The sequence below is a fragment of the Leisingera sp. ANG59 genome, assembly GCF_013317235.1.
Lineage (GTDB): Bacteria > Pseudomonadota > Alphaproteobacteria > Rhodobacterales > Rhodobacteraceae > Leisingera.
Map to the genome: position 1 here is coordinate 1 of NZ_WLCM01000032.1, position 50830 is coordinate 50830.

Annotated in this window: 52 protein-coding genes; 25 read left to right on the forward strand and 27 right to left on the reverse strand. The window is 65.5% G+C overall.

The genetic code is table 11. The features are described from left to right. Both GKC28_RS20085 and GKC28_RS20090 read right to left on the reverse strand, forming a co-directional pair. Nucleotides 1–741 (reverse strand): aspartate/glutamate racemase family protein (locus tag GKC28_RS20085; protein WP_174148783.1); only part of this gene is annotated, 741 nt, incomplete at its 3' end. A gap of 32 nt (nt 742–773) precedes the next feature. After that, nucleotides 774–1793, reverse strand: a complete 1020-nt coding sequence (locus tag GKC28_RS20090) for a D-cysteine desulfhydrase (RefSeq protein WP_174148784.1) — start codon at nt 1791–1793, stop codon at nt 774–776. A 122-nt stretch (nt 1794–1915) separates the two neighbouring features. On the opposite strand from GKC28_RS20090, the gene GKC28_RS20095 reads away from it, so the two are divergent. Continuing rightward, nucleotides 1916–2812, forward strand: a complete 897-nt coding sequence (locus tag GKC28_RS20095) for a LysR family transcriptional regulator (protein WP_174148785.1) — start codon at nt 1916–1918, stop codon at nt 2810–2812. Here GKC28_RS20095 and GKC28_RS20100 read toward each other — a convergent pair. Beyond that, the gene (locus GKC28_RS20100; protein ID WP_174148786.1) at nt 2807–3691 is read right to left on the reverse strand and encodes a LysR family transcriptional regulator; all 885 of its coding nucleotides are present in this window, start codon (nt 3689–3691) and stop codon (nt 2807–2809) included. The two genes, GKC28_RS20095 and GKC28_RS20100, sit on opposite strands and share 6 nt — an antisense overlap. A 214-nt stretch (nt 3692–3905) precedes the next feature. Between GKC28_RS20100 and dctP the strand changes: the two genes are divergently transcribed. From dctP to GKC28_RS20125, 5 genes are all read left to right on the forward strand, one after another. Continuing rightward, entirely contained in the window at nt 3906–4889 is a 984-nt protein-coding gene (gene dctP / locus GKC28_RS20105; protein WP_174148787.1) for a TRAP transporter substrate-binding protein DctP, read from the forward strand. Nucleotides 4890–4963: 74 nt separating this feature from the next. Beyond that, nucleotides 4964–5473: a TRAP transporter small permease gene (locus GKC28_RS20110; RefSeq protein ID WP_174148788.1), complete on the forward strand. Its 510-nt coding sequence runs from the start codon at nt 4964–4966 to the stop codon at nt 5471–5473. Then, a complete protein-coding gene (locus tag GKC28_RS20115) occupies nt 5473–6774 on the forward strand; it encodes a TRAP transporter large permease (protein ID WP_174148789.1) in 1302 nt (433 codons plus the stop codon). The genes GKC28_RS20110 and GKC28_RS20115 overlap by 1 nt, the downstream gene beginning before the upstream one ends. Next, nucleotides 6774–7544 (forward strand): alpha/beta fold hydrolase, encoded by a 771-nt coding sequence (locus tag GKC28_RS20120; RefSeq protein ID WP_174148790.1) that lies wholly within the window; start codon nt 6774–6776, stop codon nt 7542–7544. Before GKC28_RS20115 ends, GKC28_RS20120 begins: the two co-directional genes overlap by 1 nt. A gap of 94 nt (nt 7545–7638) precedes the next feature. Beyond that, a complete protein-coding gene (locus GKC28_RS20125) occupies nt 7639–8511 on the forward strand; it encodes a DUF1206 domain-containing protein (protein ID WP_174148791.1) in 873 nt (290 codons plus the stop codon). 11 nt (nt 8512–8522) lie between these two features. Here GKC28_RS20125 and GKC28_RS20130 read toward each other — a convergent pair whose 3' ends face one another. The 4 genes from GKC28_RS20130 to GKC28_RS20145 form a co-directional block, all read right to left on the reverse strand. Continuing rightward, a complete protein-coding gene (locus tag GKC28_RS20130) occupies nt 8523–9407 on the reverse strand; it encodes a PhzF family phenazine biosynthesis protein (protein ID WP_174148792.1) in 885 nt (294 codons plus the stop codon). Next, complete coding sequence (locus GKC28_RS20135) at nt 9407–10555, reverse strand: peptidoglycan-binding protein (RefSeq protein WP_174148793.1); 1149 nt, start codon at nt 10553–10555, stop codon at nt 9407–9409. Before GKC28_RS20135 ends, GKC28_RS20130 begins: the two co-directional genes overlap by 1 nt. A gap of 141 nt (nt 10556–10696) precedes the next feature. After that, nucleotides 10697–10921 (reverse strand): DUF1150 family protein, encoded by a 225-nt coding sequence (locus GKC28_RS20140; protein ID WP_174148794.1) that lies wholly within the window; start codon nt 10919–10921, stop codon nt 10697–10699. Nucleotides 10922–10926: 5 nt separating this feature from the next. Continuing rightward, nucleotides 10927–11340 (reverse strand): Hsp20 family protein, encoded by a 414-nt coding sequence (locus GKC28_RS20145; protein ID WP_019298576.1) that lies wholly within the window; start codon nt 11338–11340, stop codon nt 10927–10929. 181 nt (nt 11341–11521) lie between these two features. On the opposite strand from GKC28_RS20145, the gene GKC28_RS20150 reads away from it, so the two are divergent. Further along, nucleotides 11522–11746 (forward strand): YdcH family protein, encoded by a 225-nt coding sequence (locus tag GKC28_RS20150; protein WP_174148795.1) that lies wholly within the window; start codon nt 11522–11524, stop codon nt 11744–11746. A gap of 187 nt (nt 11747–11933) precedes the next feature. Here the strand turns inward: GKC28_RS20150 and GKC28_RS20155 are convergent, their stop codons facing one another. Beyond that, nucleotides 11934–13973, reverse strand: coding sequence for an FAD-dependent oxidoreductase (locus GKC28_RS20155; RefSeq protein ID WP_174148796.1), 2040 nt, complete (start codon nt 13971–13973; stop codon nt 11934–11936). Between the two features lie 236 nt (nt 13974–14209). On the opposite strand from GKC28_RS20155, the gene GKC28_RS20160 reads away from it, so the two are divergent. Continuing rightward, on the forward strand, nt 14210–15493 hold the full coding sequence (locus GKC28_RS20160; protein WP_174148797.1) for a uracil-xanthine permease family protein: 1284 nt from the start codon (nt 14210–14212) through the stop codon (nt 15491–15493). Nucleotides 15494–15532: 39 nt separating this feature from the next. On the opposite strand, the gene GKC28_RS20165 is transcribed toward GKC28_RS20160, so the two are convergent. Continuing rightward, nucleotides 15533–15847, reverse strand: a complete 315-nt coding sequence (locus GKC28_RS20165; RefSeq protein ID WP_174148798.1) for a DUF1272 domain-containing protein — start codon at nt 15845–15847, stop codon at nt 15533–15535. A 270-nt stretch (nt 15848–16117) separates the two neighbouring features. Between GKC28_RS20165 and purE the strand changes: the two genes are divergently transcribed. Together purE and GKC28_RS20175 are read left to right on the forward strand one after the other, a co-directional pair. Beyond that, complete coding sequence (gene purE / locus GKC28_RS20170) at nt 16118–16606, forward strand: 5-(carboxyamino)imidazole ribonucleotide mutase (RefSeq protein ID WP_174148799.1); 489 nt, start codon at nt 16118–16120, stop codon at nt 16604–16606. Then, nucleotides 16599–17675 (forward strand): 5-(carboxyamino)imidazole ribonucleotide synthase, encoded by a 1077-nt coding sequence (locus GKC28_RS20175; RefSeq protein WP_174148800.1) that lies wholly within the window; start codon nt 16599–16601, stop codon nt 17673–17675. The genes purE and GKC28_RS20175 overlap by 8 nt, the downstream gene beginning before the upstream one ends. A gap of 129 nt (nt 17676–17804) precedes the next feature. Here the strand turns inward: GKC28_RS20175 and GKC28_RS20180 are convergent, their stop codons facing one another. The 8 genes from GKC28_RS20180 to GKC28_RS20215 form a co-directional block, all read right to left on the reverse strand. Next, nucleotides 17805–18953, reverse strand: a complete 1149-nt coding sequence (locus GKC28_RS20180) for an alpha-D-ribose 1-methylphosphonate 5-triphosphate diphosphatase (RefSeq protein WP_174148801.1) — start codon at nt 18951–18953, stop codon at nt 17805–17807. Beyond that, nucleotides 18950–19729, reverse strand: coding sequence for an alpha/beta fold hydrolase (locus GKC28_RS20185; protein ID WP_174148802.1), 780 nt, complete (start codon nt 19727–19729; stop codon nt 18950–18952). Before GKC28_RS20185 ends, GKC28_RS20180 begins: the two co-directional genes overlap by 4 nt. Nucleotides 19730–19774: 45 nt before the next feature. Then, nucleotides 19775–20647 (reverse strand): DMT family transporter, encoded by an 873-nt coding sequence (locus GKC28_RS20190; protein WP_174148803.1) that lies wholly within the window; start codon nt 20645–20647, stop codon nt 19775–19777. Between the two features lie 133 nt (nt 20648–20780). After that, the gene (locus GKC28_RS20195; RefSeq protein ID WP_174148804.1) at nt 20781–21635 is read right to left on the reverse strand and encodes an HNH endonuclease; all 855 of its coding nucleotides are present in this window, start codon (nt 21633–21635) and stop codon (nt 20781–20783) included. Nucleotides 21636–21885: 250 nt separating this feature from the next. After that, complete coding sequence (groL, locus tag GKC28_RS20200) at nt 21886–23535, reverse strand: chaperonin GroEL (protein ID WP_174148805.1); 1650 nt, start codon at nt 23533–23535, stop codon at nt 21886–21888. Between the two features lie 63 nt (nt 23536–23598). Further along, the gene (locus GKC28_RS20205; RefSeq protein WP_019298592.1) at nt 23599–23886 is read right to left on the reverse strand and encodes a co-chaperone GroES; all 288 of its coding nucleotides are present in this window, start codon (nt 23884–23886) and stop codon (nt 23599–23601) included. A 192-nt stretch (nt 23887–24078) separates the two neighbouring features. After that, on the reverse strand, nt 24079–25080 hold the full coding sequence (locus GKC28_RS20210; RefSeq protein WP_174148806.1) for an isopenicillin N synthase family oxygenase: 1002 nt from the start codon (nt 25078–25080) through the stop codon (nt 24079–24081). A gap of 175 nt (nt 25081–25255) precedes the next feature. After that, nucleotides 25256–25927 carry a DUF2161 domain-containing phosphodiesterase gene (locus GKC28_RS20215; RefSeq protein WP_174148807.1) on the reverse strand — a complete coding sequence of 224 codons (672 nt, stop codon included), beginning with the start codon at nt 25925–25927 and terminating at the stop codon, nt 25256–25258. A 147-nt stretch (nt 25928–26074) separates the two neighbouring features. On the opposite strand from GKC28_RS20215, the gene GKC28_RS20220 reads away from it, so the two are divergent. The 3 genes from GKC28_RS20220 to GKC28_RS20230 all read left to right on the forward strand — a co-directional run bounded on the left by GKC28_RS20220 (nt 26075) and on the right by GKC28_RS20230 (nt 29127). Next, nucleotides 26075–27061 carry a TraB/GumN family protein gene (locus GKC28_RS20220; protein WP_254604327.1) on the forward strand — a complete coding sequence of 329 codons (987 nt, stop codon included), beginning with the start codon at nt 26075–26077 and terminating at the stop codon, nt 27059–27061. Between the two features lie 46 nt (nt 27062–27107). Then, nucleotides 27108–28088: a TraB/GumN family protein gene (locus GKC28_RS20225; protein WP_174148808.1), complete on the forward strand. Its 981-nt coding sequence runs from the start codon at nt 27108–27110 to the stop codon at nt 28086–28088. 118 nt (nt 28089–28206) lie between these two features. Beyond that, entirely contained in the window at nt 28207–29127 is a 921-nt protein-coding gene (locus GKC28_RS20230) for a manganese-dependent inorganic pyrophosphatase (RefSeq protein WP_174148809.1), read from the forward strand. 89 nt (nt 29128–29216) lie between these two features. Here the strand turns inward: GKC28_RS20230 and GKC28_RS20235 are convergent, their stop codons facing one another. Continuing rightward, entirely contained in the window at nt 29217–29909 is a 693-nt protein-coding gene (locus GKC28_RS20235) for a hypothetical protein (protein WP_174148810.1), read from the reverse strand. 104 nt (nt 29910–30013) lie between these two features. Further along, nucleotides 30014–31963 carry a methyl-accepting chemotaxis protein gene (locus GKC28_RS20240; RefSeq protein ID WP_174148811.1) on the reverse strand — a complete coding sequence of 650 codons (1950 nt, stop codon included), beginning with the start codon at nt 31961–31963 and terminating at the stop codon, nt 30014–30016. 207 nt (nt 31964–32170) lie between these two features. Between GKC28_RS20240 and GKC28_RS20245 the strand changes: the two genes are divergently transcribed. The 6 genes from GKC28_RS20245 (at nt 32171) to GKC28_RS20270 (ending at nt 37169) form a co-directional block, all read left to right on the forward strand. Next, complete coding sequence (locus GKC28_RS20245) at nt 32171–33046, forward strand: TIGR01459 family HAD-type hydrolase (RefSeq protein ID WP_174148812.1); 876 nt, start codon at nt 32171–32173, stop codon at nt 33044–33046. 199 nt (nt 33047–33245) lie between these two features. Then, a complete protein-coding gene (locus GKC28_RS20250; RefSeq protein WP_019298602.1) occupies nt 33246–33689 on the forward strand; it encodes a MaoC family dehydratase in 444 nt (147 codons plus the stop codon). Between the two features lie 616 nt (nt 33690–34305). After that, nucleotides 34306–35238 (forward strand): bifunctional riboflavin kinase/FAD synthetase, encoded by a 933-nt coding sequence (locus GKC28_RS20255; protein ID WP_174148813.1) that lies wholly within the window; start codon nt 34306–34308, stop codon nt 35236–35238. Next, nucleotides 35235–35717, forward strand: a complete 483-nt coding sequence (locus GKC28_RS20260) for a YcgN family cysteine cluster protein (protein WP_174148814.1) — start codon at nt 35235–35237, stop codon at nt 35715–35717. Before GKC28_RS20255 ends, GKC28_RS20260 begins: the two co-directional genes overlap by 4 nt. A 138-nt stretch (nt 35718–35855) precedes the next feature. Beyond that, nucleotides 35856–36062, forward strand: a complete 207-nt coding sequence (locus GKC28_RS20265) for a hypothetical protein (protein WP_174148815.1) — start codon at nt 35856–35858, stop codon at nt 36060–36062. Nucleotides 36063–36134: 72 nt separating this feature from the next. Then, complete coding sequence (locus GKC28_RS20270) at nt 36135–37169, forward strand: low specificity L-threonine aldolase (protein WP_174148816.1); 1035 nt, start codon at nt 36135–36137, stop codon at nt 37167–37169. Between the two features lie 19 nt (nt 37170–37188). Here the strand turns inward: GKC28_RS20270 and GKC28_RS20275 are convergent, their stop codons facing one another. Further along, nucleotides 37189–37782: a 2-hydroxychromene-2-carboxylate isomerase gene (locus GKC28_RS20275; RefSeq protein ID WP_174148817.1), complete on the reverse strand. Its 594-nt coding sequence runs from the start codon at nt 37780–37782 to the stop codon at nt 37189–37191. Between the two features lie 199 nt (nt 37783–37981). On the opposite strand from GKC28_RS20275, the gene soxC reads away from it, so the two are divergent. Together soxC and GKC28_RS20285 are read left to right on the forward strand one after the other, a co-directional pair. Then, nucleotides 37982–39265 (forward strand): sulfite dehydrogenase, encoded by a 1284-nt coding sequence (gene soxC / locus GKC28_RS20280; RefSeq protein ID WP_174148818.1) that lies wholly within the window; start codon nt 37982–37984, stop codon nt 39263–39265. Continuing rightward, the gene (locus GKC28_RS20285) at nt 39252–39770 is read left to right on the forward strand and encodes a c-type cytochrome (protein ID WP_174148819.1); all 519 of its coding nucleotides are present in this window, start codon (nt 39252–39254) and stop codon (nt 39768–39770) included. Before soxC ends, GKC28_RS20285 begins: the two co-directional genes overlap by 14 nt. 13 nt (nt 39771–39783) lie before the next feature. Here the strand turns inward: GKC28_RS20285 and GKC28_RS20290 are convergent, their stop codons facing one another. Beyond that, nucleotides 39784–40542, reverse strand: coding sequence for a nuclear transport factor 2 family protein (locus GKC28_RS20290; protein ID WP_174148820.1), 759 nt, complete (start codon nt 40540–40542; stop codon nt 39784–39786). A 69-nt stretch (nt 40543–40611) separates the two neighbouring features. Continuing rightward, nucleotides 40612–41409, reverse strand: coding sequence for an alpha/beta fold hydrolase (locus tag GKC28_RS20295; RefSeq protein ID WP_174148821.1), 798 nt, complete (start codon nt 41407–41409; stop codon nt 40612–40614). Between the two features lie 169 nt (nt 41410–41578). On the opposite strand from GKC28_RS20295, the gene GKC28_RS20300 reads away from it, so the two are divergent. Continuing rightward, on the forward strand, nt 41579–42601 hold the full coding sequence (locus GKC28_RS20300; protein ID WP_174148822.1) for a ribose-phosphate pyrophosphokinase: 1023 nt from the start codon (nt 41579–41581) through the stop codon (nt 42599–42601). A gap of 56 nt (nt 42602–42657) precedes the next feature. Here GKC28_RS20300 and GKC28_RS20305 read toward each other — a convergent pair whose 3' ends face one another. Beyond that, on the reverse strand, nt 42658–43851 hold the full coding sequence (locus GKC28_RS20305; RefSeq protein WP_174148823.1) for an MFS transporter: 1194 nt from the start codon (nt 43849–43851) through the stop codon (nt 42658–42660). 69 nt (nt 43852–43920) lie between these two features. On the opposite strand from GKC28_RS20305, the gene GKC28_RS20310 reads away from it, so the two are divergent. Next, on the forward strand, nt 43921–44322 hold the full coding sequence (locus tag GKC28_RS20310; RefSeq protein WP_174148824.1) for a helix-turn-helix domain-containing protein: 402 nt from the start codon (nt 43921–43923) through the stop codon (nt 44320–44322). Here GKC28_RS20310 and GKC28_RS20315 read toward each other — a convergent pair. Next, nucleotides 44319–44669 carry an H-type lectin domain-containing protein gene (locus GKC28_RS20315; RefSeq protein ID WP_174148825.1) on the reverse strand — a complete coding sequence of 117 codons (351 nt, stop codon included), beginning with the start codon at nt 44667–44669 and terminating at the stop codon, nt 44319–44321. The two genes, GKC28_RS20310 and GKC28_RS20315, sit on opposite strands and share 4 nt — an antisense overlap. 374 nt (nt 44670–45043) lie before the next feature. On the opposite strand from GKC28_RS20315, the gene nhaC reads away from it, so the two are divergent. Further along, the gene (gene nhaC, locus GKC28_RS20320) at nt 45044–46474 is read left to right on the forward strand and encodes a Na+/H+ antiporter NhaC (RefSeq protein WP_174148830.1); all 1431 of its coding nucleotides are present in this window, start codon (nt 45044–45046) and stop codon (nt 46472–46474) included. 75 nt (nt 46475–46549) lie between these two features. Beyond that, complete coding sequence (locus GKC28_RS20325; protein ID WP_174148826.1) at nt 46550–47566, forward strand: GlxA family transcriptional regulator; 1017 nt, start codon at nt 46550–46552, stop codon at nt 47564–47566. A 2-nt stretch (nt 47567–47568) separates the two neighbouring features. Here the strand turns inward: GKC28_RS20325 and GKC28_RS20330 are convergent, their stop codons facing one another. The 3 genes from GKC28_RS20330 to GKC28_RS20340 form a co-directional block, all read right to left on the reverse strand. Then, the gene (locus GKC28_RS20330; RefSeq protein WP_174148827.1) at nt 47569–48786 is read right to left on the reverse strand and encodes a PAS domain-containing protein; all 1218 of its coding nucleotides are present in this window, start codon (nt 48784–48786) and stop codon (nt 47569–47571) included. Between the two features lie 114 nt (nt 48787–48900). Then, nucleotides 48901–50490 (reverse strand): class I SAM-dependent methyltransferase, encoded by a 1590-nt coding sequence (locus GKC28_RS20335; RefSeq protein ID WP_174148828.1) that lies wholly within the window; start codon nt 50488–50490, stop codon nt 48901–48903. A 129-nt stretch (nt 50491–50619) separates the two neighbouring features. Next, on the reverse strand, nt 50620–50830 hold a 211-nt coding region (locus GKC28_RS20340), incomplete at its 5' end, for a transposase (protein WP_141117855.1).

A 50830-nucleotide genomic window follows, 5' to 3' on the forward strand; every position in this document is an offset into this window, starting at 1 on the left:
ACACGCCCCCCTAGCCCCCCCCCCGGGCGTCTCACCGTGCCGCACATCCTGCATGGCAAAGCCGACAACGGCCCGGCAGGTTTCGTTCAGCGCGTCAAACGCCGGAACATCCGCCTCCAGACCATCGAACAACAGCGAAAATTCGGTGCAGGCGGTCACGATGCACTCCGCCCCCTCCGCCTGCAGCCCGGCCGCCAGCGCGCCCAGCCTTCGGCGGTAGAGATCCGTGACGCCCTCTGCCTTGATCGTCTGGATCAGGTCCAGAACCTCGTCCTCGTCTCCGCAGTACAGCGGCTCCAGCCCGCGCGCCCTCGCAGGCGCTTCGTAAATCCCGGTGATCCGGACGGCGGGCGATGCCAGAATGCCCGCCTTCCGCACCGGCAGCCCCGATGCCTTGATCGCTTCGGGCACCGCCTCGATCATGCTGATCAGGGGAATGCCGCAGGCGGCGGTGATGGCCGGCGCATAGAAATGCGCGGTATTGCACGGCATCACCAGCGCCCTGGCCCCCATGGCCTCCAGCTGCTGCGCCATCCCGGCCAGCACCGGGGCCGGGTCCGGCCCGGTGCCGCGGATCAGGTGTTCGATCCGCGACGGCACCTGCGGATTGCTGTTCACCAGCAGCTGGATATGGTCCTGATCACGTGCCGCCGGGGTGCAGCTGATGATGCGCTGCATCATCAGCACCGTCGCTTCCGGCCCCATGCCGCCAAGGATGCCTATGGGTCTGGGCGTGCTCATGTCTTCTGCCGGTCCCTCCATCAAGGGTCAGATCAGGCGGATTTCCAGCGGCCCGCAAAGTCGAACGCGCTGTCGTAGCCGAACAGCGCCGCCGCGCCGCCGGTATGCAGGAATACCACCCGCTCGCCTTTCTTGAAATGGCCCTTGCGGATCAGATCAATGAAACCGGCCGCCCCCTTGGCGGAATAGACCGGGTCCAGCAGGATCGCCTCCAGCTCGGCAAACATGCGGATTGCCTCCAGCCCGCCCTCGGTCGGGATGCCATAGCCGTCGCCGACGTAGTCGGTATTGGCCACCACATCCTCGCGCTGCACAACCCCGGCGCAGCCGAGCTTCTCCGCCGTGGCGCAGGCCAGGTTGTAGACGTTTTCTTCCTGTTTCGGCTTTGGCGCCCGGACACCGATACCCAGAAGCGGGATTTGCGCGTTCATTGCCTTGAGGCCAGTGATCAGCCCGGCCTGGGTTCCCGCAGAGCCGGTGGCATGAACGATATGGTCGATCTTCAGCCCGTCGGCATTGGCCTGCTGCAGGATCTCGAAGGCGCAGTTCACATAACCCAGCGCGCCGGTCGGGTTGGAGCCGCCGCCGGGGATCGTGTAGACTTTCCTGCCATCGGCGCGGAATTTCTCGGCCACGGCCTCCATTTCGGCATTCATGTCCAGGCCGCCGGGGCGTTTTTCAGTTGTGGCGCCGTGCAGGTGGTCCAGCAGCACGTTGCCATTGTTGTTGTAATTCGCGTTGTCGGATCCTGTACGGTCTTCCAGCAGGATGTGGCAGTCGAGGCCCAGCTTAGCGGCAAAGGCGGCGGTCTGACGGGCATGGTTCGATTGAGTGGCGCCCTGGGTCATGACCATATCGGCCCCTTCCAGCTCCGCCTCGGCCATTAGGAACTCCAGCTTACGGGTCTTGTTGCCGCCGGTGGACAGGCCGGTGCAGTCGTCCCGCTTGATCCAGATCTCGGGCCCGCCCAGCTCCTTGCTCAGACGGTCGAGCCGCTCCAGCGGCGTGGGCAGATGCGCGATGAAACGGCGGGGGAAGCGGGCAAGATGCATGGGACTCTCCTAACGTGGATTTTCCGCAAGTTACCCAGCCTCAACGCAGTAAACTAATGCAAAATTCGCACCATAAATTGCCATTCTTGCATGTTCCAGGGTTTTCCAAGTAACCTGCCGCCATGCAGCTGGACTGGATCGACGACATACTTGCGGTGATTGACACCGGCTCTCTGGCGCGCGCGGCAGAACAGCGCCTGCTGACCCAGCCCGCCTTCACCCGGCGGGTGCGCGGCATCGAAACCCGCCTCGGCGTCAATCTGTTCGACCGCTCCCGCAAGCCGGTGACGATCCTGCCCGGCGTTATGGCGATGGAACCTGAGCTGCGCGAGCTCAGCGCCCGCCTGCGCCGCCTGGAGCACGACCTGAAGGTGTCGGTAGAAAGCGGCGGCCGCGGCGTCGCCTTTGCCTGTCAGCACGCGATCACGGCAACCATATCGCCCTGGATCGTGAAGCTGCTGACCTCGGCGCAGGACCAGCCGGTCCGGGTGCGTTCCGGCAACCGCGATGCCTGCCTGATGCAGCTGCTGTCCGGCGATGCGGATTTCGCCGTCGCTTATGACTGGACCGGCGGCGGAAATCTGGCCCTGCCCGATGCCTTCGGCACCCGCGCACTGGGAACCGATCAGCTGGTGCCGGTGGCGGCGCCCTCCCTTTGGCCCGCGCTGGATCAGGCGGAAATCCCCGCAATCACCTACCCGTCCGATGTCTTTCTCGGCCGGATGGCAAGCCACGCAATTTATCCGAGGCTGCCAGAAGGCACTGTCCTGTTGCCCAAGGCCGAAACCGCGCTGACGCTGGCGGCTTGCGAATACGCTCTGGACGGGATCGGCGTGGCCTGGCTGCCCCTGAGCCTGGTCAGGCCGCATCTTGAAGCCGCCCGCCTGCTGCGTGTGCCCGGCCTGCCCGCGGAAGAGCTGAGCGTGGTGATGATCCGCCTCGCCGGGCGCAGCAGCCGCCAGGAGGAAGCGGTCTGGCGCCTGCTGGGCGATGCGCCGGACTGCCCCGGCCTCTCATAGCGCCTCCCACACCTGCCGCCCGGTCTTGTCCAGCCGCTCCAGCGAGCAGAACAGCGACAGGGTCAACTGCGCCTGCCAGGCAGGGCCGCCAACCTGAACCACCCGCCCGGCGGCCAGCTCCGCCGCCACCACGCTTTCGGGCAGCCAGGCGATGCCGCTGCCGGACAGCATCCGCCGCTTGATGGCCTCGGTCAGCGCATCCATATAGCGCAGCGACAAGGGCGGCGTGCGGCTGCCGATGGTCTGATCGACCACAGACCCAAGGAAGCTGCTGGGGTCATAGCCCAGGTAGGGAAACAGCCCGCGACCGCCGCTGTCCAGATCCCAGCGCCCCGCCCTCGCCGCGGCGGCCTCGGCCACCGGCAGCATCAGCTCAGTGCCGATATCCTTGCGCGCGAATTGCGCCTCATCGAACACCGGCTGCACGTCCTTGTGCCGGTAGTACAGCAGGAAATCGCAGGTGCCTTCCGACAGCAGCTGGCAGCAGGTGCGCAGGTTGTCCGAATAGATCCGCACCCGCAGGTTCGGAATGCTGTCCTCCAGTTCGGCAATCCGCAGCGACAGGTAATTGACTGAGATCGTATGCAGCACCGCGACGCGCTGAAACGCGGTGCTGCCCTGCTCCTGCGCCCGCAGGGTCTGGCGGATGTCGGTCAGGTCCGACACGGTTTCCAGCGCCACCGGCAGAAACTGCTGGCCCGCCTCGGACAGCTGCACCGGGTAGCTGGAGCGTTTGATCAGCGGCACGCCCATCCAGATTTCCAGAGATTTGATCCGCCGGCTGAAGGCCGACTGGGTGATGTTCCGCTCCTCCGCAGCGCGGGTAAAATTCAGCGTCCGCGCCAGGCAGATGAAATCCCGCAGCCAGTTGATGTCCATCTGAGCCCTCCCGTCCAGCACCAAGATACTGGAAACAAACATCTATGCATGTTCCGCATAGTTTAATGAAATATTTGAGTTGGCCTAGCCCGCGCAGTCCCCCCTAGCCTTTTGCTCAGGCATCCCAGGCCCCGGGCCAAAACCGCAAAGGAGGGAGCCAAGGGTCCGGCGGCGCAAAAGCCGCCGCAATGACCGGAAATCAAGGGAGGAACGAATGATCAGAACGACAACATCCGCGGTTGCCCTCGCGGCTGCCCTGGCCGCAGGCGCGGCCTCCGCCGAGACCACGCTGCGCCTCAGCACCTATGTGAACGAATCTGACATCCGCTATCAGGGATTCACCCATTTCGCGGATCTCGTCGCGGAAAAGACCGGCGGCTCCGTCAAGGTCGAGGTGTTTCCCTCCGCCACGCTGCACGGCTGGTCCGAGGGCGTGGATTCCGTTCAGGGCGGCGTCTCCGACATCAGCTGGATCAACGCCGACAACCGCCTGCCCTGTTACGCGGTCACCTCGCTCTACCCGGCCGAGGTCAGCCTGGAGGACCAGACCGGCCTCGACGCCGCTTATGCTGAACTGATCCGGGATGAGGCCGCAAACGCCGGCCTGGTGCCGCTGTTCAACTCGAATTACTCCTACGATCAGGAATGGTGGTTCGAAGAACCGATCAGCGACATCGGCAAGCTTGACGGCAAGCTGGTGCGCTCCATCGGGCCGCTGGTCAGCATGATGATCGAGACCTGGGGCGGCGAGCCGGTCTTCGTGGCGCCCAAGGAAGTGTTCCAGTCGGCCGAGCGCGGTGTCGTGGACGGCATCAACATGGGGGTCGCCACCTACAGTTCCTGGAAGCTGTGGACCGTGATGCCCTACATGATCAACGCCAACCTGTTCTACGGCAACATCCAGTACATGATGAACAAAAGCAAGTTCGACGCCCTGACCGCAGAGGAACAGGCGGCTCTGACTGCTGCGGCGGCAGAGACCGAAAAATGGCTGCAGCCGCGCTATGAGGCCTGGGTCGACCAGCAGGTCGGCAATGCGGTCATGCAGGGCGGCGGTGCGGCGGTGTCCATTCCGGACGAGCAGCGCGAAGCCCTGATCGCCAGCGTCAAACCCAAGTGGGATGAAACGGTGAACGAGGCCTGCGGTGCGGAAATGGCCGACAGCATCCGCTCCCTGCTGGCAAGCCACGCGCCCTGAGGCTCCCCCCGGCCCGGCGGCGCGGCCCATTGCCCGCCGCCGGGATCTGAGCAACCCCAACAAGGAGCCCTGTCATGGATGACGGTCTCGACCGCCTGATCCGAGCCGTGGAACGCGCCGTCGTCTGGCTCGCCGGTGCAGGCGCCGCTGTGGTTCTGGTCCAGATGCTGTGGATCTCCTACGGCGTCTTTGTGCGCTACGGGCTGGGCAAGCCCGACCGGATGGTGACCGAAGCCACCGCCCTGCTGCTGTTTCCGGTGGCCTTTGCCGGCCTTGCCTACGCACTGCGCGAAGACGCCTTTCCCAAGGTCACGATGATCACGGAGCTGCTCCGCCCCGGCGCCCGGCGGCTGCTGGATATCGTGAACCACATCCTGATGCTGGGTGTCGGCAGTTTCTTTGCCTATGCCGGGGTCAGCGCCACGATCCGCTCCTTCAATTCCGGCGTGGCCTCCGAAATCCTGCACTGGCCCCGCTACCTGTTCTGGGCGCCCGGCGCCGCGGCGCTGGTGCTCTTTTCCCTTTACGCCGCGCTGCGCCTGGTCCGCCTGATCCGCCGCCCGGCCACGGCAGGAGTTCTCTGATGGAATGGTATACGGTCGGCCTCGGCCTCTTGGGCCTGTTGATGCTGTTCATCACCATCGGCCTGCCCATCCCCTTCGCCCTGGCGGCGGCATCGCTGCCGTTCCTCTGGCAGATCCAGGGCTGGAAAACCTCCATCGTCTCCTCCGAGCTGAAGCTCTGGGGCGTCTGGATCGACTACATTCTGCTGGCGGTGCCGCTGTTCGTCTTCCTGGGCGAACTGATAGGGCGCTCCAGTATCGGCCCCAACCTCTACCAGTTCCTGCACCAGGGCGTGCGGATCAAGGGCTCAGCCGCCTATGGCTCGATCGGGGCCAGCGCCGGCTTCGGCGCGGTCTGCGGCTCCTCGATGGTGGGGGCGCTCACCATCGGCGGCGTCGCGCTGCCGGAAATGCTGCGGCTGGGCTACGGCAGGCGCCTGTCCAGCGGCGTGCTGGCTGCAGGCGGCACCCTGTCGGTGCTGATCCCGCCCAGCCTGATCCTGCTGTTCTACGGCATCGTCACCGACCAAAGCATCGGCGACCTGTTCATTGCAGGTGTTATCCCCGGGCTGATCCTGGTCTCCAGCTTTGTGGTGGTGGTGCTGGTCTGGGGCATGATGAAGCCTGAGGACATCCCCGGCAGCGAAGACGCCGCGAAAATGCCGCTGAAGATGATCCTCAGCACCATCGGCCCTGTTGCGCTGATCGGCCTGGTGATCACCGTCGCCATCTATGCCGGGATCGCCACCCCGACCGAGGCCGCCGCCGTCGCCGCCCTGCTGACAGTGGTGCTGGCCTTCTGGGTCGGCGACCTGGGCTGGTCCGGCTTCAAGGGCGCCATCTTCGCCACCATGCGCACCATGGGCTACCTCGGGCTGCTGCTCTCGGCCGGCGTGCTGTTCGGCTTCGTGCTGACCTATTACCGGGTGCCGCAGCAGTTCACCGACCTGTTCCTGTCGTTTGAGCTGTCGCCCTACACGGTTCTCGCCATCGTACTGGTGTTCTACATCCTACTCGGCATGTTCCTGGAACCGGTGTCGATGACCTTCATCACGCTGCCGACCATCTACCCGCTGATGGGCGCAGCCGGCTTTGATCTGATCTGGTTCGGTGTCGTCTATACCATCACCATGGAAATCGCGGTGCTGACGCCGCCGGTGGGGCTGAACCTCTATGTGATTCAGGCCATCGGCCGCGAACAGGTGAGCATCGGCGACGTGATCATGGGCTGCCTGCCCTTCATCGCCGCCATGATCCTGCTCATCTCCATTCTCATCCTGTCGCCCGATGTGGCGCTGTGGCTGCCGGAGCAGATGCGCTGATGCCGGACCTCCCCTATCTGCGCGCCGGAACCGGCCCGGTTCTGGTGCTGGTCCACGGCTACCTGGGCGGTGCCGCCCAGTGGCAAAGCGAGATCACTGCCTTCAGCGGCGGCTACGATGTCATCGCGCCCAACCTTCCGGGCTTTGCCGCCGCCGCCGGCCTGCCCGGCTGCAGCACCATCGCCGCAATGGCCGAGGCCGTGCTCGCCCTGCTCAACAGCCTGGGCATTCCGGAGTTCATCCTGATGGGCCATTCTATGGGCGGCATGATCGCCCAGGAAATGGCGGCGGCCCGGCCGGCAGCGGTGCAGAAACTGATCCTCTACGGAACCGGCCCGCTCGGCCTGATGCCGGACCGGTTCGAACCCATCACGGTCTCGCGCGAACGGCTGCTTGCCGACGGCGTGGCAAAAACCATCGCGCGCATCGGGGCAACCTGGTTCAAGGCCGGCAGCACGGCGCGCGGCTACCCGCTGCTGACGGAAATCGGCGCCCAGGCCAGCCCGCAGGCCGCGCTGGCCGCGCTGCAGGCAATGGCCGATTGGGACGGGCGCCAGGCGCTGCCGCGGCTGACCATGCCGACGCTGGTGGTCTGGGGCGATTCCGACCGCTCCTACCGCTGGCCCCAGGTGGAATCGCTGTGGACCAACCTGCCCAATGTGCGCCTGTCGGTTGTGCCCGGTGCCGCCCATGCGGTGCACCTGGAAAAGCCCGCCCTGTTCCACTCCCTGATCCGTGATTTCCTGCAGGAAGGCTGCGGCGCGGACTAGGGCCAGCCGCGGCCAATGGCGCCGTCAGGAACTTTCTGCCGGTCCAGGCGTTAATCTCAGGCCCGACCTCCCGCGCAGCAGTGAAAGGCCTGGAATGCCTCCCAGCTCCCGCCCGCCCGGCATCCGCAGCAAGCATCTGAAAGATGAAACACCCGGCCATTTTGCCTGGGCGGTGCCGGTCATGCGCGCAGGCTACGCCGGGCGCGGTCTGGTTTACCTGCTGGTGGCCGGCGCCTCGCTCCGGTCGATCTGGAACGGCGGCGACGCCGAAGGCACCGGCGAGGCGATGGGGCGTCTGCAGGGCCTCCCGGGGACCGCCGTGCTGGTGCTGATTGCGCTCGGCATGTTTGCCTATGCGGCCTGGCGCGCCGTGGACAGCATCTGGGACCTCGAAGACTACGGCAACGCCCCCAAAGGCCTGATTGCCCGGGCCGGGATGATGACCACCGGCCTCGTGCATCTGGGCCTCGGCCTTTTGACCGTCACCGTGCTTCTGGGGCGCTCCGAAGGGCTCGGCGGGACAGGCCTTGTCAACCGCCTCCTCGCCGCCACTGCCGGCCAGGCTGCCATCGGCACCGCCGGCGCGCTGACGCTCGGTGCAGGCGGCTACTACCTGCACAAGGCCTGGACCGAAGGCTACCGCAGCCACCTCAAGGGAAACCCGGCGACCCTGCATCTGAACCTGGTGCTGAAGGCCGGAATGGCCGCGCATGGCGCCGTGATCGGCATCATCGGCCTGCTGATGCTGCGCACCGCCGCCTATGCCTCCAGCCGCCAGGCCGGCGGCATCGGCACCGCGTTAGACTGGCTGCAGGACAGAACCTACGGCCAGCTGCTGGTGACCCTCCTGTGCCTCGGCCTCTTGGGCTTTGCGCTGGTGTGTTTTGTCAATGCCGCCTGGCGCATCGTGCCCAAGGCGGACGACCGGGGCATCCGGTCGCTGAAAGACATGCTGACCGCCCCCTAGCCGCCGCAGCTTTACACAGTATCCGGCAGCTCCACCGCCCCGCGCATCAGCACGAAGCCCTCGCCAGCTACCCGCACGCCCTCGATCGCATCCGGCGCGCCAACCCGTGCCACCCGCGCCTGGCCCGGGCGGCCCATGCCGTGGCCCTGCTCGGCGGTGAATTCTGCCTTGCCCATCAGGCTATGCTTCCACAGATAAGACGCCATCGCGCCGGTCGCAGACCCGGTAAAAGGATCCTCCGGTGGGCTCGGCGGCGCCATCAGCAGGCGCGAGAAGGTGTCGCCCGCCTCCGTCGCCCCCTCCAGCACCACCAGAAACGGCTCCATCATGTCGATGCCGTCAGCGCCCAGCGACTTGCCCAATGCGGCCAGCGCCTCCAGGTTCAGCTCCGCCGCCTCCAGCGCGGCGCGGTCGCGCAGCACGGTGACGCAGAACGGCAGCCCGGTGGAGACCTTCTGCGGCTGCCCCACAATCGCCTCCACCGGCAGCGACACCGCCGCCGCCACCAGTTCCGGGTCGGCAAAAGGCCCGAACTCCGGCGCAACCTGCGTCATCTCGATCAGATCGCCGTCCAGCCGCACCGGCACGATGCCGGCGCCGGTCTCCAGGGTGATGCTATCGCCCTGAAACAGCCCCCGGTCCCGCATCGCCGCGACTGTCGCAATGGTCGGATGGCCGGCAAAGGGGATCTCGCGGCTGGCCAGGAAATAGCGCACCTTGACATCCGCCACCTCCGACGGCCCGGTGAAGGTGCACTCCACCAGCGAGGTTTCCCGCACATAAGCGGTGCAGACCTCCACCGGAAGATGCGCGCCCTCATGCACCACCGCGCAGCCGTTGCCGCCGAACGCCCGGTCCGAGAAGGCATCCACCCAGTCGAAATCAAATTGTGCCATCACGAATTCCTCCGCCGCATTTTTGCTATGAACGCCCGCTCCGAGCCTGGCCGCTTGCGCAATTCCATCACCTGCGCCTCAAACTCTGCCATGCCAATACCAAAGGCGCCCTGAAACGCCTGATCCCAGCTTTGCCCGGCGCCGAGACTCCGCCAGAATCTGAACAACGTTTTCTCGCCGTTTACCCGGGTCAGGATATGAACCGCGTAGTGGGCGAAGTCGTAGTCGCCTTCGGTGCCGACCGTTTTGTGCGCCCGCATGCCACTGAGGCTCTTCTTCGACTTCAGCGACCTCTCACGCAGCTCCGAAAGACCCGGCGCGCGCAGGCGCAGGGCCCTCTTGCCGAACCGGGCCGCAACCACCTCGGCGCTGCCTTCCACCAGCCAGGCGGGCCCCATTCGGGCACGCACCGCGCGGCCGTTGAACCCTTCGGAGCGGGCGCCGCCCAGTTCGGCCTGAACCAGATGCATGTATTCATGCGCCATCATCGACCCCAGCCATTTGCGGGAGCGCTTGAGCCAGGCATTATCCGCCTGATGCGGATTGTCCCAGCAGATATACATAAACTTCAGGTAGGCCGCCCCCGCGACGCCGAAGGTGTTCCTGCAATGAGCGGCAATCGACGCATCCGGGTTGAAGCGCGCATTGGACATCTGGCTCAGCAGCCGGCGTACATACCCCTGGACCGTCTTGGTATCTCCTGCCGCTGCAATCCCGATATGCCCGGCCAGCACAATCCCGTATTCCTGGTCCATAAATCGCAGAACACGGTCATGCGCCTGCCGGATGCCCTTTTCCACATTGGGTGCATCCGCCAGAATCCGCACCGGCGCGGCTGACGGCAGATACCGTTTCAGACCGCTGTTCAGAGCCGGCAGCTCCCGGCACCAGTGTATGGCGGTTTTCGGAGCCAGTGGCGGCAGCCCGGCCAGCACTGCGGACCCGGCCTGCGCCCGCTTCAACGCCTGCCAGGCAGCCTTGGTCTGCTGAGTCAGCCGCCCGTCCGGCTGGCCCGGAGCATATCCCAGCTCCGCCAACTGCCGCTGCACGCAGGCCACGAACGGATCAGCACTTGCGGGTGCAGACAGGGCTGACAGCCCAAGCGCCAGCCACAGCGCCTGAACCAACGGGCGGAATTTCCTGAACATCAAATGCCTCTCCTGCTCAATCATCCGGTCAAAACAAATCAGGCCCCCAAAATGGGAGCCTGTCTGCAAAAACATCAAGCGGTTTCCCGCAACTGCGCCGGAGCCTGTGGCAGGATCAATGCACAGGTATCACAGCGGGGTTCAGTGCACCGGCACCGGTGTCATGTCATTCTGCCGCGCCAGCACAAAGGCCAGGCGGCGGTCGGCCACCAGCGCCAGCTGGCCGCCCTCGGCGTCGTGCACCGCATAAAGCTGCTCGCGCCCGCCGGCGCTCTGCTGCACCTCTTTGGGAAGATCCGCCACCGCAACCGCCTTCACATAGACGGTCCGGTCGCCGGCATCCTTGAAGTCAAACGGTGTATGCATTGCTCTTACCCCTTTCTGATACTGATTGTCTGGACCACGGTTTCCGGGCGCGCGCGGGTCAGATCCACATGCAGCAGCCCGTTCTCCATCACCGCCTCGCCCACTTCGACGCCGTCGGCCAGCACGAACATGCGCTGGAACTGGCGCGCCGCGATGCCGCGGTGCAGGAACACCCGACCCTCGCTGTCGTCGCGCTGGCGGCCGCGGATCACCAGCTGGCGGTCCTCGACGGTGATCGCCAGATCCTCTTCGGCGAAACCGGCCACGGCCAGGGTGATGCGGTAGGAATGATCGGAAGTCTGTTCGATATTATAGGGGGGATAGCCTTCGTTGCCCGACTTGGCCGAGCGTTCCAGGAGGCGTTCCAGCTGCTCGAACCCCAGCATATGCGGGTAAGAGCCCAAGGTTAGTTTCGACACGCTGTTCGTCCTTTATGCCAAAGCGACGGATATCCGCGGCCCCGCTTCCGGCAGCCGCTTCCCGAAGAATATGGGAAGTTCTTTCTGGTTTCACAAGACCATGTGCCCATAGGTCTAGCGGAAAAGCCCTTAACGAAGTATCTTCACCCTCACTTCATTCATCAGCCGAATTGAGTCGCCCATGAACGCACCTACAGATGTGTCGATGAAGACAGATGAGGTTTTGAAGGTCGAGTTAGAGGTTTTCCGCAGGCAGCACCGTGATCTGGACGAGGCAATCAGCGCGCTGGAAGAGCGCGGCACCGCCGATCAGCTGACGATCCGCCGCCTGAAGAAGCAGAAACTGATCCTGAAAGACAAGATCGCCTTGATCGAAGACCGGCTGACCCCGGACATCATCGCCTGACCCCGCGCCGGGCTGCCGGCGCGCCAGCCGGTGCCACAGCCGTACGGGCGAAAGCTGCAGAACGCAGCGGTTTCACTTGACTAAACAGGGCCTCCCGCCCCCTTCTCCGCGCAGGCAAGCTGCGCCGGGAGGCGTTGGGCCTGGCAGCGCGCCCGGCAGCGCGCTGCGGTCGTGCTATGCGGCTGTGTCAGAGATCCTTGCACAGCCGCAGCGCGTCATAGACGGCGGCGTGGATATTGCGCCCCGCCACCGCGTCACCGGCGCGGGCCAGCCAGAATTCCCCTGCGGGGTTCGCCTCTGCAAAGGGACTGCGGCCGGCAATCATTTTCTGATGGTCCAGCTGCCCCAGATTGCGCGATTTGGGCTTCAGCGCGTGGTACAAGTCCTCCGCCGGGGTGATCCCGTGCTCAGAGACCACATGGTCCGCGAGCCGTTCCTGCACCTCTCCGGTCAGCACATGGCGAAGGGTCACGCGCTTGCGGCTGCCCTCGGCAGCAACGGACACAGGCTCCAGCAGGCTCTCGAACGCCACCCCCTGCCGCGCCAGATCACGCAGAACCACAGCAGAATTGGTCGGCCCCAGATCATGCCCCGCCATCCGGTCCGGCGTTGCCAGCGTGACCGCGCAGCCCATCCGTGCCATCACATCCGCACAGACCAGCGCCGCGTGATCTCCGACCTCGTCCAGCAGCAGCACTTCGCCCGCCACCCGCGCCTCGCCGGACAGCACCTCCCAGCTGCAGGTCGCCAGATGCCCGCCCGGAATATCCAGCGGTTCCGGCCAGCCGCCGGTGGCCACGATCACCGCATCCGGGGCCCCCGCCAGCACATCCTCCGCCTCGGCATAAGCATTGAGACGCACATCGACGCCCAGCCGCTCCACCTCCGAGATCAGCCAGTCCGCCACGCCCCAGATCTGCCGCCGGGTCATGCCCTTGGCCGCCAGTACAATCTGGCCGCCAAGCCGAGCGCCGGCCTCAAACAGCACCACATCATGGCCGCGCTCTGCCGCCACCCGCGCGGCCTCCAGCCCCGCCGGGCCGCCGCCGGCCACCACCACCTTGCGCCGCTCCGCCGCCGGTTCAATCACATGCGGCATCAGCATCTCGCGCCCCGTCGCCGCATTATGGCCGCAGACCGCAGGCTTGCCCTGGTTGACCCGGTCGACGCAGTAGCCCAGCGCCACGCAGGGCCGGATGCGTTCCTCCGCGCCCTGCCGCAGCTTCTGCACCAGATAGGGGTCGGCCATATGGGCGCGGGTCATGCCGATCATGTCCGCCTGCCCCTCGCGGATCGCATGTCGGGCGGTGGCAATATCCGCCACCCCGCCGGCATGGAACACCGGCAGATCCACCGCCGCGCGGATCGCGCCCGCCACAGTCAGGTCCGGCGCCGCGGGCATCCCCATCGGCGCCACCCAGCCGGCCAGCCCCAGATCGTCATAGGGCGCGCCTGCCAGCACGTTCAGGAAATCCACCGCGCCGGTGGCGGCAATCTTCTGCGCTGCCTCAATACAGTCTGCCGCGCTGAGGCCGCCCTCCGCCAGCTCATCCCCCGTGACCCGCATGCCGAGGATCAGATCCGGCCCCACCGCCGCGCGCACCGCCTCCAGGACCTGCAGCGTCAGCCGCAGCCGGTTGCCGAGCGATCCGCCGTAGTCATCCTCGCGGGTATTCACCAAGGGCGACAGGAACTGCCCCAGCAGATGCGAATGCGACAGGATCTCGATGCCGTCGAAGCCGCCCTGCCGGCAGCGCTCCGCCGCAGCCGCGAAGTCCTTGATGACGCGGGAGATATCCTCCATCTCCATCATCTTTGGAAACGCCCTATGCGCCCGCTCCCGCCGCCCCGACGGCCCCAGAACCGGCAGCCAGTGGCCGTCGTCCCAGGCGGTGCGCCGGCCCATATGGGTGATCTGGCACATCACCGCCGCGCCATGCTTGCGCACCCCGTCCGTGAGCCGCTGGAACCACGGGATGATGCTGTCATCACCCGCATACAACTGCCCGAACACCGACGGGCTGTCCGGCGCGATATTGGTCGACCCGCCAATCATTGTCAGTGCAATGCCGCCCTTCGCCTTCTCCTCGTGGTACAGCCGGTATCGGTCGCGCGGATGGCCGCCCTCCTGGAACGAGGGTGCATGAGCCGTGCTCATGATCCGGTTGCGCAAGGTCAGATGGCGCAATTGCAAAGGCTGGAGGAGCGGGTCGGTCTGCTGGGTCATGAAGGAATTTTCCGGGCAAAATCTCCCCAGCAGAACAGCCGCCCGGCCGCCATCTGGCTTGCAGAAAACCGGCATCCCCCGGCCCCTGTTGCGACACCCTGTCCGCTGGCCGCAAAAACACTCTCTGACCGGATGGTCAAAGCCGCATTTTCCCATTAGGAGCACTGCAATTTTGCCCGCACCCCGGCAACACCCCGGTCCGGGCCAGCGTAAACACCTGAGATAAGAGCGAGACCATGACCGCCACCAGCGACCCCGCCGACGCGCCCGCCGCCCCCGGAACCGATTACAAATTCACCCCGAAACAAGCCCTTGTCGGCGCCCAGATGCTGTTTGTCGCCTTCGGCGCGCTGGTGCTTGTGCCGCTGCTCACGGGCCTTGACCCCAGCGTCGCACTGTTCACCGCAGGGCTTGGCACGCTGATCTTCCAGGTCGTTACCCGCGGCCAGGTGCCGGTGTTCCTGGCGTCCTCCTTTGCCTTCATCGCGCCGATCATCTACGGCGTGCAGACCTGGGGCATGGCGGCCACCACCGGCGGCCTCGCAGCAGCGGGCCTGCTGTATGTCGCGCTCTCCTTTGCCATCCGCGCCTTTGGCTCCGGCTTCCTGCACCGGCTGCTGCCGCCCGTTGTGGTCGGGCCCGTGATCATGGTGATCGGCCTGTCGCTGGCGCCGGTTGCGGTCAACATGGCCACCGGCCTCGCAGGCGACACCCAGGTGATGCCGCGCAACACCGCGCTCTTGCTCGCCGCCATTTCACTGGGCGCCACCATGCTGACGGCCATCCTCGGCCGCGGCATCATGCGGGTGGTGCCGATCCTGGCAGGCGTCGCCGCGGGCTACATCGCCGCGGTGGCCCTCAGCGCGATCACCGGTGACGCTCTGGTCAGCACCGCCCCGCTGGCGGACGCGCCCTGGTTCAAGGTCCCGGGCTTTGTCGCGCCCGAGTTCAACCTCGCCGCTATCCTGTTCATCCTGCCGGTCGCCATCGCTCCCGCGATCGAGCACTTCGGCGACATCATGGCGGTCTCCAGCGTGACCAAGCGCGACTACATGGAAAAACCCGGCATCCAGAACACCATGCTGGGCGACGGCCTCGCCACCGCCGCCGCGGGCCTTCTGGGCGGGCCGCCCAACACCACCTATTCCGAGGTGACAGGCGCCGTCACGCTCACCCGCGCCTTCAACCCGGCGATCATGACCTGGGCCGCAATCTTTGCCATCGCGCTGTCCTTTGCGGGCAAACTGTCCGGCGCGCTGTCGACCATCCCGATGCCCGTGATGGGCGGCATCATGATCCTTCTGTTCGGCATGGTCACCGTGGTCGGCCTGTCGGTCCTTGCCAAACTGGGCGAGGCGCTGTCGGAGGCCCGCAATATGGTGATCATCTCCACCGTGCTGATCATCGGCCTCGGCGGCCTGACGCTGCAATTCGGCGAAGGCTTCACCCTCGCAGGCATCGGCCTCTCCGGCGTTGCAGGCCTGCTCCTCAACCTGATCCTGCCGCAGCAGCGCGACTGATCCCGAAAAGACGCGGGGCCGCTGCAAAGGCGGCTCCGCTCACCGCTCCTCCGGCCGCAAGTGCCGGATGCGCTCCACATGCGCCGCAATATCTTCGCGGCTGAACTTCGAATGCACCCGGCGGGTTGACGCCGGATTGTTTCCCAGCCCCAGCTTCAACGCCTCCCGCCAGGCCCGTTTCGGCCGGATCGGCCGCGGCGCAAAGCCGCCGCCGCAGGTCGGGCAGACATTGTGCAGCACCCTCTCCGCACAGTCCGCGCAATAGGTGCACTCATAACTGCAAATCCGCGCCTCCCCAGCCTCCGGCGGCAGATCCTTGTCGCACAGCTCGCAATTGGGGCGCAGTTCCAGCATCGCAGTCTCCCTGTCTCCGCCGCCACCCTGCCGCGCTGCCGCTGCTAGTGCAAGCAACCCGCGCCGCGCCCCCGCGCGGCGCCACGCCCAACCGCGGGGGCGGTGCAGCTTGCCTGCATCCCCGCGCGGGCGGGAGCCGCCCCCTGCGGCATAGCGCCAAAGCCCCTGAATCCACGCAAATCCCGCGGTTTTCCCGCCCAAGCCGGATTGCGCAAAACCCAACATTCCCTATAGTGCGCGCTCCACAAGCCGCGACAGGAGCCACCAGCCATGGCCGACATCAAAGTGGGCATCATCATGGGCAGCCAATCCGACTGGCCGACCATGAAGGAAGCCGCCAATATCCTCGATGAACTGGGCGTTGAATACGAGGCCAAGATCGTCTCAGCCCACCGCACCCCGGACCGGCTGTGGAGCTACGGCAAATCCGCAGCGGACCGCGGCCTGCAGGTGATCATCGCAGGTGCCGGCGGCGCCGCCCACCTGCCCGGCATGGTCGCCTCCAAGACCCGGGTGCCGGTGGTCGGCGTGCCGGTCCAGACCCGCGCCCTCTCCGGCGTCGACTCGCTTTATTCCATCGTGCAGATGCCCAAGGGCTTCCCGGTTGCCACTATGGCGATCGGCGCCGCCGGTGCCGCAAACGCAGGCCTGATGGCCGCCGGCATCCTGGCGCTGCAGGACGCAGACCTCGCCCAGCGCCTGGACGACTGGCGCGAGGCGCTTTCGGCGTCCATCCCGGAGGAGCCTTCCGATGACTGACACCCTCGCCCCCGGCGCCACCATCGGCATCCTCGGCGGCGGCCAGCTGGGCCGGATGCTCTCGGTTGCAGCCTCCCGCCTCGGCTTCAAGACCCATATCTTTGAACCGGGTGCCAACCCGCCCGCAGGCCATGTCGCCGACCGCGTGACCAGCGCCGGCTACGAGGACGCCGAGGCGCTCAAGGCCTTCGCTGCCTCCGTCGACGTCATCACCTATGAGTTCGAGAACATCCCGACCTCCGCGCTGGATCTGCTGGAATCGCAAAAGCCGATCCGCCCGGGCCGCGAAGCGCTGCGCATCAGCCAGGACCGGCTGACGGAAAAGACCTTCCTGCAGGACCTCGGCCTCAAGACCGCGCCCTTTGCCGACATCACCGACCAGGCCAGCCTCGACGCGGCCCTGGCGGAGATCGGCGCGCCGTCGATCCTGAAAACCCGCCGCTTCGGGTATGACGGCAAGGGCCAAGCCCGCATCAAGGCACCGGAAGACGCAAGCGAAGCGCTTTCTGCCATGGCGGGTGCGCCCTCGATCCTCGAAGGCTTCGTCAATTTCAGCCACGAGGTCTCGGTCATCGCCGCCCGCGGCACGACAGGTGAGATCGCCTGCTTCGACCCCGGCGAGAACGTCCACCGCGACGGCATTCTTCACACTACCACCATTCCCGCACGCCTCAGCACCGGCCAGCGCATGGATGCGGTGCTGATGGCCGGCAAGATCCTGAACGCGCTGGATTATGTCGGCGTCCTGGGGGTTGAGCTGTTCGTGACGCCCGAAGGCCTGATCGTCAATGAGATCGCCCCGCGGGTGCACAACTCCGGCCATTGGACCCAGAACGGCTGCACCGTGGACCAGTTTGAGCAGCACATCCGTGCGGTTGCGGGCTGGCCGCTGGGCGACGGCCAGCGCCATTCGGATGTGGTGATGGAAAACCTGATTGGCGATGACGTCGACCGCATCCCGGAGCTTGCCAGGGAAACCGATTGCGCCATCCACCTCTACGGCAAGGCCGAGGCCAAGCCGGGCCGCAAGATGGGCCATGTGAACCGGGTGCAGAAGCCGCAGAACTGACGGATTGGGCCAGAGCCCCAATTCCCGGAGTGTTTCATACCATAAAGAAGCGGCTGGGCGGTAAAACCGGCCCAGCCGGTTTCACGCGCCGCAAAGAGGGCCATCCGGCCTGATGCGCGGCGCTCCCCCTCAGGCGAGGAAACGGCCCGCCACGTCCCCCGACATATAGCTCACCCGCCCGCCGGCAATGGTCGCCGCAACCCGATGGCTCTGCTTGTCCAGCACCAGAATATCGGCGCGCTTGCCCGCCTCCAGCCGCCCGCGGTCCGTAAGCCCCAGCAGCTGCGCAGGCCCTTCCGAGACCAGCCGCCACGCCCCCGCCAGATCCATCAGGCCGGAGCGTTCCAGCATCAGCGCCGCGCGCCGCGGGCTGGGATAGTGGTAGTCCGAGGCCAGCGCATCGCACAGCCCCATGGCAATCAGTTCGACGGCAGAGGCATTGCCCTTGTGCGAGCCGCCCCGCACCACGTTGGGCGAGCCGAGGATCACCGGATCGCCCGCCGCCCGCGCCGCCTCAGCCGCCTCCAGCGTCTCCGGGAACTCGGCAATCCGGGCGCCGCGCTCGCGCCAGACGGCGCGGTCCTCAGCGGTCTGATCGTCATGGCTGCCCAGCCGCACATCCAGCGCCGCCAGCTCCGCGCACAGCGCATCCAAGCAGCCCGGCACCTCAGCCCGGCGCGCGTGCATGTCCTTCAGCATCTGCCAGTGGACCTCCGGATTGCGCCCCGCCTTCAGCGCCTGGCCGGTGAGGCGCGGCGGCTTCTTGCCCGCCGCCAGCCGCTCATGCGGCAGGTGGTCGTTGAACACCACATAGGGAACGCCCCAGCCTGCCACCTTGGCTGCCAGCCCGGCGTAATCCTCCAGCATGTGGATCTCGAACCGCAGCTGCGGCAGCAGATCGGTCACGACAGAGCCGCGCACCGCCTTGACCGCCTCAAACACCTGCGCCGCAAATTCCGGCCCCCGCAGGCCGCCTTCCCAGGAATAGAACTGCGCCAGCACCGCGGTTGTGATGCCGTTGGCCGCCAGTTCCGCCTCGGCGGCGGCCACGCCCTCGGCCATCTGCTTCATCGCCCCCCGGCGCGGCGCCAGGTGGCGCTCGAAGCCGTCGCCATGGGCGTCCACGATCCCCGGCAGCACCAGATAGCCGGTCAGGTCCACAACCCGCCCGGCGGGCGCCTCCGCCACCAGCCCGTCCGCAAAGGCCAACTCGCCGCCGCGCTCCAGCCCGCCGGGGCGCAGCACGTCACCGCCTTGCAGGGTCAGTTCCAAAGTCATTCGTTCACGCCTTCTTCGCAGCCGCCATTCAGCTGGCAGGCCTCGCCAATGATCTCTTCCACCGCCGCCAGCCAGCCCAGGCTGGGCTCAAACCGCCCCTCCTCCAGGAAATGCAGCGCCTGCGCCATGACCTGCGGGTTGTTCATCATGTAGGTGTGGGTGACCGGCAGCGTCAGATGCGCCGCCATGCCCTCGACCCTGGTGCTGGCGACCGAGACCTTGCCGTCATCCGGCCCCGGGATCAGCGACGAAAACAGCGGGTTCAGCGTCTCGCTGCCCGCAATCACCCCGAGCTCGAAATCCACCGGCGGCAATTTCCTGGGCAGGCTCTCCGCCCCGGTGCCCAGCTGCAGCCCGGCGGGCCCGTTCAGCAGGCCGAACACCTCCCAGTCGCCCAGTTCATCCACCAGCTCGCTGCCCTGGTTCGGCGGCCCCATCATCACCACCCGGCCCAGGTTTTCCGGGCGGTTGCCCTGCAGCCAGTAGCGCAGCAGGATGCCGCCCATCGAGTGGCTGACCACATGGGTTGCAGCCTCGCCGCAGGCGGCAAAGGCTGCGGGCAGGGTCTCCTCCGCCAGCACCTCCACCGGTTCCTCGGTCGAGGGATAGCCGGGCCGCACCACGGAGTATCCGCGCGACTGCAAGACCTCCTCCATCACCGCAAAGGAGGTTTCGGACCGCGCCAGCCCGTGCAACAGGATCACGCAATCGGCCGCCGCAGGCAGCGGCAGCAGCGCCGCAGCAGCGGCAATCAGGGGCTTCAGAACATCACGCATGCCGCCCAGATAAGCGCAAGCGGCGGCACAGGGAAGCCCCTGCGGCTACTTGGCGGCCTGCACCTTGCGCGCGGGCGGCCGCCGCACCACCAGCGCGATGCCGCCCAGCACCGCGGCGCTGCCGAAGACCAGCCGCAGACCGATGCTTTCGCCCAGCAATGCAGCCCCGGCAAGGATCGCAATCACCGGCACGCTCAGCTGCACGGTGGCGGCCACCGCGGGCGCCAGCTGCGGCAGCACCCGGTACCACAGCGCATAGCCCATGCCGGAGGTCACTGCGCCCGACAGCACTGCCAGCAGCACCCCCCAGGGGCTGACCACCGTGCCGCCGCCTGCCAGCAGCAGCACCGGCAGCATCATCACGCTGGACCAGGCAAAGTTCACCGCCGTCGCCGCCAGCGGCTGCCGCGCACCGCGGCCCAGCAGGCTGTAGATGCCCCAGCCCAGACCGCTCAGCCCCATCAGCAGCGACGCCCGCAGCGGCACGCCCGCAGCCTCCGCAGGCCAGACCACATAGGCCAGCCCCAGAAAGGCCAGCACCGCGCCCGCCACCTGCATGCCCGCCGCCGGATTGCCGCGGAGGGCGCCCCACAGGAACATCGACACCTGCACCACCCCGAACAGCACCAGCGCCCCGAGACCGGCATCCAGATCCTGATACGCCAGGGTGAACCCGGCCATATACAGCGTCAGCGCCGCCCCGCCCCACAGGGACGCGGGGCGCAAGAGCCGCTCCCGGCTCCATGTCTCAAGCCCCCGCACCCGGCACAGCAGCGCCAGCATCAGCGCGCCGGAAACCAGCCGCCACAGGCCGAACCCGGTGGCGTCCATATACCCGCCGCCGATCGCCGCCCGCCCCAGGATCGAGTTCGCGGCAAAGGCAATCATGGTGAGGGAGACGAGACAAAACAGGCGCATGCGAAACGGGTAGCGCGCAACCGCCGCGCGGGCCAGTGGATTCTTCGTTTCAGCCGTTGATGTTCAACAGGATATCTATCTGCGGCAATGCGCTTTAGCCCTTGAATACGTTTTCCCGGTGCCAGCGGAGATATTACCTGTGCGGCTTGAAAGCCGGGTTAACAGGCTCGATCAAACGCCGGTCCGGCAGCAGCAAACGATCTATTGTCGCCTCATCAACCGCCTTTTTCGCGACCAGCACTTCATTATCATCGCTGATCGACAAAAGTCCTCGATCGAACATCCAATGCACGGTTCCCGACAGGGCAAGACCATTACGCACTGTATCCGGACCACGTTCAGAGACAGGAACGATATGCGCGGCCTCTACCTCCGGTCGCCCGCCGCCATTGCGCAGCTCTAGCCCCGACATTGAACATCGGCCGCCATATGCATGTTTGACCTGCCTCGCAAAACTGCGGTCCCGGAAGGCCCGCTGGGACAGCAGCATCTCGCGAACCTGATCCTGAGGTTCAAAGACGGCCTGCGCCTCGGCAAAACCGGGCTCTGCGGTGAAATCTCCGGTTCGCGGAATGGCATTCGGCTCTTCGCGCGCCGCCAGACCGGCGTTGATAATACGCGCAAAATCCGCGTCGGAGATCAGCCGGACCGCGCTGGTGTTGCTGCCGCGTGACCTGGGCAACCCGGTTTCATACGGCCCCTGCCCCTCCACCCATCTGGGCACAAAATTCTCGAACGACAACTCGCTGGCTGTATCCAGCAGCGCATACGCCAATGCAGGATCTTTAGGATCATCCTGAACCTGAAGCACGCGCTGAACGGAATGGTAGCCTTTGCCGCCGCCGCGCCGTCCCTCATAAAATATGACCCAGTCTCCGACGGTTTGCTTAACCCGGCTCAGATAGTGTTTCTTCGGAAAATGGTAAGCTTTGCCAGGCTGATCGTCATAACCCGAATGCGAAGACTGAATGAAAACTGCTTTGACCATGGCGGCGACTTTAATCGTTGCTTCGAGACCGAAAAGAGGCAGGAAAACCAGCGCCCCGCTCTTTCACCTTTGCACAAATACTCGCGCCGCAGGCGGGCCCGCAAGGCGGGCCTTCATTACCCGCAGAAACAAAAAGGGGCCGCCCTGAGGCAGCCCCAAATCTTGCAGTCATCAGCGGTGGGCTTCCGGCAGATTGGCCTTAACGGCCAATCGCCTGTCGCCGCATCCCAAATCCCTAAGGGATTTGTGATTACATCATGCCGCCCATGCCGCCCATGCCGCCCATGTCGGGCATGCCGCCGCCTGCCGCGCCTTCTTTGGCGGGCTTGTCGGCCACCATGGCTTCGGTGGTGATCAGCAGGCCAGCAACCGATGCCGCGTCTTCCAGCGCGGTGCGGGTCACTTTCGCCGGGTCGATCACGCCGAAGGAGAACATGTCGCCATATTCACCGGTCTGCGCGTTGTAGCCGAAGTGGTTGTCCGCGGATTCGCGGATCTTGCCGGCCACCACGGCACCGTCGACGCCTGCGTTCTCGGCGATCTGGCGCAGCGGCGCTTCGATGGCCTTGCGGACGATGTTGATGCCGGCGTTCTGGTCGGCGTTGGCGCCTTCCAGGCCTGCCAGCGCCTTGCCGGCCTGCACCAGGGCCACACCGCCGCCGACGATCACGCCTTCCTGCACGGCTGCGCGGGTGGCGTTCAGCGCATCGTCCACACGGTCCTTGCGCTCTTTCACTTCCACTTCGGTCATGCCGCCGACGCGGATCACCGCCACGCCGCCTGCCAGTTTGGCAACGCGTTCCTGCAGCTTCTCGCGGTCGTAGTCAGAGGTGGTCTCTTCGATCTGGGTGCGGATCTGGGCAACACGTGCTTCGATCTCGGCCTTCTCGCCAGCGCCGTCGACGATGGTGGTTTCGTCTTTGGTGATGGAGATTTTCTTGGCAGTGCCCAGCATGTCCATGGTGACGGACTCGAGCTTCATGCCCAGATCCTCGGAGATCACCTGGCCGCCGGTCAGGATCGCGATGTCCTGCAGCATGGCCTTGCGGCGGTCGCCGAAGCCCGGTGCCTTGACGGCTGCGATTTTCAGGCCGCCGCGCAGCTTGTTGACAACCAGGGTTGCCAGCGCTTCGCCTTCGACGTCCTCAGCAATGATCAGCAGCGGCTTCTGCGACTGGATCACCTGCTCCAGCAGCGGAACCATCGGCTGCAGCGAAGACAGTTTCTTCTCGTGCAGCAGGATCATGCAGTCTTCCAGATCCGCGACCATCTTGTCGGGGTTGGTGACGAAATAGGGCGACAGGTAGCCGCGGTCGAACTGCATGCCCTCGACCACGTCGGTCTCGGTTTCCATGCCCTTGTTCTCTTCGACGGTGATGACGCCTTCGTTGCCGACTTTCTGCATCGCGTCAGCGATCTGGCGGCCGATTTCAGCTTCGCCGTTGGCGGAGATGGTGCCAACCTGCGCAACCTCGTCGGAGTCTTTCACTTCGCGGGCCATGTCCTTGATGCCCTGCACGACTTTGGCGGTTGCCAGGTCGATGCCGCGCTTCAGGTCCATCGGGTTCAGGCCGGCTGCAACCTGCTTCAGGCCTTCCTTGACGATCGCCTGGGCCAGAACGGTTGCGGTGGTGGTGCCGTCACCGGCTTCGTCGTTGGTGCGGGAAGCAACTTCCTTCACCATCTGGGCGCCCATGTTCTCGAACTTGTCTTCCAGTTCGATTTCCTTCGCCACGGACACGCCGTCCTTGGTAATGCGCGGTGCGCCGAAGGATTTGTCCAGAACCACGTTGCGGCCTTTCGGGCCCAGGGTCACTTTCACGGCGTCGGCCAGAATGTTGACGCCTTTCAGCATGCGGTTGCGGGCATCGGTGTCGAATTTGACGTCCTTAGCAGCCATTTTTCACTCTCCTAGAGAAATTCTGTGTGTTTCAGCGATCAGGGACCAGAGCAGCCGGAGGGCTTACTCGATGATGCCCATGATGTCGCTTTCCTTCATCATCAGCAGCTCTTCACCGTCGACGGTGATCTCGGTGCCGGACCATTTGCCGAACATGATGCGGTCGCCAGCGGACACGGCCATCTCGATCAGCTCGCCGCTGTCCTTGCGGGCGCCTGCGCCGCATGCAACCACAACGCCTTCGCTCGGCTTTTCCTTGGCGGAATCGGGGATGATCAGGCCGCCCGCGGTTTTCTCTTCGCTTTCGGTGCGGCGCACCAGCACGCGGTCATGAAGCGGTTTCAATGCCATCTTTGCAGCTCCTTAAAAAGGCTCAAAGGTTGTTATCAGTTGGACCTCCGCCTCCCCGGCGGGGCCGTTATCACTCAACCGGGCTGAGTGCTAACGAGGGGAAGCTAGGAATGCCCCCGCATGTTGTCAACACGGAATCAGCAAAAAAATGAGGGCGCCGGAGCGCCCTCTGGTTGCCGCGGGTTCACTCCCTTATGCAGCCTTGTTTTTCAGGTGCGGAAAGCTGTCCCTGAAGCGGCCGAATTTATGCGCGCCGCAGGCCACCGGTTCATAGCGCGCCGGGTTTTCGGCACTGACGCAGCTGTCCAGCGGCCGGAACACCGCGTCCGCGTCGGCGTCGATGAAGAACGGGATCGAATAGCGTTCCCGGCCCGAGGCATTCACCACCCGGTGCAAGTTGGCCAGGTACAGGTCATTAGTCAGCCGCTGGATCAGATCGCCGATATTGATCACGAATGTGCCGGCAATCGGCGGCCCCTCGACCCATTGGCCGTCGCGGTTCATCACCTGCAAGCCGCCCACATCGTCCTGCGCCAGAATGGTCAGGCTGCCGTAATCCGTATGCGCGCCGATTCCCATCACGCTCTCGTCGATCCGGCCCTCTTGCGGCGGGTAATGCAGCAGCCGCTGGATGGTGATCGGGTTCTGCATCCGCGGCGCAAAGAAATCCGCCTCCAGCTCCAGGCTGACCGCAATCGCCCGCATCAGCCGCTGCGCCAGGCCCTTCATCTCCTGATGATAACCATAGACCGCGCGTTCAAATTCCGGCCGCGCCGCGGGCCACAGGTTGGGGCCAAAGAAGGGGTCTTCGCCAACAGGGCACTCCGGCCCGATATCGAAGCACTCCTTCAGGTCCTTGGTCTTCGCGGGGTCGGTGTTTTCGCCGAAAATCTCGATATAGCCGCGCAGGGCAAGCCCGGACTTGGAGATATGCAGGTCCATCTTGTCCTGCAGCGGCAGGTCGAAGAACCGGCGGGTCTCATCAAAGGCACCGTTCACAACCGCCTCCGGCACCCCGTGGTTCTTCACATAGAAGAAGCCGGCGTTGATCAGCGCCCAGCGGATGTCCTTGGCCACCTCAAACAGGCTGCCGCCCGTGTTCAGCGCGCTGATGTCGATCACCGGGATCTTGTCGAAAGAGACCCGCTGCGCCCGCAAGCGGTCCTGAAGCCGGTCGATGTCCTGATCTGCCATTGCTCTCTCCCCTTGTGCAAAGCTGGGGCAGTCATCGGCTGACAGGGCCACGTGCTCAACAGGGAAAAAATGCAACTCGCGTGAACTGAGCTAACCCTATGAATGCAAGTTTCTTGACAAATAAGCGAAGTATGCAAGTTCACGCATTAGCTAGAAACAGCACAAACCCGCTGCGTCATTTTCCTTCCCAGCTCTCTGCCCAATGCACCAGCCCGTCGCGGCCCGCGTCTGTCAGCTGGTAAATCCCGGTCTCCACCCGCTCGAACCAGCCATAGTGGTTCTTGGCCATCAGCTGGGTGGCCCGCGCAACTCCGGTGGCCTTGGCCACCTCTGCTCCTTTGCAGGCGCCCGCCCCGGCCAGATGCGCGGCGCAGGCCAGCGCGTCCTGGCGGTAGGCGGTGACAATGCCGTGCCGGGTGGCGCCGCCCGCGTTGGGATCGCCGCGCAAGGCCTGAAACTCGCGCAGAAGCCGCGCCTGCTTCTTCTTCGATTTGCGCGGCGCATAGGGCCCCGGGTCGCAATGCACCTCGGCCCGGCCGTCCGCCAGCACCGTGATCAGCCCCAGGCCCAGCCGCCGGCACATCGCCAGATTGTCCTTCATCATCCGCCGCGCCTGCCGCCCGCCGGGGCGCGGCACCGCGATATAGACATGTTCGGTAATGGCCAGCCGCGCGATCGCCTGGTGGAACAGCGACAGCGAAAACTTCAGCTTCAGCTCGACAATCACCGGCGGCTCCGCGCCGCGCACCGCCACCACATCGGCAGCGCCCACCTCGCCCTTGACGGCATAGCCCTGGCCTTCCAGCAGCGCCTTCACCGGCGCATACAGCTGATCCTCGCGTTCCATGCCCCATGACTGGCAGGAAGCCGCAACGATGGCAATCCGCGGCCCGGGTTTTACTGGGCAACGCAGGGTTCTGCATTGCCGGCACCCCTGCCCCGCCCTAGGGTCTTAAGTTCAGGCCAAGAGTTCCGGACCCCGGGGAAAGGGCGCATGATGAAACGGATTGCACTGGCACTTGCGCTGATGCTGCAGGCCACCGCCGGTTTTGCCGCCTGCCGCGGCATCGACTACCGCGACCACCTGCCGCCCGGAACCCAGGCGCAGCTTGACCGCGAAATGGCCGCCACCCCGTACTCCCAGGGCAACCACTGGGTTGCGACCAAGGGCCGCCGCACCATTCATGTGATCGGCACCATGCACGGCGGCGATGCCCGCATGGCCAAGGTGATGCGCACCCTGCGCCCGGCGCTGCTCTCAGCGCAGGCGATCTATCTGGAAACCTCGGACCAGGACATGGAGCGGCTGGACCGGATGCCGCCCGCGATGGCGCGCAGCTTTTTGCTGCCGCAGGGGCGCGAGCTGCGCCACCTGCTGACGCCGGAGGCCTGGCAGCACTTCAAGCTGACCACCCAGGTCACCGGCGCCAGCCTGGAAACCATGAACCGGATGCAGCCCTGGGCGATCTCGATGTTCGTGGTGCAAAGCGGCTGCCGCCCCTATGGCTTCGGCCTGCGCCGCGGGCTGGACGACCGGATCTCCGATTTCGCCCGCCGCAAGCGGATCCCGCTCGGCGCTCTGGAAACACCGGAACAGGCGCTGGCCGCCATTTCCGGCCTGCCGCTGCGGGATCAGGCCCGGATGCTGGAGCTTGAACTGCAGCTGATCCAGTCCGGCAAGCCCGAGGACGCCACCCCGGTTGAAGCCTATTTCGACCAGAGCGTCTGGACCTCCTTCGTGCTCGCCCCCTGGGTCAGCGCCCAGTACAGCAGCTTCTCCCATGCCGAAACCAAGCGGTTGTGGGCCCAGTACAACAGCCGCCTGCTGGACCAGCGCAACATCCGCTGGATGAAGGTGATCGGCGCCGCCCGCCAGGAGCGTTTCGTGGTCGCTGTCGGCGCGGCCCATCTGCCGGGCAGAAACGGGCTGCTGAACCTTCTTCAGGCCAGGGGCTTCAGCCTCAGCCGCGCCCCGTGGTAGGCTGCGGCAAACCTGCCATTCAATTCACGTTTCAGGACTTTTCTTCATGCGTTTCCTTCTCGCTTTTACCTTCCTGCTGCTGCCTGCGTCGCTCTGGGCTGCCTGCACCGGCACCGACCAGCGGCTGGCGCTAAGCGCCAGCGAACGGGCCGCCGTTGAGACCCGGGTCGCCGCCACACCCTTTGCCGAGGGCAACCACTGGATCGCCCGCCGCGGCAGCCGCAGCGTGCATGTGATCGGCACCATGCACATCAATGACCCGCGGCTGGACGCGGTGACCGCCGCGCTGACGCCGCTGATTGCCGAGGCTGACGTGCTGCTGCTGGAAGGCACCAAACGCGAGGAGGCCGAGTTGATGGCCGCTATCGGCAGCGATCCCTCGCTGACCCTCATCACCGAGGGCCCCAGCCTGATCGACCGCCTGGAGCCCGCCGAATGGGAAGACCTGGCCGCCAAGGCCCGCGCCAATGGCGTCGCGCCCTGGATGGCCGCCAAGATGCGGCCCTGGTTCCTGGCCGTCTCGATGGCGGTGCCGCCCTGCCTGCGCACCTCGCCGGAGAGCACCAACGGCTTGGATAAGCGGCTGGAACAGGCCGCCGATGAGGCGGGCACCGAAACCCGGGCGCTGGAAAGCCCGATGACCCTGTTTGAGGTGTTCAACAGCGAGCCACTGGAGGAGCAGGTCCGCCAACTGCGCGCCTATTTGACCCTTCTGGGCGGCGAACAGGACGCCATTTTCACCATGATCGAAAGCTATTTCGACGAGCAGGCTCTGACCTATTTCACCATCTATGAACGCGACTTCCTGCAATCCGATGCGCTGCCGGCGGAGGAAACCCGCCGGATCTGGCAGGAGTCGATGGAAGCGATGCTGGACAACCGCAACCGCGCCTGGATCCCGGTGATCGATGCGGCTGATGGCGATCTGATCGTGGCCGCTGCCGGCGCCCTGCACTTGCCCGGCGAAAACGGCGTGCTGAACCTGCTGCAGCAAGCGGGCTACTTGCTGGAACGCGCGCCGTTCTAAGCCCCGCCCCGAACACAACGCCGCATTGCAGCAGCTGCGGGGTGACAAGCCTGCGCGCCAGCCCTATAAGGCGCGCAAATCCCGCATTTCCGACCTTATGCATGAACAGGACAGCCCCATGACCATCCAAGTTTTCGGCCATAAATCCCCCGACACCGATTCCACCGGCTCCCCGATTGTCTGGGCCTGGTACCTGAACGAGGTGAAAGGCGTGGCCGCGGCCCCGAAACTGCTGGGCGAGCCGAACACCGAAGCCGCCTTCATGCTGCAGCGCTGGGGCCTGGAGAAGCCGGAAATCATCGCCGACGTGGCTGATGATGCGGCGGTTGTCATCGTCGACACCAACAACCCGGCAGAGCTGCCAGCCAACATCAACGGCGCCGACGTGCAGGCGATCATCGACCACCACAAGCTGGTTGGCGGCCTGGAAACCAAAGGCCCGATCGACATCACCATCCGCCCGCTGGCCTGCACCGCCACCATCATGCACGACCTGATGGGCGATGATGCCGCCAAAATGCCGGAAGCCGTCAAGGGCGCGGCGCTGACCTGCATCCTGTCCGACACGCTGGAGTTCCGCTCCCCCACCACCACCGCCCATGACAAGGCCGTGGCCGAGAAGCTGGCCGCCGACCTGGGCATCAATATCGCCGACTACGCGGCGGAGATGTTTGCCGCCAAATCCGATGTCTCCTCCTTCTCCGATGCGGAGCTGATCCGCATGGACTCCAAGGAATACGAAGTCGACGGCACCAAGTTCCGCGTCTCCGTGCTGGAAACCACCGCGCCGGGCGTGGTGCTGGACCGCAAGGCCTCGCTGATGGAGTCGATGACCTCTGTTGCAGCCGAGGACGGCGTCGATCAGGTGCTGCTGTTCGTGGTCGACATCCTGAACGAGGAAGCCACCCTGCTGGTGCCGAACGACCTGGTGAAGACCGTCGCCAGCAAGTCCTTCGGTGCAGATGCGGCCGGCGACACCGTGGTGCTGCCGGGCATCATGTCCCGCAAGAAGCAGATCATTCCGAACCTCAAGGTCTGACCGCAGCCATCAGGCAAACAGGCCAGTTCAACGGACAAAAGGCGCCCCGCGGGGCGCCTTTTTCGTTGCGGTTGCCTTTTGGCGCGCGCCTAGTCCAGGCCGAACACCGTCATCCATTCGCTGCCCGCCGGACGGAAACCGGCGTAATCCGCCAGCATCCGCGCCACCGCAGGCATATGCGCTGCACCATAGAGAATGGCGATGGACTGCGGTTCGTTCCGGTCCAGCACGCCTGCCAGCGTTTCGCAGAGGCGCGTGTCGCGCTGATGCAGCAGCACGCCGCGCAGCAGAGCTTCTTCGGTGTCCCAGGACAGGCTGCTTTCGCGCGTGCGGAGGTCATCCACATTGCGGCCGCGCGACAGGCCTTCCCGGGTGGCGAAACAGCGGCGGCGCAGCCCGATCCATGGCGCATAGGCAAAATAGAGCGCACGGTGCGCAAGCGGCAGCGTCTTCCAGGCCGCCTCGAACTCCGCCTGGGTGACATCGGCGTGGATGCGCTCCGCCCGGCCCGCTCCGGCCGGCAGCTTGGGCTGCGTCACCAGTCCCAACCGGTTGCCGTGCAGCCAGCGGTAAGAGCTGGTCAGATGCTGCACCACAGGCGACTTCACACCCTCGAACAAGAGAACATCGTGGTCCAGCGCGTCGCGGTAGACCGCGTCATAGAACCCGGCTTCGCCGATATGCAGCATCGGGAACAGGGTCACTGCTGCCGGGTGTGCAGGGCTTTTGAAAACATGGCGGGCGGACCTCAGCCCCATGAAGGATGTTTCGATAAATTGCATCCGGCGCCTAAAGAAGCTTATTCCGACTGAAAACTATACCGGCAGTTGCAAACAGGAAAGACCCAGCAGCGCAACGGGCTGCCGGGGCGCCTGAATACTGTGGCTCAGGCAGAGCGGGTTTCGGGACCGCCTGCTGGGCCGGCCGGGGTTTCGTCTTCACCTTTGAAATCCACCCAGCGGTCCTCCTCCAAAGCTGCGGCCATGGCGTCCGCATATTCTGCCTCCGCCTTCAGCGGTGTCTCCTTAGGCGGCTCCGGCACCGCAGGCGCCGCCGGGAATGCAACCTCCTGAAACGGCGCCGCCGCCTGGCTGCTGTCCAGCAGCACGAACTGGCCGACCATCCGGTTCAGCTCCACGGTTTCGCCGCTCATCGCGCGGATGGCAGAGCCGGTTTCCTCCACCATGGAAGCGTTCTGCTGGGTCACCGAGTCCAGCTGGGCGACACCGGTGTTGATCTCGTTCAGCCCCTGCGCCTGCTCTGCCGACTGCCGGGAGATGCCGGCCACCAGTTCGGTGATGCGGCCGACCTGGCTGACCACGGTCTGCAGCGCCTTGCCGGCGCCATCCACCTTGTGCACGCCGTCCTGCACATGGCCGGAGCTGGCGCGGATCAGGGTCTTGATCTCCATCGCCGCATCCGAGGAGCGCTGCGCCAGCGCCCGCACCTCGGAGGCGACCACCGCAAAGCCGCGGCCGACCTCGCCCGCGCGGGCGGCCTCCACCCCGGCGTTCAGCGCCAGCAGGTTGGTCTGGAAGGCGATGTCGTCAATCACCCCGATGATCTGGCTGATCTGATTAGAGGAGGTTTCGATCTCGTTCATCGCCGCAATCGCGCCCTCGACCACCTCGCCGCTGCGCTCCACGTCAGCACGGGCGGCCTCAACCGCGCCCTGCACCTCCTGCGCGTTCTGTGCCGAGGAATTGACGCTGGCGGTCATCTGCTCCAGCGCCGCGGCGGTCTGCTCCAGCGTCGCCGCCTGGCTTTCGGTGCGCGCCGACAGGTCCTCTGCCGCGGTGCGGATGCCGTCCGCCTGGCTGTTCAGCCGGCCGCCGGCCTGCACCACCTGGGACAGAAGCTGGTTCAGCTTGTCGACGGTTTCATTGTAATTCACCCGCAACGGATCGTAATCGGCACCGAATTGTTCGGAGATCTGATCGCTGAAATCGCCCGCCGCCAGCCGCTGCAGTGCCTGGCGCAGCCGTTCGATTACCGCTTCCCCCTCCTCGCGCAGCTTGTTCTGCTCCTCCAGCGCCTTCACCACGCGGCCCGAGACCGCGTCGATGTCCTTGGCGATATCGCCGAAATCATCGGCCCGCATCCGGTCGGCGACCCTGAGGCTGAAATCCCCCTCTGCCACCTCCCGCAGGGCAGCCCGCATCCGCTCGATCGGCCGGGTGATGGTCAGCGTCACCTTGCGGGAGTTGTGCAGCATGATGACCGTCGCAACCGCCGAAATACCCAGCACCAGATAGAGCAGGTTCTGGTCTTGCTGGCGCGCGGATGCCGCCGTTTCGGCTGCAGACACCTTGATCGCCTTGCCCAGCTTGGACAGCTTTGCGGAGATGTTTCCGGAGTAGGACTGGAAGGCCGGCAGCGCGTCGACAGCCTCCGCCGTGTCGGTAAAGGCGAGCGCCACCACCTCTGCGCCGGTGTTGTTGAACCCGTCGACCAGCGGCAGCAGCGAGGCCACCATGTTGCGGATATGCTCCGGCAGCTCCAGCGCCTGCAGCGCCTCCATCTCGGAGCGGAACTCCTGAGCCTCCGCCTCCATAGCGGCCTGCAGCTGTGCCTTGCGGTCCTCCGCCCCGTCCTGGCCCAGAACCACCGCTGACACCACCGCGGCCTCCACCTTGCTGTGGGCCATGTCCGCCGTCAGTTCATGCCGGACGGCCTGGGTCACATTGATCTGGCGCTCCAGGTTCAGCTCGCTCTGCCACAGGCTGAAGAGCGACACCGTGGCCAGGATCAGAACCGAAGACATAGCGATAACGCCGGACAGCATCAGCCGGCGTTTCAGGGGCATCGTGCGGAACAGGGGCAAACTGCGGAACATGATAAAATCACCATTAGGTTGTTTTTGGAAAGACAAAATCACCCGGGTTAATTTTTTGAAAATCTGCGGGGCTGATGCTGCTTTTTAACGGTGGCTGAACGGAACGGCTGCGGTTCCGGCAGTGAAAGTGCCGCGGCCGGCGGCTGGCCTTCCGCCGCACTCTCTGCCATAGCTGGCCGCAACGACCCTACGCGCGAAGGCCCGGCCATGACCCAGATCATCACCTCCCTTTCCGAAGTCTCCAGCCGCTACAAGGCGCTGTTCGTGGACCTGTGGGGCTGCGTCCACAACGGCATCACCGCCTTTCCCGATGCGGTGGCGGCGCTGCAGGCCTACCGCGAGGCAGGCGGCACCGTGGTGCTGGTGACCAATTCGCCGAAACCGCGCGCCGGTGTGGCGGCGCAGCTGGGGCAGTTCAACGTGCCGGCGGACGCCTATGACACCATCTCCACCTCCGGCGATTCCGCGCGGGCGGCGATGTTCACCGGCGCGGTCGGCAACAAGGTCTATTTCATGGGCGAGTGGGAGCGCGACGCGGGCTTTTTCGAGCCGCTGCATGTGATTCACAACCCGGTGGAGATCACCAGGGTGCCGCTGAAAGAAGCCGAGGGCATCGTCTGCTGCGGCCCGTTCGATCCGCAGGCCGATCCGGAGGTGAACCGGGCCGATTTCCTCTATGCCAAGCAGATGGGCATGAAGCTGTTGTGCGCCAACCCGGACATCATCGTCGACCGCGGCGAGACGCGCGAGTGGTGCGCGGGCGCGCTGGCGCGGCTGTATACTGAGATAGGCGGCGAGAGCCTGTATTTCGGCAAGCCGCATCCGCCGATCTATGACCTGGCCCGGCTGCGGCTGCAGGAGGTGGCCCCGGGGATCGCCGATTCCGAGATCCTGGCGATCGGCGACGGGCCGCATACGGATATTGCCGGCGCCATGGGCGAAGGCATCGATTCCCTGTTCATCACCGGCGGGCTTGCGGCCAGAGAGACAAAGACATCAGTCCAGCCGGACCCGGACGCGCTGGCGGCCTATCTGGCGCAGGAGCAGTCCGCGCCGACCTATGCCATTGGCTTCCTGCGGTAAATCCGGCACCCGGCACCCCCGCTGGCTGCCCCGGCCTTGCAACCCTGCCCGCACCGGGCGGGGTTTTCTTTTGTCAGAAATGTCTTGATTTTCTGCAACTGCAAAGTAATAAAGTTGCGCAAGCGGCCACGGTGGCGCGCAAAAGTTACAACGCCAAACGGTCAAATGATGCGTTCAGGGCCGGCGAACGGAGGATGAAATGTTGGACAACATGCCGCGCGGAACCATCTGCATCGAAGACATCGAGATGGGCATGGTGCGTTACCTGCGCAAAGTCATCACCGATGAGGACATCGAAAAGTTCGCCCAGGTGTCGACCGACCGCAATCCGGTGCATCTGGATGACGATTATGCCCAGGACACCATTTTCGAGGGCCGGATCGCGCACGGGATGCTGACCGCAGGGCTGATCTCGGCCGTCATTGGCGAGCAGCTGCCGGGCCACGGCACCATCTACATGAGCCAGTCGCTGAAGTTCCTGGCGCCGGTGCGCCCGGGCGATCTGGTGCTGGCGGAGGTCGAGGTGACCGACATCGTGATCGACAAGCGCCGGGTCAAGCTGGACTGCCGCTGCATCGTGGATGGCAAGAAGGTTCTGGTGGGTGAAGCCATGGTGATGGCCCCGTCGCGCAAGTTCGACTGAATTTTCTGCATGCAGCAGTTTCAGCCGCCGGGGGCCTTTGCCCTTGGCGGCTTTTGCTTGCCGTGCCTGTTGTTCCGTTCGTTCCGTTCGGGTGTTGCGCTGAAGCCCGATTAAGGGGGCGGCGCCGCCGGGTGGAGGTGGACAGACCCCGCCGGGGGCCTGCTCGGACAAGCTCGCTTGGACGACCCCCTTTTTATCAGGGCCGGTCTCCGGGGTGTCGCGCAGGCAGCCTCACAGATGCCTGCGCCTCGTATCATGGCCCATGCGCGGAGCCATGGCGGGGGATCGCGATCTTTAGGAAGTATTGCAGAGGGGCATGAGGATTGCGTGAAAGGGGCGTACGGCGGGGACGCAACACCTTTCTGGCAGGCCTGATACTGAGGGCGGGCGCCTGCCCGCGGGGTGGCGCTGCAACGCTTGTGCGGGGCAGTTTGTCCCTGCACCTTCCGTACGAGTTAACGAGGGAGCACTGCCCTCTCGAAAGCGCCAGCCCGATGGGGCGGGCAGGCGCTCGCCCGGCGCCTGCGGCTTGATTCCGGGCTGGGGCGGGTGTGCTTCCACCCTCCTCCGCCACTGGCCGCTTGAACCGCCGCCGCGGTGCGGGTACGGATGCGCCATGCGTATCGTCAGAGATTATGAATTCGTCGAAGTGCAGGACCGGGGCGCCACCGTCGCCATCGGCAACTTTGACGGCGTGCATCTGGGCCATCAGTCGGTGATCGAGCTGGCCCGCAAGGCGGCACCGGACGCGCCGCTGGGGGTGATGACGTTTGAGCCGCACCCGCGCGAGTATTTTGCGCCGGACAGCCCGCCGTTCCGGCTGATGCGCGCCGAGACCCGCGCCCACCGGCTGGAGAAGCTGGGGGTGGAGCGGCTCTATGAGCTGAACTTCAACACCGCGCTGTCGAGCCTGACGCCGGAGGAGTTCGCCCGCGACGTGATCTCCGAAGGGCTGGGGCTGGCGCATGTGGTGGTGGGTGCCGATTTCTGTTTCGGCAAGGGCCGCGCAGGCAATGCCGAAGACCTGAAGCGGTTCGGCGCGCAGTACGGCTTTGGCGTCACCATTGCGCCTTTGATGGAATATTCCGAGCACGCGGTGTCCTCCACCGCGATCCGCAACGCGCTGAGCGAAGGCCGCCCGGCGGACGCCAAGGAGATGCTGGGCCACTGGCACCGGATCGAAGGCGTGGTGATCGGCGGCGAGCAGCGCGGGCGGGAGCTGGGCTTCCCGACGGCCAACATGTCGATCGAGGGTCTGCACCAGCCGCGGTTCGGCGTTTATGCGGTGCTGGTCGACGTGCTGGACGGGCCGCATGCGGGCAGCTATTTCGGGGCCGCCTCGATCGGGGTCAGGCCGATGTTCGGCGGCGTGGTCCCGAATATCGAGACCTACCTGTTCGATTTCTCCGGCGACCTGTACGGCGCGACTTTGTCGGTGGGGCTGGTGGCCTTCCTGCGGCCGGAGCTGAAATTCGACGGGCTGGAGGCGCTGATCGCGCAGATGGATGCGGATTGCGCCGAGGCGCGGGAAATGCTGGCGGCGCTATGAAACCTGCAAAAGACGTCATTGACCGCTCCGGCCTGGGCGAGCGCTTCTGGGAGAAGAAGCCGCTGGACAAGATGAGCCAGAAGGAATGGGAAGCGCTGTGCGACGGCTGCGGCAAATGCTGCCTGAACAAGCTGGAGGATGAGGACACCGGCGAGGTCGCGCTGACCCGGGTCGCCTGCCGCCTGCTGGATGACAGCACCTGCCGCTGCGCCCAGTACCCGATCCGCCACCAGTTCATCCCCGAGTGCATCGTGCTGAAGCCGGACAACCTGGACACCCACGCCTACTGGATGCCGCAGACCTGCGCCTACCGGCTGCTGTGGCAGGGCAAGCCGCTGCCGGAATGGCACCCGCTGCTGACCGGCACGCCCGAAAGCGTGCATGAGGCCGGCGTGTCGGTGCGCGGATGGACGGTGTCGGAGTTCGAGATTGCCGAGGACGAGTGGGAAGACCACATCATCGAAGAGCCGACCGGCTGAGCCTGCTGCGCCGGAGAGACTGCGGTGCCGGTCTGTCGCAGGACTGTTAAACAGAAATACAATTTAAGATTGCAAAGCATGCAGCCCCGCCGCCATGATGAGGGAATCCACACAGGTTTCCCATGAGGAGGGCGGCAGATGCCATTCGAGCACGGCACCTATTTCAGCGCAAGAGAAGCCTACAAAACCAGGGAGTTCCTTTCGACCCTGGGCCTGAGCAGCAAGCAGGCCGGTGAAATCAAGGCCTGGCACCAGTACCATCTGGGCAAGCAGCTGACGATTTGGGCCACAGTCGGGACCATTGCCGGCCTCGGGCTGGGGCTGCTGTTTGCGCGGATGTTCTGAGCGCGGCTTGGCATCGTCGGCGGAACTGCCTACTGCTAGGCAATCACTCTGGCAGACCAAGGGAATCCGCTGATGCATTTCGCTTCCGACAACTCCGGCCCGGTGCCGCAGCAGATCCTCGACGCGCTGGCGCGGGCCAACCAGGGCTATGCGATGGGCTATGGTTCTGATGCCGAAATGGCGGAGGTGACGGAGCGGATCCGGGAGATTTTCGAGGCGCCGGAAGCGGCAGTCTACCTGGTGGCCACCGGCACCGCGGCCAATGTGCTGGCGCTGTCGACACTGGCACAGCCATGGCAGACGGTGTTCTGCACCAGGCCTGCCCATATCAACATGGATGAATGCAACGCGCCGGAGTTCTACTCGGGCGGCGCCAAGCTGACGCTGGTGACGGAGGCCGACAAGATGACCTCCGAAGGGCTGCGCGCGGCCATCGAGGGCGAGGAAACCCGCGGTGTGCACGGGCCGCAGCGGGGGCCGGTGTCGCTGACCCAGGTGACGGAGTTCGGCACCGTCTACAGCCTGCAGGAGCTGCAAGCGGTCTGCGGTGCGGCCAAGGAATACGGGCTGCCGGTGCATATGGACGGCGCGCGGTTCACCAATGCGCTGGTGTCGCTGGGCTGCACGCCGGCCGAGATGACCTGGAAGGCGGGCGTTGACGCGGTGTCGTTCGGCGGCACCAAGAACGGCTGCATGGGGGTGGAAGCGGTGATCTTCTTTGACCCGCGCCATGCGCAGGAGTTCGAGTACCGGCGCAAGCGCGGCGCGCATCTGTTTTCCAAGCACCGCTACCTGTCGGCGCAGATGCTGGCCTATCTGACTGATGATCTGTGGCTGGACAACGCCCGCGCCGCCAATGCAAAAACCGCGCTGCTGGCCGAAGGGCTGAAGGCGGCGGGCGCCCATTTCACCCATCCCGCCCAGGCCAACATGATCTTTGCCGCCCTGCCCCGCGGCAAGCATCAGGAATTGTTCGCGGCTGGCGCCATCTACCACCTGTGGGACGGGCTGCTGCAGGGGCCAGAGCATGAGCTGGTCACCGCACGCTTCGTCTGCGACTGGTCGGTGCCGGAGGAAGATATCCGGACATTCCTGTCGCTGCTCTGAGACCTCGCGGGGCGGCCGGCTAGCGCTTACCCTGCGCCCAAAGGAGGGCGTCCTCCAGCCGGTCGTCGCCCCAGAAGATCTCTCCTGCGACGGCAAAGCTGGGGGCGCCGAAGATGCCCAGCGCCATCGCCTCTTCCGTGGCATCCGCGAGCATCTTCACGGTCTTGTCCGACACCGCCTCCGCCAGCACCCGGGCCGGGTCCTGGCCCGCGGCCTGCAGGCTGGCGGAGAGGTTCGGGTCTTCGCCCGCGGGCTGGCCGGCCTCGAACCAGCAGCGGTAGGCGGCCTGGGTATAGGCCTCGCCCCAGCCTTCCGCCGCGCCCAGCGCCGCCACCTGATTGGCCAGCACCAGTTCCGGCAGCGGATAAGGCGCGGGCAGCCGCACATGGAAGCCGTAGCGCTGCGCCCGGCGTTCGATGTCGCGCCACATGTAGGCGGTCTTTTCCGGCTTGTCCTTAAACGGGATGTTGTTCTGCACCGTCATCACGTGGCGCACGTTGAAGGGGCGCCAGCGGACCGGAATACCAGCCTGTGCCGCCGCATCGCCGATCCGCATCACGGTGAGGTAGCTGTAGGTGCTGCCGATCGAATACCAGAAATCCAGTCCGGGCATGGGAGCCTCCTGTCATTCATGACCTGTAGCAGAGTTTAGCGGTTGAGGCGGATATTCCAAAGGCTGTCTGCCGTCCCTGGAGGGCAGCCCCCTGCTGCTGCGGCCGGTTTTATGATAGGATTGCTGCATCAGCGGGTGGCAAGACCCGCGTCCTGGGGCCCTGTGCGAGCAGCATTTGCCAGCGAGGGAGGGGACATTCATGACACGATCCGACATTGACGGCGCGGCGCTGGAGTATGCCGCGGGCGGCGGGCTGCTGAGCCGCCGGATGCTGCTGGCCTCAGCCGCTGCGGGGACGGCCGCCGGACTGCTGCAGCCGCGCGCGGCGCGGGCAGAGGCGGAAATCCCGGAATGGACCAAAGCCGCAGGCGCGCGGGCACGCGGCTATGGCACGCCTGCAGCGGCAGAATCTGCGGTGCAGCGTGCCATCATCGAGCCCTGGCAGGATGTGGCGCCGGCCTTCAGCCTGTCGGGCACACCGCACCAGCGCCTGCGCGGCACCATCACCCCGAACGGGCTGCATTACGAGGTGCACCACGGCGGCCGGCCCGACATTGACCCGGCCCGCCACCGGCTGATGATCCACGGGCTGGTGGAGCGCCCGCTGCAGTTCGGTCTGGAGGCGCTGGAGCGTTATCCGATGGTCACCGCCACCCATTTCCTGGAATGCGCCGGCAACAGCCTGTTCAACGCGGTGATGCCGGAGCCGATGCAGGCGGGCTGCGACATGCTGCATGGGCTGGTGTCGAACACCGAGTGGAGCGGCATCCCTATGCGCGTGCTGATGGAGGAAGCCGGGGTGCAGCCCGAGGGCAAATGGGTGGTGGCCGCGGGGGCCGACGGGCCGAGCCTGGCGCGCTCGATCCCGATGGAGAAGATCATGCAGGACGGCATGCTGGCGCTGTACCAGAACGGCGAGCGGATCCGGCCCGAGCAAGGCTATCCGATGCGGCTGCTGCTGCCCGGGTTCGAGGGCAACATGAACATCAAGTGGCTGACCAGCCTGTGGGTGACGGAGGCGCCGGTGCATACCAAGGATGAATCGGGGGAATACACCGAGATCCTGGCCGACGGCTCCTCGGTCCAGTTCACCTTTGCGATGGGGGTGAAATCGTTCATCACCCATCCCTCCGCCACCATGACGATGAGCGGGCCGGGGTTTTACGAGATTTCCGGGCTGGCCTGGTCCGGGGCGGGCAAGGTGGCCAAGGTCGAGGTGTCGGCGGATGGCGGTCAGAGCTGGGCCGAGGCGGCGCTGGCCGAGCCGGTGCTGCCGCAGGCGCTGACCCGCTTCAGCCTGCCCTGGCACTGGGACGGATCGCCCTTGGTGCTGATGAGCCGCGCAACGGACGAGACCGGAGCGGTGCAGCCTGCGCGCGCCGACTGGAAGGCGCGCTATCACGCCTCGAACTTCCTGCATTACAACGCCATCCAGCCCTGGCAGGTCACGGCAGAAGGAGCGGTTCAGAATGTCTATCTTTAAGCTCACCGCCGCCGCCCTGCTGCTGACCGCCGCTGCCGCCCGCGCCGAAGGGCCGGGGCTGGGGCAGCCGCTGGAGGCCGCGGATATTCCGTTTTACGCCACCTATGTAAAACCCGACGGCGCCGGCCTGCCCGGGGGCAGCGGCACCGCGGCACAAGGGGCGGAGATCTATGCCGCGAAATGCGCCAGCTGCCACGGCAAGACCGGCAGCGAAGGCCCGGTGATGCCGCCGGTTGGCCCCAATGATGTCTGGGCCAAGCCCGCGGGCAGCTACTGGCCCTATGCCACCACGCTGTTTGACTACATCCGCCGGGCGATGCCGCTGGAGGCGCCGAAGTCGCTGAGCGATGACGAGGCTTACGCGCTGGCGGCCTATATCCTGGAGCGCAACGGGGTGATTGATGCACAGACCGCGATGACGGCGGAGACCTTGCCCGCGGTGAAGATGCCGAACCACGGCAATTTCCTGGACGTCTGGGCCAAGCAGGGCGCGAAACCCTGGTGAGGACGGGCCGGCCTTAGAATTTGCCGTTGTCGTTCTTCCACTCGCTGCGCGGGGGGATGGCCTCAATGGTGTCCCAGTGCTCGGCGATCCTGCCGTCCTCGATGCGGTAGAGATCGTAGAAACTGGTGTGGGTGCCGCCCCGCTGCCCCTCGCAGGCGCAGAGGACAAAATTGCCCTCTGCCAGCACCCGGTGGAGGTGCTGGTATTGGATCGCGGGCGTGCCGTTCTGCGTGGCAGTGAGGGCTTCGCGCAGGGCGGGCAAGCCGTCGGCCAGGTCCGGGTTGTGCTGGATGAGGTCCGCGCTGATGTATTCCGGCAGCTGGTCCAGCTGCCGCTGGATCAATACATTCTCAGTATAGCTGCGCGCGAGGGCTCGGTTGTCTTCGGTCCTATCCAAGTCCGTGATATCGGTGAAGCCGTCCTGCATCCCCCGCCCTGACGGGTTGGGGCCGCGCAAGGGCTGGATGTTGTCCCAGTGCTCCACCGCCTGCCCGTCCTCGAAGCGGAACACTTCGAAAGCCGCGCGCAGGGAGGAGAAATCGTATTCGATATGGGCAAAAGCGAAATCGCCATCCTCGAACACCCGTTTGAAGGTGACCCGGGGGGAGGTCTTGGCGAGGCGGGCAAACAGCACCGCCAGCCCTTCGCTGCCCTCGTGGGTCTGCGGGTTGTGCTGGATGTACTTGTCCTCGTTGACGACGGCGGCGGAGGCCGGGTCGCCGGTTTCCAGCCCTTTGAGGAGGGTTTTCAGCAGGTCCTTTTTCGATGCCATCTGTGCCGTCTCCTCCATGCGGGCCGGTATTCCCCTATCCTGCCCTGCCCGGGACGGCAGCGCAAAGGGTCAGAGCCGCGGCCAGAAACGGCGCAGCAGCGCGGCGGTTTCCACCGGGTGGGTTATTGGCAGCATGTGGCCCGCGCCCGGAACCGCGGTGTGCGCGGCAGCGGCCAGGCGGCGGCAGAGGCTGCGGGCGATGGCGGGGATGACGGGCGGGCTGTCCGCGCCGGTCAGGATCTGAACCGGCATGGTGACCGGATCCAGCGCGCCCGGGGCCAGGGTGCCGTTGGCGTCCTCATGCAGAACCGCGCGGCTGGCCATCACCACCGGCATCGCGCGCACCATCGCGGCGCGGGCGGGGACCGGCAGGTCCGGCCATTTGGGCTCTCCTGTGCCCCACATGCGGTTGAACAGCCGGGTGGTCCGCTCGCAGTCGCCCGCTTCCCATGCGGCCTCAGCCGGCTGGCTGGCGTCCTCAAGTGCGGCAAAGGCAGCGGGGTCCTCGTCCTGCGCGGCGGCGAACAGCACCGGCTCGATCAGGATGAGGCTGCGCACCAGGTCCGGGCGGGCCATCGCCATCCGCAGCGCCACCGTGGCGCCGAAGGAGTGGCCGACGAGGTCCACCGGGTCCGTCAGCAGCGAAAGCCCCGCCTGCTTGTTCAACAGCTGGTAATTGCCCTGCCCGTCCCAGTCCGGGCTGCGGCCATGGCTGAGCATGTCGAAGGCGGTGAGGGTGATCTCCTCTGCCATCTGCTCTGCCACCCCGCGCCAGGCGCCGGAATGGGCCAGCGAGCAATGCACTGCCAGCACCGGGCGCGGGCCATGGCCGAAGCAGCGGGTGAACACCTGCGGCGCGCTGCTCATGCCCGCCCCGCAGGCAGGAAAGAATAGCAAGGGGTTGAGAGGGGGTGCCGGGATGCCACCAAAAGCTGTTTCTCCTGCTTAGAACTATGCGCGAGGGTAAGTGCATGATAAGCGGGGTTCAATATCACGAATCTGACACATTGCCATTGCTGCCTGGGGATAACAGCCAATGCCGACCTTGAACGAACCCAAGCTGATTGCTGGGAACGCCAACCTTCCTCTTGCCCAAGCCATCACCCGCCGCATGAGCATGCACCGCGGTGTCGACCAGGGGCTGGTGGATGCCCGCGTCGAGCGGTTCAATGACGGCGAGATCTTCGTCGAAGTCTATGAGAACGTCCGCGGCGAGGACATGTTCATCATCCAGCCGACCTCGAACCCGGCTAATGACAACTTGATGGAACTGCTGATCATCGCCGACGCCCTGCGCCGTTCCTCGGCCCAGCGCATTACCGCGGTGATCCCCTATTTCGGCTATGCCCGCCAGGACCGCCGCACCAAGGCGCGCACGCCGATTTCGGCCAAGCTGGTCGCCAACATGCTGACCGGCGCCGGCATCGAGCGGGTGCTGACCATGGACCTGCACGCGGCCCAGATCCAGGGCTTCTTCGACATTCCGGTGGACAACCTCTATGCCAGCCCGATCTTTGCGCTGGACGTGAAGGACCAGTTCAAGGACCGGATGGGCGAACTGATGGTGGTCTCTCCGGACGTTGGCGGCGTGGCCCGTGCCCGCGAGCTGGCCAAGCGCATCAACGCGCCGCTGTCGATCGTCGACAAGCGCCGCGAGAAGCCGGGTGAAGTGGCGGAAATGACCGTGATCGGCGATGTGAAGGACAAGATCTGCCTGATCGTCGACGACATGTGCGACACCGCCGGCACCCTGTGCAAGGCGGCCCAGGTGCTCTTGGACAACGGCGCCAAGGAAGTGCACGCCTATATCACCCACGGCGTGATGAGCGGCCCGGCGGTGGAGCGCGTGACCAACTCGGTGATGAAATCGCTGGTGCTGACCGACTCGATCCAGCCGACCGAGGCGGTGAAGAACGCGCCCAACATCCGCATCGTGCCCACCGCGCCGCTGTTCACCCAGGCGATCCTGAACATCTGGCACGGCACCTCGGTGTCGTCACTGTTCGAGGACAAGACGCTGGTGCCGATCTACGAGAGCCTGTACTCCAACGGCGGCTGAAGCGGCTGTTAGATGGAAATGATCAAAGCCCCGCCTGTGTGCGGGGCTTTTTCCTTTCAGGCGCTGGCGCGGCGGCGGGCCGGCAAGAGCGCAGCGGCAAGGGCCGCCAATGCCATCAGCGCGACAGCTGCCGCAGCCATTCCGAAGGCCCCGCCATAGCCCCAGCGCTCAATGGCCGGGGTGGTGAAGAAAGGCGACAGGAACTGGCCGCAGAACACCGAGGCGGTGAGGATGGCGCCGGCGGTGCCGCGGCGCGCGGACGGGGTCAGCGCCAGGGCTATGGCGACAAACCCAGGGGAGACCGTGGCATAGCCGGTGCCGACAGCCATGGCCCCCGCCAGCGACAGGGCGGCGCTGCCCTGCTGTGCCAGCACTGTGAACCCCAGCGCCAAGGCTCCATAGCCGAGGGCAAAGATAGCGGCGTGCGGCAGCCTGGATTTGAGCCGCCCGTAGCACAGCGCGGCAAAGCCGCCGCAGAGCGACAGCAGCCCCAGCCCGGCACCCGTCATCAGCGCGCTGTTGAGGCCCTGGGCGGCAAAGAAGAAAGGCAGCTGGGTCGGCATCATGAAGAAGAGGCCATTGGTCAGCATCTGCAAGGCCGAGACGGCAATGACCAGCGGCAGCCACGCCGGGTGGCCCCGTGCTTCTGCCTGCCCTGCCCCGCTGCCGCTGCGCCGGGGTTCGGGGGCGTGGCGCCAGACGGTGTAAAGGCACAGGACGGCCAGACCGTAGATCAGGAACGGCAGCCGCGGCGACAGGGTGGCGGCCAGCCCGGCGGTGCCGATGAACAGCAGCCCGCCGAAGTTGCGCGCCGAAATCTGCAGCCCGGTCAGCGCCAGGCGCCGGGCGCCGGCGAAATAGTCGCCGATCAGCGCGGTCTGCGCGGTCATGATCAGGCCGACTGCGATGCCGAGGCCAAAGCGGCTGGCAAGCATCAGCTGCAGGCCGGGCAGGTAAAACCCCGCGGTGCCGCACAGCAGGAACAGCCAGAGGCCCGCCAGCAGCACCCGCCGCCGCCCGCTGCGGTCGGTCAGCCAGCCCGCCAGCGGCGCGGTCAGCATCACCCCGAGCGAGGGTGCGGTGACCAGGAGGCGCACCAGGAAGCCCGCGTCCGGCACATCTGCAAATTCCTGCTCCAGCCCGGCCAGCGCCGGGCTGATGGTGGCATTGGCCATCACCGTGAGGCTGGCCGCCATCAACAGCGCCAGCGCCTGCGGCTGCCGCCAGAGGCTCCTATTGTCAGTCGTCATCGGGAATTTTCCTTGTTCTATCCGTTCAAGGCTGGCAGCCTGCCAATTCAAGCGAGCTTGAGGTCAAGGATGAAACTTCTGGATATCGGCGAAATTGCGGAACGTTCCGGCGTGGCGCCTTCGGCGCTGCGGTACTATGAGGAGATCGGGCTGATCACCTCAGCCGGGCGCAAGGGGCTGCGGCGGCAGTTCGGGCCGGAAACCCTGCTGCAGCTGTCGCTGATCACGTTGGGCAAGGCGGCGGGGTTTTCGCTGCAGGAGATTGCCGGCATGTTCGGCAAGGACGGCCAGCCCGATCTGCCGCGGGACCAGTTGCACGCCCGCGCCGACGCTCTGGAGGCGCAGATCCGCGAGCTGACTGTTCTGAAGGACGCGCTGCGCCATGTGGCGGACTGCCCGGCGCCCAGCCACCTGGAGTGCCCGAAGTTTCAAAAGCTGCTGCGGGCCGGGTCCATCACTGCGGAGGTTTAATCGACGTCCCAGTCGTCGGCATGGGGCAGCTCGCCGATCGCCAGCCAGGACGCACGCAGGCGGGCGGCGCGGCTGTCGGCCCAGGTGCGGAAGACGATGTCGAAGCCCTGGCAGGTGATGTTTTCCGCCACCAGCTCTGCCCGGACCGGGGCAGAGGTGTCCATATCCCAAAGCGACACCGACACATGCACCGCCGGCGGGCTGGCATAGGCCTCGCCGAAAGTGACCGGCTTGCGCCGCACCCGCGGGCCGGAGCCGGTCCACATCTCGCCGCCCTCCTCGAAATCCGAGAAGACGGTAACATCGCCCTGTTCGACGCCGGTGCGGGGATTGCGCAGTCTTTTCATTCCGGTTCCCAAGCAGTTAGCCGCCAATCAGATTAAGCCATACAGCAGGGAATTCCAGAAACCAGTCCTTTCGGCCGCGGATCTGTTGCCATTCAGCATAAGAGCCGGGCGGCTCTACCCTGCCCTGGCTTGCCGCACCCGGCCCCTGCGGATCCTCCCCAGGCGAGAGGCGTCCCCTAAGCGGTTAAAAGTTCCCGATTGGGGAATTCCGGCGCTTTTGTCGCATTAAACGAACATTCCGGCGCGCTGGCATCGAGTCCGGGACTCGGTTTTCTGGTGTCTGGCTGCATCCGCGTCGCACAGGCGTTCTGACCCAAGGGAGGAGAAACCCCGTGTCACCATCTGAGCCGAATATTGCAAAACCCGGTCTGGGAATGGCGCTGCTGCCGATCCTGCTGACCCTGCTGGTGCTGGGCATCCAGCTGTTTTATTTCGGGGATTTCACCCCGCATATCCCGCTGGCGATCGGCATTGCCATCACCGCGCTGGCCGGCCTGAAGCTGGGCCACAAGTGGGACAATATCGAAGAGGGCGTGTTCCACGTCATCAACATCTCGCTGCCGTCGGTGTCGATCCTGATCACCGTCGGCATGATCGTCGGCATCTGGATTGCCAGCGGCACCGTGCCGACGCTGATCTATTACGGCCTGAAAATCCTGTCGCCGGAGCTGTTCCTGGCCGCGGGAATGGTGCTGTGCTCCATCGTGTCGGTGTCGTTGGGCACCTCCTGGGGCACCGTCGGCACCGTTGGCCTGGCGCTGATGGGGATTGGCGCGGGCTTTGGCATTCCGATGTACTGGACCGCCGGCGCGGTGGTTTCGGGTGCGTTCTTCGGCGACAAGATCTCGCCGCTGTCGGACACCACCAACCTGGCCCCGGCGGTGACCGGCACCAACCTGTTCGACCACATCCGCAACATGCTTCCGACCACCATCCCGTCGATGCTGATCGCGCTGGCGATCTACCTGGTTGTGGGCTTCACCCTGATCGACACCTCGCAGGTGTCGTTCGAGCGTATCGACGCGATCACCGCGGCGCTGGACAACGCATTCTGGATTTCGCCGCTGATGCTGCTGCCAGCGCTGCTGGTCATCGTGCTGGCGGTGAAGAAGCAGCCGCCGATCCCGTCGCTGTTTGCCGGTGCGGTCGTGGGCGGCATCATGGCGATGGCGTGCCAGGGCGCTGGCCTGCATGAGACCTTCACATTCGCCAACAGCGGCTATTCCATCGACACCGGCGTGGCGGAGATCGACCCGCTGCTGAACCGCGGCGGCATCCAGTCGATGATGTGGACCATCTCGCTGGTGCTGCTGGCGCTGGGGTTCGGCGGCGCGCTGGAGCGCACCGGCTGCCTGCAGGCGATCATCGAGGTGATCATTGCCCGGGTGAAGTCCTTTGCCGGCATCCAGACCTCGGCGATCCTGACCTCGGTGGCGACCAACACCGTGGCGGGCGATCCGTATCTGTCGATTGCCCTGCCGGGCCGGATGTATGCGCCGGTTTACCGCGGCCTGAAGTATTCGCCGCTGAACCTGTCGCGCGCCATCGAGGAAGGCGGCACGCTGGTCTCGCCGCTGATCCCCTGGAACGCGGGCGGCGCATTCGTGATCTCGGCGCTGGCGCTGGGGATCGCCGACGGCAACTTCGAGAACCTGCTTTATATCCCGCTGGCCTTTGCCTGCTGGCTGTCGCCGCTGATCGGCATCTTCTATGCGATGACCGGGCTGTTCTCGCCCAAGGCCAGCGACGACGAGGTCGCGGCCTGGGAGGACAGCGGCGAGCCGGTGCAGGAGCTGACCGCCTGATCCCCCTCGCGCGCGCCGGAGCCTCCCCTCCGGCGCGCGTTTCAATGTAACCATCCCATCTGTTAGGTTAGCGATATGAATCTCCGCAGCTTTGTCCCGAAGGGTGCGGCCAGTTTCCGGGTTGATTACGACGGGCCGCCCAAAGACATCTACTTTCTGCTTCTGCCGAAGCTGACCATGCTGGCGTTCAGCGCCGCGGTTGAACCCTTGCGGATTGCCAATCAGGTCACCGGCAAGGAGCTGTACCGCTGGTTCCTGCTGAGCGAGGACGGCGCGCCGGTGCCCTGCTCCAACGGCATTGAAATCAACACCGGCATGGCGCTGGAGGACCTGCCGCGCGGCAGCTTTGCCTTTGTCTGCGCCGGCATCGAGCCGTCGGACAGCGCCAGCCCCAAGGTGCTGGCCTGGATGCGGCGCCAGAACGCCCATGGCAGCCGGTTCGGCGGCATCTGCACCGGCGCCTTTGCCCTGGCGCAGGCGGGGCTTTTGCAGGGCCAGCGCTTTACCCTGCACTGGGAGAACCAGCCGTCGTTCTCGGAGTTTTTCCCCGGTCTGGAGCCGACTGCGAACCTTTATGAAATCGACAAGGGTCTGATGACCTGCGGCGGCGGCAATGCGGCCACCGACATGATGCTGGAGATGATCGAGACAGATCACGGCAAGGATCTGGCGGTGATTGTGTCGGACATGTGCATCCACTTCCGTTCCAACAACCGCGAGGCGCTGCAGAAGTCGGCCTATTCCGTGGCCCTCAGCAGCCGCAACCAGCATCTGATCAACGCCATGCAGTTCATGCACGACACCATCGAGGAGCCGGTGGAGGTCGGCGTGGTGGCGGAGCACGCGCAGATCTCGCGCCGCCAGCTGGAGCGGCTGTTCCAGCGCTATGTCGGCACCTCGCCGGTGCAGTTCTACATAGACCTGCGGGTGGGCCGGGCGCTGGCGCTCTTGAACGAGACCAACATGACGGTGGCAGAGATTTCCGCCGCCACCGGGTTCAGCAGCGCAACCCAGCTGTCGATCCGCTTCAAGAAGCGCTACGGGCAGTCGCCCGCGTCCTTCCGCAAGAGCTGGGCCGAGAAGAAAGCCTAGGGTCAGGCCTCATCGCTGGCTAGAGCGGTGCTGAGTTCGGAAATGCGTTCGAGCCGGGCGGAAATGCGGTCCTGGAACACCCCAAGCTCATCAATGATTGAGTTCAGCGATTCCCCGACATTGCCCAGCCGGGCGCATTCGATCTTGCACAGCACGCGGGTGGTGGTCAGCGCCATGAAGTGCCGGTGCAGGGTCTGGCAGGCCTTCTGGATGCGGCCGGCCTCGAAGCGGACCGCCTGCAGGCTGGCGCGGGCCTTGCTGAACTGGACGTCTGTCAGATCATTCAGAATGCCCTGCTCACGGGGGATGTCGACGGCTGCTGTTGCGCTTTCCTGCTCCAGCTGGTGGCCGCATTCGGTCAGGATCCGGGCCAGGCCTTCGACGAAGATGGCCGCGGTCACCGTTCCCTTGATGGCGCGGAAGTTGCTGTCCTTGCCCCAGACGTGGGCCTCGAACCAGTTCGACATTTCCCGCGACATGGCGCTGTAGTTCTGAGACAGCACCGTCACCGGCCCGCCGGCCGGTTCAATGCGCGAGGCGATGACCCGAAGGTTGTGGGGGATGGTGCGCATTGATTCAAAATCCTGCACCAGCGCCTCGGTCTCCTCAAACAGCTGGCCGGCGGTGGCGTGCATCGCGCGGCGTTCGGCCAGACGGGCGCAGGGCGGCCGTTTCAGGCCGGCATCACGGGCCAGCAATTCCTCTGCCAGGGCGTGGCCTGCAAAGTCGCTGTAGGTGGCAAAGCCCAGTTCCTTCAGGCGGGCCAGCAGGCGGGCGGAGCTGTCCTCTGGGCTCAGCTCCTCTGCCTGCTCGGCCTGGCGCAGGGTGCTGTATTCCTGCTGCACTGTCTTGAGCAGCGGGCTGGTCGGCTTGATCCGGGCCGAGAGATAGCCGCCGTCGCAGGGCGTGACCACGGCAAACACCCAGTAATAGCTGCCGTCACGGGCGCGGTTCTTGACATAGGCGCCGACGGTTTCGCCGGCCTTGATGGTATCCCACAACAGCTGGAAGACGGCACGGGGCATGTCCGGGTGGCGGATCACCTTATGCGGCGCGCCGAGCAGTTCCTCCAGCGGGTATTTGGCGACCCGGCTGAACACGGCATTGCCGGCCCGGATCACACCGCGGGGATCGGTGCGGGAAAAGAACACTTCATCAAGGGCAAAAGCCGATTCCCGGCCAGTGGATTGAGCAGCCAGCGCGCGGTCTTCAAAGGACACGTTTCAGTTCCTGTCAGTGGTTGTCTCGTGCCGGACCTTTTTACCGGCCAGTGCTTGCCGAAATGCTAATGCGGGGCGGAAGCTGCATGATTTCCGCCCCGGAATTTTCACCGCTCAGGCTGCGGCGCCCTGCAGCTGCGCCGGGGCCTGGCGGCCCTCCTGCAGCGTCACCCCAAGGCTTTCGCAGAGCGGCAGGCGGCGGGCGGCGAAATTGCCCGCGCGGGCGCGCAGCAGCGCCAGGTTTTCCTCTTCGGTCTCCAGCACCCTGCCCTCATGCTGCAGGCGCTGGCCCTGCGGGGCCAGGATGCGCCAGACCAGATCCGCCCATTCTGCCGGGGTTTCCAGCCCCTCGCTGCGCGCGAGCAGGAACAGCTGCTCGAACCGGTCCAGTTCCACCCCGCCGCCGGTAACCGGCGAGGCGAGATAGCGCAGGGCATCGCTGTCTTCGGCCCGTCTGCAGACCGCGAGGTTGAAGGCGCGGCAGGCGGCGGCACGGCTCTCCAGCCCCTCCAGAGGCAGCGCAGGCGCGATCTGGCCGGAGCCTGCCAGCACCGTCAGCATACGGGTAATGGCACCCCATTCCATGGCGCCGAATACGCCTCGATCCAGCAGACTGCGCACCGTGGCCGGCCCCTTGCTGAGCGCCTGCAGGACCGGCGCGTAGTCCGCCTGCTCCAGCGGCACATCCCGGCCGCGGTGGTGGAATTTGAGCGTCCCGCCATAGTAGGGACGGGTCAGCGCCAGCGGGGTGGCGAACCAGGCGCCGATGCTGCCGCGCGGGGTATGGGCCAGCCTGCCCTTTGCAAAAACATCGGTGCGGAAATGCTCATTCAGCAGCACGTCACGCAGGCCTTCACGCCGGACCGGATCGCTTTCGCCGTCCAGCAGCGCCTGCTGCTGCGGAGTGAAACGGAGGCTGTCGAGATTGTCCATCAGGCTGACGGAGCCTGCAAAGCTGAGCTTGGCGGTGCCCAGTTCAGCGGCCAGATCCTCGAAGAAAAACGGCGTCCAGTCCTTGTTGAAATACTCATGCGCCACGTAGTTCTCCGGCATCGACGCCACGTGATCGAGTCGGGCCGCAACCGCGGGGTTGCGTTCGAAATAACCGCCGCCGCTGCCGGCCAGCTGGCGGGCGTAAGACAGGGCTTCGCCGATCCGTTCCGGCAGGGTGCCCCTGCCCTGCTCTGCCCGGGCTGTCAGGATCCGGCGCAGCGGCATCGCCGCGGCCCAGCCCGGCTGGGTGTTGCAGCTGACATAAACCAGGCCGCCCGGTTTCAGCCGGTCCGCGATAAAGCGCAGGATGTGCCGGCGGTTCTCCTCGGAGACCCAGCTATAGACACCGTGCAGCGCGATGATGTCGAAAGACGCTGGCAGGCCGGAGGTATCGCCGAAATCCTCAAAGCTGCGCTCGTGGAAGCGGATGTTCTCCAGCGCCGCCTCCTGCGCCAGATCGCGGGCGCCGGCGATATGCGAAGGGCTGAAGTCCATGGCGTGAAATTCGATATGCGGGTTGGCGGCTGCCAGCAGATTGGCGGAGAACCCCTGGCCGCAGCCCAGCTCGCAATAGGCGAGGTTTTCGCCGTCCAGCCCGTGCCGGAGCCCCTGCGCGGTTGCGGTCAAGCCCAGCAAGGCCGGGGTCAGCTGGCGGTGGAAGTCGAAGGTGTAGTCGATGCCGGCGACATAGCCGGAGGTCCAATCGGTCACGGAGAATCCTGCTGGTTGGGTTAACGTCCTGCAGGGCAATTTCGGAAAATTTGGTGAGAATTGGGTTAAGATTGGACAATCAATCTGGTGGCTGAGACTGTGCGGAATTTCGTGCCCTGGCGCCTTTTCTTACGCCAACGGGAAGCGTTCCTCAAACATGATAGCGAGTTGGCTTTTCACCGCATGCCATTCGCGCACTGACCGCTTCCACTCAGCTGAGGTAGCATTCAGCGCCAGATAGATCAACTTGGCCGCCGCCTCATCGCTGGGGAAATGGCCGCGGGTTCGGACCGCGCGGCGGATTTTCGAGTTCAGCGCTTCAATGGCATTGGTCGTGTAA

Bases quoted from the DNA above. Each gene is read 5' to 3' on its own strand.
- GKC28_RS20285 (WP_174148819.1), top strand. From the start codon at position 39,252: ATGTCTATCTTTAAGCTCACCGCCGCCGCCCTGCTGCTGACCGCCGCT.
- GKC28_RS20250 (WP_019298602.1), top strand. From the start codon at position 33,246: ATGTTGGACAACATGCCGCGCGGAACCATCTGCATCGAAGACATCGAG.
- GKC28_RS20245 (WP_174148812.1), top strand. From the start codon at position 32,171: ATGACCCAGATCATCACCTCCCTTTCCGAAGTCTCCAGCCGCTACAAG.
- GKC28_RS20140 (WP_174148794.1), bottom strand. From the start codon at position 10,921: ATGCATACACCGTTTGACTTCAAGGATGCCGGCGACCGGACCGTCTAT.
- dctP (WP_174148787.1), top strand. From the start codon at position 3,906: ATGATCAGAACGACAACATCCGCGGTTGCCCTCGCGGCTGCCCTGGCC.
- GKC28_RS20155 (WP_174148796.1), bottom strand. From the start codon at position 13,973: ATGACCCAGCAGACCGACCCGCTCCTCCAGCCTTTGCAATTGCGCCAT.
- GKC28_RS20325 (WP_174148826.1), top strand. From the start codon at position 46,550: ATGAATCTCCGCAGCTTTGTCCCGAAGGGTGCGGCCAGTTTCCGGGTT.
- GKC28_RS20265 (WP_174148815.1), top strand. From the start codon at position 35,856: ATGCCATTCGAGCACGGCACCTATTTCAGCGCAAGAGAAGCCTACAAA.
- nhaC (WP_174148830.1), top strand. From the start codon at position 45,044: ATGGCGCTGCTGCCGATCCTGCTGACCCTGCTGGTGCTGGGCATCCAG.
- groL (WP_174148805.1), bottom strand. From the start codon at position 23,535: ATGGCTGCTAAGGACGTCAAATTCGACACCGATGCCCGCAACCGCATG.
- GKC28_RS20260 (WP_174148814.1), top strand. From the start codon at position 35,235: ATGAAACCTGCAAAAGACGTCATTGACCGCTCCGGCCTGGGCGAGCGC.
- GKC28_RS20275 (WP_174148817.1), bottom strand. From the start codon at position 37,782: ATGCCCGGACTGGATTTCTGGTATTCGATCGGCAGCACCTACAGCTAC.
- GKC28_RS20100 (WP_174148786.1), bottom strand. From the start codon at position 3,691: ATGGACATCAACTGGCTGCGGGATTTCATCTGCCTGGCGCGGACGCTG.
- GKC28_RS20295 (WP_174148821.1), bottom strand. From the start codon at position 41,409: ATGAGCAGCGCGCCGCAGGTGTTCACCCGCTGCTTCGGCCATGGCCCG.
- GKC28_RS20220 (WP_254604327.1), top strand. From the start codon at position 26,075: ATGATGAAACGGATTGCACTGGCACTTGCGCTGATGCTGCAGGCCACC.
- GKC28_RS20130 (WP_174148792.1), bottom strand. From the start codon at position 9,407: ATGGCACAATTTGATTTCGACTGGGTGGATGCCTTCTCGGACCGGGCG.
- GKC28_RS20315 (WP_174148825.1), bottom strand. From the start codon at position 44,669: ATGAAAAGACTGCGCAATCCCCGCACCGGCGTCGAACAGGGCGATGTT.
- GKC28_RS20190 (WP_174148803.1), bottom strand. From the start codon at position 20,647: ATGCGCCTGTTTTGTCTCGTCTCCCTCACCATGATTGCCTTTGCCGCG.
- GKC28_RS20240 (WP_174148811.1), bottom strand. From the start codon at position 31,963: ATGTTCCGCAGTTTGCCCCTGTTCCGCACGATGCCCCTGAAACGCCGG.
- purE (WP_174148799.1), top strand. From the start codon at position 16,118: ATGGCCGACATCAAAGTGGGCATCATCATGGGCAGCCAATCCGACTGG.
- GKC28_RS20120 (WP_174148790.1), top strand. From the start codon at position 6,774: ATGCCGGACCTCCCCTATCTGCGCGCCGGAACCGGCCCGGTTCTGGTG.
- GKC28_RS20270 (WP_174148816.1), top strand. From the start codon at position 36,135: ATGCATTTCGCTTCCGACAACTCCGGCCCGGTGCCGCAGCAGATCCTC.
- GKC28_RS20290 (WP_174148820.1), bottom strand. From the start codon at position 40,542: ATGGCATCGAAAAAGGACCTGCTGAAAACCCTCCTCAAAGGGCTGGAA.
- GKC28_RS20300 (WP_174148822.1), top strand. From the start codon at position 41,579: ATGCCGACCTTGAACGAACCCAAGCTGATTGCTGGGAACGCCAACCTT.
- GKC28_RS20255 (WP_174148813.1), top strand. From the start codon at position 34,306: ATGCGTATCGTCAGAGATTATGAATTCGTCGAAGTGCAGGACCGGGGC.
- GKC28_RS20235 (WP_174148810.1), bottom strand. From the start codon at position 29,909: ATGCAATTTATCGAAACATCCTTCATGGGGCTGAGGTCCGCCCGCCAT.
- GKC28_RS20205 (WP_019298592.1), bottom strand. From the start codon at position 23,886: ATGGCATTGAAACCGCTTCATGACCGCGTGCTGGTGCGCCGCACCGAA.
- GKC28_RS20210 (WP_174148806.1), bottom strand. From the start codon at position 25,080: ATGGCAGATCAGGACATCGACCGGCTTCAGGACCGCTTGCGGGCGCAG.
- GKC28_RS20165 (WP_174148798.1), bottom strand. From the start codon at position 15,847: ATGCTGGAACTGCGCCCCAATTGCGAGCTGTGCGACAAGGATCTGCCG.
- GKC28_RS20225 (WP_174148808.1), top strand. From the start codon at position 27,108: ATGCGTTTCCTTCTCGCTTTTACCTTCCTGCTGCTGCCTGCGTCGCTC.
- GKC28_RS20125 (WP_174148791.1), top strand. From the start codon at position 7,639: ATGCCTCCCAGCTCCCGCCCGCCCGGCATCCGCAGCAAGCATCTGAAA.
- GKC28_RS20180 (WP_174148801.1), bottom strand. From the start codon at position 18,953: ATGACTTTGGAACTGACCCTGCAAGGCGGTGACGTGCTGCGCCCCGGC.
- soxC (WP_174148818.1), top strand. From the start codon at position 37,982: ATGACACGATCCGACATTGACGGCGCGGCGCTGGAGTATGCCGCGGGC.
- GKC28_RS20115 (WP_174148789.1), top strand. From the start codon at position 5,473: ATGGAATGGTATACGGTCGGCCTCGGCCTCTTGGGCCTGTTGATGCTG.
- GKC28_RS20135 (WP_174148793.1), bottom strand. From the start codon at position 10,555: ATGTTCAGGAAATTCCGCCCGTTGGTTCAGGCGCTGTGGCTGGCGCTT.
- GKC28_RS20305 (WP_174148823.1), bottom strand. From the start codon at position 43,851: ATGACGACTGACAATAGGAGCCTCTGGCGGCAGCCGCAGGCGCTGGCG.
- GKC28_RS20175 (WP_174148800.1), top strand. From the start codon at position 16,599: ATGACTGACACCCTCGCCCCCGGCGCCACCATCGGCATCCTCGGCGGC.
- GKC28_RS20230 (WP_174148809.1), top strand. From the start codon at position 28,207: ATGACCATCCAAGTTTTCGGCCATAAATCCCCCGACACCGATTCCACC.
- GKC28_RS20110 (WP_174148788.1), top strand. From the start codon at position 4,964: ATGGATGACGGTCTCGACCGCCTGATCCGAGCCGTGGAACGCGCCGTC.
- GKC28_RS20090 (WP_174148784.1), bottom strand. From the start codon at position 1,793: ATGCATCTTGCCCGCTTCCCCCGCCGTTTCATCGCGCATCTGCCCACG.
- GKC28_RS20150 (WP_174148795.1), top strand. From the start codon at position 11,522: ATGAACGCACCTACAGATGTGTCGATGAAGACAGATGAGGTTTTGAAG.
- GKC28_RS20195 (WP_174148804.1), bottom strand. From the start codon at position 21,635: ATGGTCAAAGCAGTTTTCATTCAGTCTTCGCATTCGGGTTATGACGAT.
- GKC28_RS20095 (WP_174148785.1), top strand. From the start codon at position 1,916: ATGCAGCTGGACTGGATCGACGACATACTTGCGGTGATTGACACCGGC.
- GKC28_RS20215 (WP_174148807.1), bottom strand. From the start codon at position 25,927: ATGGAACGCGAGGATCAGCTGTATGCGCCGGTGAAGGCGCTGCTGGAA.
- GKC28_RS20160 (WP_174148797.1), top strand. From the start codon at position 14,210: ATGACCGCCACCAGCGACCCCGCCGACGCGCCCGCCGCCCCCGGAACC.
- GKC28_RS20310 (WP_174148824.1), top strand. From the start codon at position 43,921: ATGAAACTTCTGGATATCGGCGAAATTGCGGAACGTTCCGGCGTGGCG.
- GKC28_RS20185 (WP_174148802.1), bottom strand. From the start codon at position 19,729: ATGCGTGATGTTCTGAAGCCCCTGATTGCCGCTGCTGCGGCGCTGCTG.